We start from the raw sequence: 54,713 nt of genomic DNA on the forward strand, positions 1-54,713 counted from the left end.
CCCCTGCTCGCTGAGGCGTGTCGACAGCGTATTGGGCGCAATCTGCGACGCCTGCGCCGCCATGCGCCATAACGGCTTCAATCCCCGCCGCATGACCCCATAGCCCAGCAGCGCAATCAGCAGGAAAGCCACCGCGACCGCCGCGACGATGCGCCACAGGTAACGCGCCAGCATCTTCTGCTCGTTGGCCATCACATGCGCGGCGGAGATCTGCAACAGGCTGCCGTCTTCCAGACGCACCATCGCCGAAGCGGCGCGCAGCGGCACCCCCTGCGCCGTTTCCCCGCTGCGCACGGCGGCCAGCGTCTGCGCCTGTTCGGGCGGCGTCGGCGCGATCGGCGGCAGGGCCACCCTGGCCGGATTCACATTGATGAGCGGCTTTTGCCCCGGGATTTGGAAAATCAGCACGTCCTGTTCATTGCCCAGCATATTTTCGAACAGGCCGTTATTGGCGGTCAGACGCGCCAAAGGAAAGCGCTGCCCCAGTAAATGGCGGAAATACTCGATGCGCCCGGTCACCTGCAGATCGCTGCGGAGCGTCATTTCCTGACGCATGGCGCCGAACAGATACCAGCCCGCCCCGCTCACCACGCAGGCGGCCACCAGCGCGAACAGCATGGCGGTGCGCAGCGTCAGCGACACCGGCCGACGTGAAGCGCGGGCGTTCACGAGCGCGGCTCGCAAACATAGCCGATGCCGCGCACGCTGTGGATCAGCTTGACGTCGAACGGCCGATCTATCTTGGCGCGCAGGCGTTTGATCGCCACGTCAACCACATTGGTGTCGCTGTCGAAATTCATGTCCCACACCTGAGAGGCTATCTGCGTGCGCGACAGCACTTCGCCTTCGCGCCGCACCAGCAGATGCAGCAGCATGAACTCCTTGTTGGTCAACGGGATCACCTGATCCTGGCGCACCGCCCGGCGGCGCAATACGTCCAACTGCAGATCGGCGATGGCGTAATGATCGGCTTCGCGCGCCGGCCCGCGGCGCAGCAAGGTGCGCAAACGCAGCACCAGCTCGGTAAAGGAAAACGGCTTGATAAGATAGTCGTCCGCGCCCAGCTCCAGACCGTGGATGCGATCCTGCACGCCGTCGCGGGCGGTGAGAAACAGGATCGGTACGTCGCTTTTCTTGCGCAGCACCTCGATGACCTGCCAGCCGTCCAGCCCCGGCAGCATCACGTCGAGCACGATCGCATCGTAATCCTGCTCCAACGCGCGAAACAGCCCATCGGTGCCGGTGCGCGCCAAATCGACGCCGTAGCCCGCCTCACCCAGCCCTTTCTTCAGGTAATCCCCTGTGCCGATATCGTCTTCAACTACCAGTATTCGCATGCTCGCCACCTCGTTACGTCTGCAAAAATACTAGCAGTTTCGGCGGACAAACTTGATGACATTAATGTCATCAAACGGCCATGGCGCTGACCCAGTAGGTCAACCATGCTTAACCGGCAAACTCATTTCAGGAGAACGTTATGATTACCCGTCATCGTATAGCCGGTTTATTGTTATCCACGTTGCTGCTGTCCAGCGGCTTGGCCGCCGCCGCCCAACCGCCGGGCAAGGTGATTGCGCCGCTACGCGGCACCATCAGCCAGGTTGCCGACGGCAATCTGCAACTGACCGATCGCAAAGGCGAGACACTCAGCGTCAAGCTGAACGATCAGACCAAAGTGCTCAGCGTTTCCAAAGCCACGCTGGACGACATCAAACCGGACAGTTTTATCGGCACCGCCGCCGTGCCGCAGCCGGACGGCACGCTCAAAGCGCTGGAAGTGCACGTGTTCGCCGCCAGCCTGCGCGGCACCGGCGAAGGGCACTCGGCCTGGGAATCCGCCGACGGCAAAGTGGACACCATGACCAACGGCACCGTCGGTAAACTGGTGAAATCCAACGGCCGCACCCTGACCGTCACCTACGGCAACCAGCAGAAAACCGTCGTCGTGCCGGAAGACGTGCCGATCGTGACGCTGGATCCGGGCGATCTGAGCCTGCTGAAACCGGGCGTGCACATCGTGCTGTTCTCCGCCGCCGACGATAAGGGCGAACGCATCGCCACCCGCATTTCCGCCGGCAAAGACGGCACTGTGCCGCCGATGTAACCGGAGGAAAGCCATGAAGACCAACGCGTCGCCGCCGGTGCATCGCTGGCCGGTTCGAATCACTCATTGGATCAACCTGTTCGCCATGGTGTGCATGTTCATGAGCGGTTGGGAAATCTACAACGCCTCGCCGCTGTTCGATTTCCGCTTTCCGCCGCAGATGACGCTGGGCGGTTGGCTGGGCGGCGCGATTGGTTGGCATTTGGCGGTGATGTGGCTATTGGCGCTCAACGCCGTCTGCTATCTGTTGTGGAGCCTGTTCAGCGGTCATTTTCGCCGCGATCTGTTGCCGCTTCGCCTCGGCGCGCTGCGGCAGGATATCTGGCTGGCGTTGACGCTGCGCCTGCGCCACCGGCATGGCCGCTATAACGCCATTCAGAAACTGATGTACCTCGGCGTACTGGCGCTGGGGCTATTACTGGTGCTGTCCGGCCTGGCGATTTGGAAGCCGGTTCAGCTGCAGGGATTGGTCGCCCTGTTTGGCGGCTTCGATTTCGCGCGCTACGTGCATTTCTTCGCCATGGCCGGCATTGGCCTGTTTGTGGCGATCCACGTCTTTATGGTGGCTGTCGTGCCCAAAACGCTGTGGGCGATGATAACGGGTGGCAAACATGAATGAGAAAAAGCCGCGGGCAACCGCGCCAAAACTGGAACCGGACCAAAAAAAGCAGCTGGTCAATCTGCAGCGCCGCCTGATGCTGCGCTCCGGGCTGACACTGGGCGGCATCGCCATGCTCACCGGTTGCAACCTGCAAGACGGCGATCGGGTGGATAAGGTGCTGTGGGCTATGTCGCGCTGGAACGACCGGGTGCAGGCCTGGCTGTTCAGCGGCCAGCGGCTGGCGCAAACTTACCGGCCGGACCAGATCACCCACCCTTTCCCCTTCAACGCGTTTTACCCGGAATACAACGTCCCCGAGATCGATCTCGCTGGCTACCGGCTTGAGGTCGCGGGGAAGGTGGAGAAAAAAGCCCCCTGGACGCTGGAACAGCTGCAGCGGCTGCCGCAGCAAAGCCAGATCACGCGTCTGATCTGCATTGAGGGCTGGAGCGCCATTGGTCAATGGGGAGGCGTGCCGCTGCGCACCTTTCTGCAGCACGTCGGCGCGGATCTGAATGCCGGTTACGTCGGCTTCAAATGCGCCGATCGTTACTACGCCAGCCTCGACATGGCCACCGCGCTGCACCCGCAGACCATCTTGGCGCTGGATTTCGGCGGCAAGGCGCTGCCGGCTGACTATGGCTACCCGTTGCGGCTGCGCGTGCCGACCAAACTGGGGTTCAAAAACGCCAAACATATCGCCGCGATCTTCGTCAGCGACGTCAATCCAGGCGGGTATTGGGAAGATCAGGGCTACAACTGGTTCAGCGGCATTTAGTTTTGCGCGGCGCTGCGCACAACTTTCATCGGCGGCTGGAGGATCGTCTCCGCCGCGGTTAATAATCTGTTCGTCACAAAGGGGATAACTATAGGGAAAATAATAGTAAAAAGGATTTTATCATGGATATTGATGTGAGGGAGATCAATGCGCGACCTGTCACGGAGTATAGGTACAGAATAACGGTTTATAAAAAAGCCAGCAGCGTTGCTGCGTATTACCTTGATTTTAAAAAAGCGACGTTAAGGATGCGTCAATGGCTTATTGGGGCGTATCCTGCCCCGGAAGTATTGGACAATGCTTACGTCATGGAACTGTACGATGTAAGAGCATTGGAAACCCGCGCCGAAGTAACCAGATCCTTATTTGATACCTATACCAGGATGGCGTACACCCGAGATGAACGAGAACAACTCTTCATTAATGGCATCGGCCTGGCGATCGTCACTTTTGTGGCGCAATACCAAGCAAGATTGGTTTTCAGCGTACCGCTCAGGCCAGCGTTAGCCAGAATTTACGACTCGCTCTTGAAAAAACACGCGCATCGCGTACATTATTTGTACAACCAAGCGCTTATTGAGGACGGATTATATGTCATCGAAATCCCGCCTGTTAACGGCAGAATCCCACCCAATCCCTATGAGCATGAAGGAACGGCACCAAAAAGAGATGCAAGCTTTCCACGAAGAATGGGCTGAACAAAGGCGCCGCGAATGGCGTGAACGCGGCGGCGTTGAAGCCAGTGAACCGCCCGCACGTAGCATCGATACCGAACTTTCATCCTGATTCCGGTTCGTCCTTATTCTTCTTCTCCCGCCGTCAGCAATGCAATCCCCGCTTGCTCAATGGCCTCCCGCGCGGCGGCGGGCAACCCCTCGTCGGTAATGACAGCGTCAAAGGCAGCAATCGGCAGCGCCAGGTAGGTCGCGACCTTGCCGTATTTGGACGTATCGCTGAGCAGAATGCGGCGGCGGCTGGCCTCGACGATGGCCTTCTTCACCATCACCTTGTCTTCGTTCGGCGTCGACAGGCCGCGCATGCTCCACGAAGAGGCGGAGATAAACGCCAGATCGATAAACAGACCGCGCAGCGCCTGCGCCGCCGCTTCGCCAACGCAGGAACGGTTTTCCCGGCACACGGTGCCGCCGGTGTGGATGATTCGGCACTGGCTATGCTCTATCAGGAACCCGGCGATGACAAAGTCGTTGGTCACCACCGTCAAATCTTCACGTTCACCGATCTGTTTCGCCAGCGCCAGCGTGGTGGTACCGGCATCCAGATAAATACAGCTGTTGACGGGAATTTGCCGCGCCGCCAGCCGGCCAATGGCGATTTTCTGCCGGCTGAACATCCCTTCTTTGGCCTGGTGCGAAGGTTCGCTTGCCACCCGCTCAGGCGCCTGCACGCCGCCCGAGACCGACTGCACCGCGCCCTGTTCCTCCAGCTTTTGCAAATCGCGGCGGATCGTCATGTGCGACACCCCCAGCCGTTCGGTCAGCTCGGCAATGCTGACGACGCCGCGTTCGGATACCAGCGCAAGAATTTGTTGATGGCGTTCTACAGGTATCACGGTTCCCTCTCGTTGCTGCGGTGATAATAATTGTGATTTTACGTCAATTTTCGTTCGCCGATAGCCCTAATTTTTCGCGGCGTGACGGCGAGCGCAGTTAGGTCAGGTAAACATAATCTTATTTAAAAACATAATAGTAATGTCGATACGGACCAGAAATCACCCGAAAAATTCGTTTCACACATTGTTAATTATTGTGATATCGATCGCGGATAAACGGCCACTAAGCGCTTACATTTAACACAACAAAACAAATTATCACTAAAATTAACAGGAGTGCAGTATGACACACCCAGGGAATTATGCCGTTTGCGTCATCGGGCTGGGGGCGATGGGCATGGGCGCGGCGCGCTCGTGCCTCCGCGCCGGATTGACCACCTACGGGGCGGACCTGAATCCGCAGGCACTGGCGGCGCTGCAACAGGCCGGCGCGAAGCAAACGTCCTCCAGCGCGTGCGACTTCGCCGCCGAGTTGGACGCCGTGCTGCTGCTGGTGGTGAACGCCGCCCAGGTGAAGCAGATCCTGTTCGGCGAACAAGGCCTGGCGCCAAAGCTCAAGCCGGGCACCGCGGTGATGGTCTGTTCGACCATTTCCGCCGATGACGCCAAACAGATCGAGCAACGGCTGCTGGACTACGGGCTGCCGATGCTGGATGCGCCGGTTTCCGGCGGAGCGGCCAAGGCAGAGGAAGGCCAGATGACGGTGATGGCCGCCGGCGCAGACGCCACCTTCGAGCGCCTGCAACCCGTGCTGGACGCCATCGCCGGCAAGGTTTACCACATCGGCGAAACGATCGGCCTGGGCGCGACGGTAAAAATCATCCACCAGCTGTTGGCTGGCGTACACATCGCCGCCGGCGCGGAAGCCATGGCGCTGGCCGCCCGCGCCGGCATCCCGCTGGACGTGATGTACGACGTGGTCACCCACGCCGCCGGCAACTCCTGGATGTTCGAAAATCGCATGCGCCACGTGGTCGACGGCGACTATACGCCCAAATCGGCGGTGGATATCTTCGTCAAGGATCTGGGGCTGGTGGCGGATACCGCCAAGGCGCTGCATTTCCCGCTGCCGCTGGCCTCCACCGCCTTCACCATGTTTACCGCCGCCAGCAACGCCGGCTACGGTAAAGAAGACGACAGTGCGGTAATCAAAATCTTTGCCGGCATTGATTTGCCGCAAAAAAAGGAGGCGCTCTGATGCTGCTTGGCGTAATCGCGGATGACTTTACCGGCGCGACCGACATCGCCAGTTTTCTGGTGCAAAATGGCCTGCCGACGGTGCAGCTGAATGGCGTGCCGCAAGACGAAACGCAAATAAACGCACAGGCGGCGGTCATTAGCCTGAAATCGCGTTCCTGCCCGGCAGAGCAGGCGGTCGAACAGTCGTTGCAGGCGCTGGCCTGGCTGCAAGAACAGGGCTGCCGTCAGTTCTACTTCAAGTACTGCTCCACCTTCGACAGCACCGCACAGGGCAATATCGGCCCGGTGACCGATGCTCTGCTCGCCGCGCTGGGAGAAAATTTCACGGTTGTCTCACCGGCGTTGCCGGTAAACGGCCGCACGGTCTATCAGGGCCACCTGTTTGTCGGGGAACAGCTGTTGTCTGAATCCGGCATGCGTCATCACCCGGTCACGCCAATGACCGACAGCAACCTGCTTCGCCTGATGGAATCCCAGGCCACCGGACGCTGTGGGCTGGTGACGGCGGCAGAAATGGATCGCGGCGCCGAGGCGGTCAGCGAGAAGCTGCAGCAATTGGCGCAGGACGGCGTGCGCTACGCAGTGCTGGATACGCTCAACGAACGGCATCTGCTCACCCAGGGTGAAGCGTTGAAAACGATGAAGCTGGTGACCGGCGGTTCGGGCCTGGCGATCGGCCTGGCGCGTCAATGGGCGCAGAATGGCGAACGTTCGGCAGAGGCGGCCGGTGCGCCGCAGGGGGAAAAAGCGGCGGTGCTGTCGGGCTCGTGTTCTGTGATGACCAACCGGCAGGTGGCGCACTACCGTGAACGCGCGGCGGCGCAGGCCATCGATATCGGCCGCTGTCTCGATCCGCAGGCGCGAGCGGCCTACGCCGCCGAGTTGGCGCATTGGGCGCAGCGCCATACCGGGGAAGCGCTTGCCCCGCTGATCTACGCCACTGCATCGCCGGAGTCGCTGCAGCAAACGCAACAACGGCATGGCGCCGCCGCCAGCGAAGCGGTAGAAGCCTTGTTCGCCGAACTGGTGGTGCAACTGCATCAGTTGGGGTTCAGCCGCTTTATCGTCGCCGGCGGCGAAACCTCCGGCGTGGTCACGCAGGCGCTGGGCATTCGCGGCTTCCATATCGGCCCCAGCATTTCCCCCGGCGTTCCCTGGGTGCGCGCCAGCGATCGGGCCATTTCCCTGGCGTTGAAATCAGGCAATTTTGGCGATGAAGCCTTCTTCTCACGCGCGCAAACGGAGTTTTCAGTATGAGCATGACCACCGAACAGCAGGCGCGTGAAGAGATGGTGCGCCTGGGCGCCTCGTTTTTCCAACGCGGCTACGCCACCGGCTCTGCCGGCAACCTCTCGCTGTTGCTGCCGGACGGCGCGCTGCTGGCGACGCCGACCGGCTCCTGTCTCGGCGAGCTGCAGGCCGACCGCCTGTCTAAAGTGAGCCTGAACGGCGACTGGCTCTCCGGCGACAAACCGTCGAAAGAGATCAGCTTTCATCGGGCGCTCTATCTGAACAACCCGGAATGCAAAGCGGTCGTGCACTTGCATTGCACCTACCTCACGGCGCTCTCTTGCCTGCAGGGGCTGGACGCCGACAACGCCATCAAACCGTTCACCCCCTATGTGGTGATGCGCGTCGGCAAGGTGCCGGTGGTGCCTTACTACCGGCCCGGCGACGAAAGGCTGGCACAGGATCTGGCCCGCCTGGCGCCGACCCACCGTGCCTTTTTGCTGGCCAACCACGGGCCGGTGGTGACCGGTAAAGACCTGCGAGCGGCGGCGGACAATGCCGAAGAGATGGAAGATGCGGCGCGACTGATCTTCACCCTCGGCGATCGTCCGATCCGCTATTTGACCGATGATGAAATTGCCGAATTACGGAGCTGAACCATGCCTAAATTTGCCGCCAATTTGTCGATGATGTTTACCGAGGTGCCATTCCTCGATCGCTTCGCCGCCGCTGCCGCACAGGGCTTCAACGCGGTGGAATTCCTGTTCCCTTACGAGCATCCCGCGGAGCTGTTGGCCGAGAAGCTGCGCGAACACGGCCTGCAACAAGTGCTGTTCAACACCGCGCCCGGTGATGCCGCCACCGGTGAGTGGGGGCTGGCGGCGCTGCCGGGCCGCGAGCGGGATGCGCGCGCCGATATCGATCGCGCGCTGGCCTACGCCATCGCCCTTTCCTGCCCCTGCGTGCACCTGATGGCCGGCGTAGTGCCCGCAGGCGCTGATCGACAGCGTTATCTCGACACCTTTATCGCCAATGCGCGCTATGCCGCCGACGCCTTCGCCCCGCACGGCGTCAAGGTGCTGATCGAAGCGCTCAGCCCGCCGGTCAAGCCCGACTACCTGTTCGCCAGTCAACATCAGGCGGCGGAAGCGGTGGCGGCGATCGAAAGACCGAACGTGTTCATTCAGTTCGACTTTTTCCACGCGCAGTTGGTGGACGGCAATATCAGCGGGCTGCTGGAGACGCTGGCCGGGCGCTACGCGCATATCCAGATAGCCTCGGTGCCGGATCGCCATGAGCCTGACGAGGGCGAACTGAATTACCCGTGGCTGTTCGACAAGCTGGATGCGCTCGGCTATCAGGGCTGGATCGGTTGCGAATACCGCCCGCGCGGCGACACCGCCGCCGGGCTCGGCTGGCTGAAGCCTTACCGCTAAAGCCGCACGCCGACACCAGGAAATCGATTTTATAACAATGAAACGCACCCGTATCGCCACGCGGCGATCGCGGTGCCCAACGCTTACCCAACGAAAGGCTTTTTTCATGTCTACCTCTCTGCTGTTGCTGATTGCCGTACTCGGCGTGGTGCTGCTGTTATTGATGGTGATTAAGGCGAAGGTGCAGCCCTTTGTCGCGCTGTTGGTGGTCAGTCTGCTGGTGGCGTTGGCCAGCGGCATTCCGACCGGTGAAGTGATGAAAGTAATGACCGCCGGGATGGGCGGCGTGCTCGGCTCGGTGACCATCATCATCGGTCTGGGGGCGATGCTCGGGCGCATGATCGAACACTCAGGCGGCGCCGAGTCGCTGGCGCAGCGCTTCAGCCAGGGGCTGGGGCCGAAACATACCGTCGCCGCGCTGACCCTCGCTGCATTTATCCTCGGCATTCCGGTGTTCTTCGACGTCGGCTTTATCATTCTGGCGCCGATTATTTACGGCTTCGCCAAGGTCGCCAAAGTGTCACCGCTGAAGTTCGGCCTGCCGATGGCCGGCGTGATGTTGACGGTACACGTCGCGCTACCGCCACACCCCGGCCCGGTCGCCGCCGCCGGCTTGCTCAACGCCGACATCGGTTGGCTGACCATCATCGGCCTCGCGATCTGTATCCCGGTCGGCGTGATCGGCTATTTCGCCGCCAACTACCTCAACCGCAAAACCTATCCATTATCGATAGAGGTGCTGGAACAGCTGCAGCTGGCGGCGCCGGAGCCGCGTCCGGAAGGGCAAGCGCCCCTCAGCGATCGCATCAACCCGCCTGGCGCCGGCCTGGTGGCGGCGCTGATCGTCATCCCGATCGCCATCATCATGCTCGGCACCGTCTCCGCCACGCTGTTGCCGGCAGGTTCGGCGCTGCGCGATGCGCTGTCTCTGCTGGGCTCGCCGGCGGTGGCGCTGATGATAGCCCTGCTGCTGGCCTTCTATTTCCTGGCGCTGCGCCGCGGCTGGAGCCTGCAACACGCCAGCGACGTGATGGGCGCCGCGCTGCCGACCGCCGCGGTGGTGATCCTGGTGACTGGCGCGGGCGGCGTGTTCGGCAAGGTGCTGGTGGAATCCGGCGTCGGCAAGGCGCTGGCCGAAGTACTGACGGCCATCGGCCTGCCGCTGGTACCCGCCGCCTTTATCATTTCGCTGGCGCTGCGCGCTTCACAGGGTTCCGCCACCGTGGCGATCCTGACCACCGGTGGCCTGTTGTCGGAAGCGGTCAGCGGGCTGAATCAGCTGCAGTTGGTGCTGGTGACGTTGGCGACCTGTTTTGGCGGGCTGGGGCTTTCCCACGTCAACGACTCCGGTTTTTGGATCGTCACGCGCTATTTGGGGCTGTCGGTGGCCGATGGCCTGAAGACCTGGACGGTGCTGACCACCCTGCTCGGTCTGAGCGGCTTTCTGTTCACCTGGCTATTGTGGCTGGCGGTGTGATTTCTCTGGCATACTGAACGCCGTTGTTTTTCATCGCCTTTCACCCTGTGCAGGAGCAGCAACATGACCGTAATCAACACCGCGCCAACGCTTGTCACCGAACGCCTGCGGCTGGACGCACACACGCTGGACGACTTCGACTCGCTGGCCGCTCTGTGGGCCGATCCGCTGGTGGTACGCTATATCGGCGGCACCCCGCGCGACCGAGAAGACTCCTGGGGGCGCCTGATGCGCTACGTCGGCCACTGGGCGCTGTTGGGGTACGGGTATTGGGCGGTGCGTGACAAACAGAGCGGCGAGTATCTCGGCAGCATCGGCTTCTCCGACTTCCTGCGCGACATCACCCCAGCGCTCGATGCGCCGGAGATGGGCTGGACGCTGGTGAGTTCGGCGCACGGCAAAGGCTATGCCACCGAGGCGCTGCGGGCGGCGCTGGCCTGGGGGAAAACGCACCTGCCGGGGGAAAAAACCGTCTGCATCATCTCGCCTGAAAACCAGGCTTCGCTGGCGTTGGCGAAAAAGGTCGGCTTCAGCGAAAGCCACCGCAGCGAGTATCACCAGAGCCCGATCGTGGTGATGCATTGCCCGCTTTGAATGCCTAAGCGCGTTGCACCGCCAACGCCGTCTGAATGAAGTTGTCCCGCAGCGCGTCGGTGCGCTGCGGATCCCAGGCGATACCGACCTGCCACTCCGTCTCCTCGCCGCTCAGCGGTAAAATGTCGATGCCGGCCGGCGCGATATGCGTGATGCTGTGCGGCAGCAGCGCGACACCGACGCCGGCGGCGACCAGCGCCAACAACGTTTGGATATCACCGGCCTGCTGCACCACGTTCGGCGTCAACCGGTGAGCGGCGATAAACCGCAGCGACTGATCGCTCAGCCCGCGCCCGCGTTTCGGCGTCAACTGCAACAGCGGCAGCAGATTGAAACGCGCCATCAGGTCGTCGGCACGTAGCGCCAGCGCACCCGGCGCAGCCAGCACCAACCGATCGCTCAACAACGCGACGCCGCACAGCGGCGTATTGACCGGCAAGCGCACGAACCCCGCCTGCAACTCTCCCTGCAGCAACAGCTGATACTGGCGTTCGGACGGCAGATCTTCGAGGCCGATCGCTACCTCGGGGAACCGTTGGCGAAAGGCGGCCACCAGCTGCGGTGCCAGATGAAAACTGGAAAGGCCAAATCCCAGCGACAGCCGCCCCGCTTCCCCGAGCGCCACCCGCCGAGCGCGCTGCTGAAACTGCTGGTACTGCGCCACCAGCACCTGCGCCTCCGGGTAGAGCCGCTGCCCGCCGGCGGTGAGCACCGCCCCCTGTCGGCCACGCTCGAACAATCGAACGCCGAGCTGGGTTTCCAGCGCCTGAATTTGCTTGCTCAGCGCCGGTTGGCTGATGCATAGCCGGCTCGCCGCCTGACGATAGTTGCCCTGCTCGGCCAGCGCCACCAGGGCGCGCAGTTGTTTTATATCCATTCCATTAAGTTATCGAACAGGGAATTTAATTGATTATACAGTAATCAATTCGCCTGCTGTAATCAACGCAGACCCTAACCGGAGAGACACCATGACCATCTCATTACGCGCCGCCACGGTGCAATTCCAGCATCGCGCCAACGATAAAAATTACAACCTGTCGACCATGGAGCGCTTTATCGCTCAGGCGGCCGAGCAGCAGGTACAGCTGCTGGCCTTCCCGGAAATGTGCGTCACCGGCTATTGGCACGTGCGCCATCTGTCCGACGCCGAAGTGCGGGCGCTGGCGGAACCGATCGTGAGCAGCCCCTCGCTGGCGCGCATTCGCCCGCTGGCTGAGCGTTACAACATGGCGATTGGCGTCGGGCTGATCGAGCTGGGCGATGATGGCCGGTGTTACAACGCCTATGCCGTTTGTCTGCCGGACGGCGAACTGCATGTGCACCGCAAACTGCACGCCTTCGAGCACCCGGCTATCGCCAGCGGCGACCGCTATACGGTGTTCGATACCCCCTGGGGCGTACGCGTGGGCGTATTGATCTGCTGGGACAACAATCTGGTGGAGAATGTGCGCGCAACGGCGCTGCTGGGCGCGGACGTGCTGATCGCCCCGCACCAGACCGGCGGCACCCATTCGCGCAGCCCGCACGGCATGAAGCCGATCCCGCAGGCGCTGTGGCAGCGGCGGGTGGAAGATCCGCAGGCGATAGAAGCCGCCTTTCGCGGCGAACACGGCCGCGGCTGGCTAATGCGCTGGCTGCCGTCGCGCGCTCACGACAACGGGCTGTTCTTGCTGTTCAGCAACGGCGTGGGCCGCGATGACGATGAAATACGCACCGGCAACGCGATGATCCTCGATCCTTACGGCCGCATCGTAGCGGAGACCTGGGCGGCGGAAGACCGGCTGGTCAGCGCCGATCTCGATCTGACGCTGATCCCGCTCAGCACCGGCCGCCGCTGGATTTACGGACGCCGCCCCGAGCTGTACGGGTTGTTGACCGAACCGCAAGGCTATGAACGCGATGCCCGCAGCGCGCGCTTTTCGACACAGCCGACGGGGCGCGGCAGCCGATAACAGATAAAAAAAATCCGCCCGGAGGCGGATTTTTTATCGGTGCGACAAAAGCTGCCGCAGGTTCATGCCCTCAGGCACGAACACACTTAGAAGCGGTAGCCTACGCCAACGTTCCAGGTGCCAACGTCAACGCTACGAATGCGGTTCTGCTCGTAACCGACATCCAGGGCAACGTTCTCGATTGGGTTGAACTGCAGACCGGCACCGTAGGTGAAGCCGTAGTCAGCGGTATCGTGACGAGAAGTACCGTTCTGAGCGTTGGTAGTGAATTTACCGTAACCCAGGCCAACCAGACCGTAGATGCTCGCCCAGTCATTGATGCGGTATGCTGGACCGGCAGAGATAGAGTTGTACTGAGCTTTGTTGTAGAAACCGTCCTGAGAACCGTCCTTTTCCAGGTGGGTAAAGGAACCGATTACGCCCAGTGGGTTGTTGTCGAACTCGTAACGGTATTTCAGGTTGAAACCGTCGGCCTTGTTAGCAACGCCTTGGAAATCACCCTGCGCATAGCCAGCGGATACGGTGCTCTGACCAGCGAATGCGGTACCTGCGCTAACTGCTAATACGCAAGCTGCTACTGCGGAAAGACATGCAATTTTTTTCATAACCACCTCAAACGCGTTTTATTATTAAGTACATCCATTTGTTCATGCTTTGAAAATATAACAAAAATTAGCGTGAAACTCTGCCTTGAAATGAGTGTCTAATGCTTTATATCGTGTAACAGAAGATTTCAAGAACAGTGTATCTGCTTCTTTTCGCTCTATTTTCGGCCATATTCTACGGCTTTCTGTGACAAAAATCACCAATTTAATATCCAGATAATTCTTAAGAAAAAGCGCACTTTTTGACCAAATTCACCCCATCTCATCCGAGGATCGGTGGATTTCACCGCGATGCGCGCTTTTCTCAGACAGATTTTCGCCATTTCATTTACACTGCTCGCATCCCCGTTTCGACCGTTTTCTCAAGGCTGAGGAACGGCGCATAAAAGGCCCGTTAAGGATGTCGTTATCTACTTCCGGCAGAGCGCCCTCCGCGCTGCTGCCTATCTGTCTGTTAATCATCGCCATGGTGTCTATCCAGAGCGGTGCCTCGTTGGCCAAAAGCCTGTTCCCGATCGTGGGTGCGGAAGGCATTACGACGCTGCGTCTTTTCATCGGCACCCTGATTCTGTTCATTATCTTCCGCCCATGGCGTATGCGCATCGCCGCCGGTAGCCGCTTGCCGCTGCTGATTTACGGCCTGTCGCTCGGCGCGATGAATTACCTGTTCTACCTGTCGCTGCGCACCGTGCCGCTCGGCATCGCCGTGGCGCTGGAGTTTACTGGCCCGCTCGCGGTGGCCATGTTCTCCTCGCGGCGGCCGATCGACTTCCTCTGGGTGGCATTGGCGATCGCCGGATTATGGTTCCTGCTGCCGCTCGGCCACGGCGTGGGCGGGATAGACCCCTTCGGTGCCGCCTGCGCGCTCGGCGCCGGCGCCTGCTGGGCGGTCTATATCATCTTCGGCCAGAAGGCCGGCGGCGATCACGGCCCCGGTACGGTGGCGCTCGGCTCGCTGATCGCCGCGTTGGTGTTCTGCCCGATCGGCGCCTGGCAAACCGGCAGCGTGCTGTTCAACGTTGAGATTCTGCCGATAGCCCTGGCGGTAGCCATCCTCTCCACCGCGCTGCCTTATTCGCTGGAGATCATCGCGCTGCCCAAAATTCCGGCGCGCACCTTCGGCACCTTGATGAGCCTGGAACCGGCGATGGCGGCGTTATCCGGCATGCTGTTCCTCGGCGAACACCTGAGCGGCGTGCAATGGCTGGCGCTGGCGGCGATCATCGCCGCCTCCATGGGCTCCGCCCTCACCATTCGCCCCAAACCGCGCCTCGAAAGCCTTTCCTGATCGCCCGACCCGCCTGCAGACCGCAACGTCGGAATGCAGGCGGGTTAACTGTTTTCCTCGTGACAAGTCGGCATACTTCCCCTTAGCCTGTATCGCAGGCTCTTTGGACTTTCGCTCACATGGAGAATAACAGTGATTCACAACAGCCTGTTCAACCCACGCTTCGGCCGCGGACTCGCGCCGGCGCTGGTTTCAACCCTGACCGAGTTGCGCCGATGCGACCTGCCCGAACTGGCGCTGGGGCATCACCCGATCGACGGCGACAACATCTTTATGGACGTGATGACGCTGACCACCGCGCCGGCGGCGGAAAAGCGCGCCGAAATGCATCAGGAATACATCGCGCTGCATCTGCTGATCACCGGTGAAGAACGAATCGAATACGGCCTGGCGGGCAACGGGCATCGTGAACACCCCCACGCGGAAAATAGCGATCTGCTGCTGCTGGACATTAAACGTCACCCGCAAACGCTGCACATGACGCACGGTATGTTCGCGATCTTTTTCCAGATGGAACCGCACAAGACCGGCTGCCTATGGCAGCGCCCGCAGCACATTAAGAAAGCGGTGGTGAGGATCCATCACCGCCTACTGCTGTGACCCTGCGGCAGCGCCCGTAGAAAATCGGCGGCCTGGCGGGGAGAGCGCAAGCGCTTGAAATGGCGCCCTACATCGGTACGGGCCATCTCCGCCAGGTATTTTCGCCGGTTCTTCGAGTAAGTGCGGATCGTCCACAGCACGATCGACTCACGGCTGAAGAAAGAACGGCGGAAACTTTCACGATTGCCGGTGCCCGGCCACAGCTCACGTTTGCTGGCCGCGCGTCGGCACGCCCGGCGCACGGCCTGCCACAGCGTGCGGCAGAAGCCGTAGTCCAACCACAGGATATAATCGACTTCGCGCCACTTAATCGGTTGCGTGCGGCTGTAGTTGCCGTCCAGCACCCAGCCTCCTCCCGCTTCGGCCAGCGTCTGCTCTAACCGCGCCAGGAACGCGTCATCGGGCGTACCCTGCCACTCGGGCCGCCAATACAGGCTGTCCATCTCGATATAGGGAACGTCAAGCCGTTCCGCCAATTGACGCGCCAGGGTGCTTTTACCGCTGCCGCTGGTGCCGACGACGTTAATTTTCATCACTCGCCAATAAAAACTGGGATAATTCCCTTACTTTAACCGCATCAATTACGGCTATCAATCTGAATAGGCTTACAATTAACAGCACGATAACAATATGGATATTTAGTCGAATCAGCCTATCCGCAGAAAATAAGATAACAGGGATAAATCGTCACTAACCAAAACAATAACAAAAAAATAAAAATAGCAATTAAATTCATTGCATTACACAGAAACACAAACCAAATTAAAATATTGACATTAGACCAAGCCTATTTGTGCAATAGCCATTTTCGTACGGCAAAAATAAATACCCCTGCTATAATTGATCCCGTAACGAAATAGGACAACGACTAATCAAGAGGATATCTGATATGAGTACCGCTAAACTGGTGAAAACGAAATCTTCTGATCTGCTGTATACCCGTAACGATCTGGACGAAAAAGTCAAACTGGCCGCCATCAAGGCGCTGAACCATCAGGTCGTGCAATTTATCGATCTTTCGTTGATCACCAAACAGGCGCACTGGAACATGCGCGGCGCGAACTTCATCGCGGTTCATGAAATGCTGGACGGCTTCCGCACCGCCATCATCGAGCATCAGGACACCTTCGCCGAGCGCGTAGTGCAACTGGGCGGCGTGGCGCTGGGCACCGTACAGGTCGTTAACGATCAGACGCCGCTGAAAAGCTATCCGACCAATATCCACAGCGTGCAAGAACACCTGAAAGCGCTGGCCGATCGCTACGGCGCGGTGGCGAATGACATCCGTAAGGCCATTACTGAAGTGGAAGATGAAGACACCGCCGACATGTTCACCGCCGCATCGCGCGATCTGGACAAGTTCCTGTGGTTCATCGAATCCAATATCGAATAACGCCGCAACGCGTTGCAGACCGCCCGTCGTGCCGGGCAGAACAGGCTGGGCTTCGCCCGGCCTGTTTTCTTTTGCGCGGTCGTTGAATTGTGCAAAAAACGGCCCATATTAAACGGTAGGGTTCCCTTGTTAGGAGGTGATGATGGCCAGCGGCTGGGCGGCAGACGGCGCCGTACAAGATCAGATTGACTCCACCATCGACGATGCGGTGCAGCGTGCGCGTGATGCGCTCGGGCATGGCGAGAGCGAACGCTATTGCCAGGAATGCGGAGAACCGATCCCGGAAGCGCGCCGCAAGGCGTTAACAGGCGTGCGTTTTTGTCTCGCCTGCCAGGCAGAACAAGACAAAAAACACGCGGCCAATAGCCTGTACAACCGGCGCGGCAGCAAAGACAGCCAGTTGCGTTAGCATTATCTGCTCCCCTTTTTCTCCTCTCGCGGCCCCCGCTTGCACCGTCGGTGCATCATGAAAGTTAGAGTTAGTTATCAATATTGAAGCAAAAACGTTAAAGAACGGTTGTTTCACAGCCAAAATTTGGTTAATGATAGCCCCGTGCACCAAGATAATTCTTACGCACCATTTCGGTGCCTCATTGTGGTGCACAACCATAACAATTCGCCTTTTCGGCACAACATCACGAAGTAACTCTTTGTTTTTATAGTAGTTGAAAACATGGCACGATTTTTTCATGGCACCAACTGCAATATAAAAAATGGGTAATCCGCAACCTGTACAGGAATTCCTCTCATGAAGTCGATTTTTAAAGTCTCCCTGGCCGCACTCTCTCTGGCCTTTGCCGTAAGTTCCCACGCAGCAGACAAACTGGTGGTTGCCACCGACACCGCTTTCGTTCCTTTTGAGTTCAAACAAGGCGACAAATACGTCGGCTTCGACATCGATCTGTGGGCGGCTGTCGCCAAAGAGCTGAAGCTGGACTACACCCTGAAACCGATGGACTTCGGCGGCATCATTCCGGCGCTGCAGACCAAAAACGTCGATCTGGCGCTGGCCGGCATCACCATCACCGATGAGCGCAAGAAAGCTATCGACTTCTCCGACGGCTACTACAAGAGCGGCCTGCTGGTGATGGTCAATGCCGACAACAACAGCGTGAAAAGCATCGACGATCTAAATGGTAAAGTGGTGGCGGTGAAGAGCGGCACCGGTTCGGTGGATTACGCCAAGCAGCACATCAAAACCAAGGATCTGCGTCAGTTCCCTAACATCGACAACGCCTACATGGAGCTGGGCACCAAGCGCGCCGATGCGGTGCTGCACGACACGCCAAACATCCTATACTTCATCAAGACGGCCGGCGCCGGCAAGTTCAAAACCGTCGGCGATTCGCTGGAAGCGCAGCAGTATGGCATCGCCTTCCCTAAAGGCAGCGACGAGCTGCGCGAGAAGGTGAACGGCGCGCTGAAAACCCTGCGCGAGAACGGCACCTATAACGAAATCTACAAGAAGTGGTTCGGTACCGAACCTAAGTAAGCTGTGAATTTGGCAAGCTATTAACTTAAGCACAGGGGGTCGCTTAACCCCCTGCGCTTCGTTGTATCTGATACCCACGTTTGGGATCACCGGGAGAAATATCATGCAGTTCGACTGGAGCGCCATCTGGCCCGCCATTCCTATCTTGTTAGAGGGCGCCAAAATGACCCTGTGGATTTCGGTCCTCGGTCTGATTGGCGGCCTGATCATCGGCCTCGTCGCCGGCTTTGCCCGCACCTACGGCGGATGGATCGCCAACCACATCGCGTTGGTGTTTATCGAAGTGATCCGCGGCACGCCGATCGTGGTGCAGGTGATGTTCATCTACTTCGCCCTGCCGATGGCATTTAGCGACTTGCGTATCGATCCGTTCACCGCGGCAGTGGTGACCATCATGATCAACTCCGGCGCCTACATCGCGGAAATCACCCGCGGCGCGGTGCTGTCGATTCATAACGGTTTCCGCGAAGCCGGCCTGGCGCTCGGCCTGTCGCGCCGCGAAACCATCCGCTACGTCATTATGCCGCTGGCGCTGCGTCGCATGCTGCCGCCGCTGGGCAACCAGTGGATCATCAGCATCAAAGATACCTCGCTGTTCATCGTGATCGGCGTGGCGGAGCTGACCCGTCAGGGTCAGGAAATTATTGCCGGTAACTTCCGCGCGCTGGAAATCTGGAGCGCCGTGGCGGTTATCTACCTGATTATTACCCTGGTGCTGAGCTTCGTGCTGCGTCGTCTGGAAAGAAGGATGAAAATCCTGTGATTGAATTTAAAAACGTCTCCAAGCATTTTGGCCAAACCCAGGTGCTGCACAACATCGATTTGAAGATCGACAAAGGCGAAGTGGTGGTGATCATCGGGCCATCCGGCTCTGGCAAATCCACCCTGCTGCGCTGCATCAACAAGCTGGAAGAGGTGACCAGCGGCGATCTGATCGTCGATGGCCTAAAAGCCAACGATCCGAAAGTGGACGATCGGTTGATCCGCCAGGAAGCCGGCATGGTATTCCAGCAGTTCTACCTGTTCCCGCACCTGACGGCGCTGGAAAACGTCGCCTTTGGCCCGATCCGCGTGCGCGGCGCGAAGAAGTCCGATGCGGAAAAGCTGGCGCGCGAGCTGCTGGCTAAGGTCGGTTTGGCGGAGCGCGCCCACCACTACCCGTCCGAACTGTCGGGCGGCCAGCAGCAGCGCGTGGCCATTGCGCGCGCGCTGGCGGTGAAGCCGAAAATGATGCTGTTCGACGAGCCGACCTCTGCGCTCGATCCGGAGCTGCGCCACGAAGTGCTGAAGGTGATGCAGGATCTGGCCGAGGAAGGCATGACGATGGTCATCGTCACCCACGAAGTCGGCTTTGCCGAAAAAGTGGCGTCGCGCCTGATCTTTATCGATAAGGGCCGGATTGCCGAAGACGGCAACCCGCACGACCTGATCAACCATCCGCCAAGCCCGCGTCTGCAGGAGTTCCTGCAGCACGTTTCCTGATCCTGGCGGTTTAACGGCGGGCGCGTGGCGCGCCCGCCGCTTTCATTCCGCACGCGTTCCCACGCCCCATCGCGTTTCCTTTCCTACTATATTCATTGTTTTCATCGTATTGCTCTGACATCCGCCGATCACAGAACGCCAAAGAGAGGAACAATGCCGCCAAACGCATACTCCCGACGAGGTTCTCATCTGCGAGAACACCTGCTTTTCCTGCTGCTGTTGCTGACCTTGAGCGTCTTCGCACCACCGGCGCTGGCGCAAAACGCGCCGCCTGCGCCCGCCGACAAGAGCGAGCAGCAGAAGGCCGCCTACGCCGCGCTGGCCGATCTGCTGCAAGACGACAAAGCGCGCGCGGAACTCATCAATCACCTGAAACAGACCGCCGGCGACGCCCCCGCCGCAGCGCCGGCAACGTCGGAGGAATCGACTCCAGCCACGCTGAGCGACAGCCTGAACTCGCTGGCGCAGGAAGGCATCGGCACCTTTAACCAGAAGCTCGGCGCGCTGCAAAAGCTGATCGACTCCGGCCCGAAGCGCGTTTTCAATCCCGCCGGCTTTTTCCGCGCGCTGGGCTACTTTCTGCTGACGGTGGCGGTCACCTTTGCGCTGTTCCACCTGATCCGGCGGTTGATCGCGCCGCTGTACAAACGCATGGGCAGTTGGGGGCACAATGCGCGGCTGCAGCGCGGCCCGTGGTATAAGCGCCCCGCCGCCATTCTCGGCGCTTTCGCCGTCGATCTGCTGGTGCTGCTGCTGGCGCTGGCGGCGGGCAATCTGTTCGCCCGCCACGTCCACGCCGACAGCGCCACCATTCTGCGGCTGCAGACCCTGTTTCTCAGCGCCTTCGCGGTGATTGAATTTTTCAAGGCGGTGCTGCGGCTGATTTTCGCCCCTAACTTCGACTACCTGCGTCCCTTCCCCTTCAGCGACCGGAGCGCACGCTACTGGAACACGCGCCTCGCCTGGCTCAGCGGCCTGATCGGCTATGGCCTGATGGTGGTGGTGCCGGTGGTGGCGGTACAAATAAGCTACCCGGCCGCCGCCGCCGTCAACCTGGTGGTGATGCTGGCGCTGACGCTGTACGCCATTTGGCTGATCCTGCACAACCGCAAACCGATACAGCAACAGATCAACCTGCTGGCCGAACGGTCGATGGCGTTTTTCAGCGTGATCCTGCGCGGCCTGGGGCATATCTGGCACCTGCTGGCGATCGCCTATTTTCTGGTGTTGTTCGTGCTGTCCCAGTTCGACATCGGCAACAGCCTACGCTTTATGATGAGCGCCACGGTGAAAAGCCTGCTGGTGGTCGGCGTCGGCGCCCTGCTGTCCGGCATGCTGACCCGCTGGATTTTCCGCCGCATTTCGCTGCCGACCGACGTCAATCTGCGCTATCCGATGCTCGAGCGGCGCATCAACTCCTACATCCCCAACGGGTTGAAGATACTGCGGGTGATGGTGGTGCTGGCGGTGACGCTGTTTCTGCTCGACGCCTGGCACCTGATCAACCTGTACCAGTGGGCGGGCAGCGAAAATGGCCAGCGGACGCTCGGCGGGCTGGTGCATATCCTGCTGATCCTGCTGATCGCCGTCTTCAGTTGGACGCTGATGGCCAGCATCATCGAACACCGCCTGGCGCTGGAACTGAGCAACGGCGTGCGGCCGAGCGCGCGTGAACGCACGTTGCTGACGCTGTTTCGCAACGTGCTGGCTATCGTTATCAGCACCATCACCGTGATGATCGTACTGTCGCAGGTCGGGCTGAACATCGCGCCGCTGCTGGCGGGCGCCGGCGCGCTGGGGCTGGCCATCAGCTTCGGTGCCCAGACGCTGGTGAAAGACGTGATCACCGGCGTGTTCATCCAGTTTGAAAACGGCATGAACACCGGCGAATATGTCACCGTCAGCGGCATCACCGGCACCGTGGAGCGCATGACCATCCGCTCGATCGGCCTGCGCGACGACTACGGCGTCTATCACATCGTGCCGTACTCTTCGATCACCACGCTGGCCAACTATGCGCGTGAGTTCGGGGTGTATCGCGCCAACTACACCGTCAGCCGCGACGAGGACATCGATCGGGTCAATGAGGTGCTGCATCAGGCCATCGAGGCGCTGAAGCAGGATGAACAGGTGAAGCATTTCCTGATTGGCGAGCCGGTCTTCAACGGCGTGGTGGCGCTGGGCGATCGCTCGTTCACCACCCGCGTGACGGTGCGCACGCAGGCGCTGAAACAGTGGGTGGTGCAATACGCCCTCGACCGGCTGGTGAAAATCCATTTCGATCGGGCCGGTATCGGCATGCCGCAGCAGGCGATGCAGATCTCCCGCGCGCCGCAGCCGCACGAAGAACAGGCGCCGCCTGCGGCGATCTGAGGTTAGCGCCCGCGCCCGCAGGGCTGAGCGGCCAGGAAGGCCGCCACGTCCTGCCGGTAAGCATCGTATTGCACCGAGCGCGGGGCAAACAGGCCCACCACGTTGATCAGCCACGGATGGCGCGCGAACAGCGGTTTGATCATCACGTGGTCGGCTTCGTCGATGCGCGTCACCGTCAACAGCGAGGCCGGGACCGTTTGCCGATAAACGCGCTCGGTTTCGTCCGCGTCCACGTTGACGTCACGCCCGCCCAGTATCAGGTGTACCGGCGTGTTGAAATTTCGTAATCCCGCCGTCGCATCGCTGGCCATGTTGGCGCGAATAAAGCGCCAGCGGTCGGCGCTCAATGCGGCGGTGGCGCCATACTCACGGCGGTACTGCGCGTAGCCGTCCGGTTGTTCGAGCAGCGTTTGAATGTGGCGCCAGTGCGCCTCGCGCGCGGCGATCGACGCTTCATTGTCCCCTGCCGCCGCCATCGCTGCCCGGGTGTTATAACGCCCTTGCCGCAGCCAGTTGATCGCCGGCGCCAACGCCAGCGTGAAGGCGATGTCGGGGCGCAAACGCGCCACCTCCGGCATCACCCACCCCGCCTGGCTGGTGCCCCAGAGCCCCACACAGCGCGCATCGAAGCGCCCGTCCCGCCGGGCCCAGTCGATGATATCGGCGGTTTCCCGTGCGCGATCCGCCATGGTCTGATGCAGCCAGTTGCCGCCGGAGCCGCCAACGCCCGGCTTATCGAAGGATAAAACCGCATAGCCCTGCTGCGCCATCGCCTCCCAAATGCCGTAATAGCCTTCGTCGCGGCTGGCGTTAGCCGGCCCATCGCCGTGCACGAACACCACGATGCCGGGCTTGATCGGCGCATGCTGCGGCAACACCAGCGTGCCGGTCAACCGGTTGCCGCCGGCGGTCACCACGACCGGTTCGGTGACAAAGCGAAAGTCGTTGACGTAAATCACCCAGCCAAGCGCCGCCAAAACCAGCGCCACGAGGCACAGCCCTATTTTGCGCACGTCGCCTCCCCGTTGCGTTTCTCCATCAATATCCAATCGGCCTGGCCGAACAGTAAGCCCAGCGAGGCGTAATGCTCTTCGCGCCGCACCTGAAAGCCGCAGCGCCGGTACAGACGCTGCGCATCCACGTTGCGCCGGCTGACGTGCAGGCTCAGACGCCGGCCTGTGCCTTGTTCGGCGGCGTAGTCGTTCATCCACTGCAGCAGCCGCCTGCCCACCCCTTTACCGCGCTGGTTCTCGGCCACCGCCAGGTAAGAGAGATACAGCTCACCGGCCGCCGGAGTGTGCTGCAGCACCGCAATTTGCAGATACATGCGCCAAACGTTCAGCCAGCCATAGCGGCGGCACAGCCGCCAAATCGGCAAGGTGCGCGGACGCAGCCCGACGTTGTTCTCGCCAGCGGCCGCATTGAGCGCAAAGGCCGCCACCACCTGTTCATCTTGCTTCACCACGAAGCTGCGCTCCCGGCTGCCGCTTTGCTGCCAACTCCACAGCCGATAGAACAGACGCCACTGAAGGCGGGCGCTGAGACGGCGCGCACGCTGAAACTTGTCGCTGAACGCGGCGTAGATCAGCGCCGCCGTTTGCAGGCGATCAGCGTCGCGATAAGGATCAATATGCAACATATCAACCTCGTCTAGGGTTGGCGGTAGAGCAGCTGCTCCAACAGCCGCACCGGCGCGGTCTCCTCCGGCGCAGGCGACGCAAAGATCGCCTGCCGCCAGGCCTGGCTTTCGATCACGTCCAGCACCAGCTGCGCGAGCGGTAACGGCGCTATCGCCGCCGCGATCTCACCGGTTTGCTGAGCCTCGGCGATCGTCGTCGCCAGCGCCTCAATCAGTTGCCGCTGGTTGGCGCTGAACGGCTCGGCCAACGCCGGGTTGCGTGCCACCTCCGCCACGATCTCCGCCGACAGTTGCACATTGGCCGGCTCGGCGACAAAGGCGTGATAGGCGGTGAAAAAGGCCGACAGCGCCTGTTTCGGCCGCGTTCTGTCGGCCCGCAATCCGGCGGCGAACTCGGCGAATATGCCGTTTTCCAGCAGCGCAATTTCGCCGATCAACGCCTCCTTGCCGGAAAAATGGTTATAGAGGTTGCCGACGCTGACGCCCGCTGCCTGCGCGATATCTCGCATGCTGGTCTGGTGAAATCCCTTATGGGTAAAGCTGTGCAGCGCGGCCTCGACAATCTTTTCTCGATTTCCCATCGTCAGCTCCCGAAACGGTGAAGGGGCGCCTGGCGCCACAAATTGACATCAACAAATGAACGAACGTTCGTTCATTTTCAAGTCTAGCATAGACCGATAAAATTGAACCGCAGCTCAACGGCGCAGGAATCGGTAGGAAGAGGCAAACGCCGCCCCGCTTTTAGGGGCGGCGCCCGGCACACTCAGTGCAGCGCGTCGCCCTGCTTCACCGACGTAAACGCCTGCATCAGCTTCACGACGTCGTGCATGCCGATGTTGACCTGGTTGATCACTTCTCCGGCGTCATGGGTCAATGCCACGCCGCCGCCAGCCTGTTCCACGCAGGTCGCCATGCCGGCGATCGCCGCCGCCACGCCCTGCTGGATAGACTTGGTCATGCGTTCGATCTCGGTCGCCGCCTTGCGCGACTGCTCCGCCAGCGTGCGCACTTCGTTGGCCACCACGGCAAAACCGCGCCCGTGCTCACCGGCGTGGGCGGCTTCGATGGAGGCGTTAATCGCCAGCAGGTTGGTTTGGGAGGCGATTTTACGAATGGCTTCGACGATGGTGCCGATCTGCTGAGAGCACTTACCGAGCTCGGTGACCACGTCCGACGTTTCGCGCGCCGCCGCTTCGACCTGCTGCATGCCCTTCACCGCCTGCTGTACGATGACCGCACCCTGCGCCGCCTGCCGATCGGTGTCAAGCGACAGATGATGCGCGTTGCGCACCATCTCTTCTTCGTGCTGCTGCTGTTGCATCAGCCGGGTGATGTCCTGGGCAATCTTCACCACTTTCACCACCTGGCCGTCGTTGTCGAGGATCGGGTTATAGCTGGCCTCCAGCCATACCCGTTCACCGCGCCGGTTGACGCGCTCAAAACGCCCGGTGATGAACTCGCCGCGCGCCAGGCGCTGCCAATGCCGCCGATAATCGTCGGAAGCGGCGAACTCCGGCGGGCACAGCACCGCATGCGACTGCCCACACGCCTCTTCCAGCCGATAGCCCATCAGCGCCAACATATTGTCGTTGGCGCTGACAATGGTGCCCTGCGGCGTGAAAGAAATCATCGCCATCGAGCGATTCAACGCCGCCAGCAGGCTGCGGTGTTCCTGCGCCTGCGTCACTCGCTCGGTCACTTCGCTGGCGATCTTGACGATTTCCACCACCTTACCCTGTTTATTCAGCACCGGCGCATAGGTGCCCTGCAGCCACACCGCCTCGCCGTTTTTCGCGATGCGCTTTATGGTGTCCGTGATGGGTTGGCCTTTATTCAGCGTCTCCCAATGTTTGCGATATAACGGGCTGGCGACATAGTTCGGATCGCAGAAAATACGGTGATGCTGACCTATCACGTCATCGCGTTGAAATCCCAGCGTGCTGAGGAAAAGATCGTTGGCGCGCAAGACCGTGCCGTCGAGCGAAAATACGATCATCGGAACGGCGTGTTCTATCGCGCTCAGCTCGGCGCCTTTGTGGGTAGTTAACTGACTGAATCGTAACAGCATAAGGTGTAGTCCTTGTGGCAGATGATGGCGCTTTTCTTATTTTTCCTGGCCACATGCCGCGCCCACACGCAGACGTGCCATCGCGGAAGGAACGGGCAGCGCCGCTCCTTCTGGTTATTGCTCTTAACCGGATTAAATTTATTTATTCAGTAAAGTAATTATTCGAATTTAAATAAACCAACAACCTAAGATTTTTATTATGAAAACTGTATTGAGAATAACGTAAGTGATGAAAATTGAAAGGTAAAATGCGGATTTTTGTCGGCGCCGGCAGGATAACCGGCGCCGGGAAGATTAACGCCAGCGTTCGGCTGCCCAGGCGGCCTGTTGCTCGGCGTCGTGGAAGGTCCAGGCGACGAAGCGGCTGATCTTCTGCCCTTGCGCCATCTCGATGGTGCGCACCTCGGCCGCGCCCGCCACCTTCAGCGCATGATAAATGGCCGGCAGCGTGGTGTTTTTCGAGATGAGCGAAGTGAACCACAGGCAGTTGTTGGCCTTGCTGACGCTCTCTTCCACCATCTTGCGCACAAAGGCTTCTTCGCCGCCTTCGCACCACAGCTCGTTGTTCTTGCCGCCGAAGTTTTGCACCGGCTTGTCGGCCACTTCCCCTTTGCCCAATTTATGCAGCTTGCGGCGGGTGCTGGCGCGCGCTTCCTGCTCGGACGCGTGGAACGGCGGGTTGCACAGGGTGGCGTCGAATTTCTCGGCCGCGCCGATGATGCCGCTAAAAATCAGCTCAGGCTGTTTTTGCAGCCGCAGACGCACGCTATTGCGCAGTGTCGGGTTCATCTCGACGATCATCTTGGCCGCGTTGAGCGACACCGGATCGATTTCAGACCCGGTGAAACGCCAGCCGTATTCGCGCAGGCCGACGATCGGGTAGATGCAGTTGGCGCCGACGCCGACGTCGAGGATCGCCACGCCTTTGCCGCGCGGGATCTCGCCGCCGTTGCTGGTCGCCAGCAGATCCGCCAGGTGGTGCAGATAGTCGGCGCGGCCGGGGATCGGCGGGCACAGGTAATCAGCCGGAATATCCCAGTGTTCGATGCCGTAAAAGTGTTGCAGCAACGCACGGTTGAGCATTTTCACCGCCGCCGGATCGGCGAAATCCACCGAGACATCGCCCCAGGCGTTCGGTTTTACGAACGGCGCCAGCGCCGGGCAGCTGGCGATCAGCGCCGGGAAGTCGTAGCGCGAACGATGACGGTTGCGCGGATGCAGGCCGCTTTTCTGCTGCGGGAAGGTTTTCTTTTTTTCCACCGTGACGGGCTCTCTTGAAGGGATTTCCGGCGCGTAAGATAACACATCCGGCCCGCAATGGCGCAGCGGCGGGAAACCCGGCACAATGAAAGCTTCATCGATTGCCACAGGGGCCCCCATGAGCCGTGAATCTCGTTACTATTATGAACCCGCCGCCGGCCACGGCCTGCCGCACGATCCGCTGAACGCCATCGTCGGCCCGCGCCCCATCGGCTGGATCTCTTCCCGCAGCGCCGCTGGCTTGCGTAATCTGGCGCCCTACAGCTTTTTCAACTGCTTCAACTACCGCCCACCGATCATCGGTTTCGCCAGCACCGGCTGGAAAGACAGCGTGGCGAATATCGTGGAAACCGGCGAGTTCGTTTGGAACCTGGCGACGCGCCCGCTGGCTGAAGCGATGAACAACAGTTCCATCACCCTGCCGCGCGGTGAGGACGAATTCGCCTTCGCCGGCGTCACGCCGCTGCCCGGACGCCGGGTCAAAGCCGAGCGCGTGGCCGAAAGCCCGGTGAACTTCGAATGCCGCCTGACCCAGTGCATTCAGCTGCAAACCGCCGCCGGGGAACAGGTGGAAACCTGGCTGGTGTTGGGCGAAGTGGTGGCGGTGCACCTCGATCCGGCGCTGCTGGATGAACACGGCGTTTACCAGACCGCCGCCGCCGAACCGATCCTGCGCGCCGGCGGCCCGACCGCCTACTACGGCATTTCCGAACAGCACCGTTTCGATCTGACGCGCCCGACGCGCTGATCGCCTCCCCCCGTTTATCTCGAATGTGAACGGGGGAATTAATAATCAAAAATTCTGAACAAAACCATCAACACTCTCCGATTTCATCCCGCCTGTCACTGCGCAATAATCTTCCCATCGAAAGGCAAACCCTTTCTCCCTAATTCACTTTGACAGAAATGACGAACATGAAAACCATCAAAACTTTTGCTGCTGCTATCGCTCTGGCCACCGTTTCTTTCACCACTTTTGCCGCTGAACACGTCAGCGCCCAGGATGCCGCCCAATTCGAAAAAGCCGGCGTGATCGTCGCCAGCGGCGCAACCGACCTGAGCAGCCTGACCTCTCAGCTGGCCGCCAAAGCCGATGCCGCAGGCGCCAAGGCTTTCACCATCACCTCTACCAGCGGCAATAACCTGATGCACGCCACCGCGGTTATCTACAAATAATCGCCGCCCCAGACGTCCAAAAGCCCGCCGGATATCATCCCGGCGGGCTTTTTTTATGTTCGCGTACGTCAGCGCTGAATGGGTACGACAGCAATTTTCCTATCGTCCGCTTTGTCAGCAACCCACGCGTCAACGACCCGGAAAATACCGTCGCCAACAGGCAGAAACCCTTTATTTAATGGGGTTTGCAGGCAGTTAAGCACACATTTTTTTACCACCCCATTGCTGGACTAACGGGAGAGGATGATTATCATGTTACGCAGACTACAGATGCAGAGAGCGTTGTATGCAACATATCATTGAAGGTTTCCTCAGTTTCCAGAAAGAGATTTTCCCGCAGCGTAAGGAACTCTTTCGCAGCCTGGCCTCCAGCCAAAATCCTAAAGCGCTTTTCATCTCCTGTTCTGACAGCCGTCTGGTGCCCGAGCTGGTGACGCAGCAAGAACCTGGGCAGCTTTTCGTTATCCGTAACGCCGGTAACATCGTCCCTTCCTTTGGCCCGGAGCCGGGTGGGGTTTCTGCGACTATCGAATACGCGGTGGTGGCGCTGGGCGTGACTGATATCGTGATTTGTGGCCACTCGAACTGTGGCGCCATGAAGGCTATCGCATCCTGTCAGTGCCTCGATCCCATGCCTGCCGTTGCCCACTGGCTGCATTACGCGGATGCGGCCAAAGCGGTGGTCGAGAAGAAAACCTGGGATAGCGAAACAGACAAAGTGAACGCTATGGTGGAAGAAAACGTCATAGCCCAGCTAAATAATATCAAAACCCACCCTTCTGTGGCGGTGGGTCTGCGCAACAGTGGGCTGCGCCTACACGGCTGGGTATACGACATCGAAAGCGGCGAAATTCGCACGCTGGATAGAAACACCAAGAGCTTCGTGTCTCTGGCCGATAATCCCGACGTCTATTTCGAATAAAATAACGCCCGGTTTTTATCATTAAATAAAATCCACGCCGCGGCGTGGATTTTATTGTCAGCCTTAAGGCAAGCGCGCCTCTATCGCCGCAGCGAAGTCGCGGCACATCCGCTCGTCACCCTCGGCGTTGTCCGCCAATACCGTCTCGCCATCCACCACCCGGATGTGCGCCTGCAAATCGAAATCTGCCGGCGGCTGCGGGCGCTTGGCCGCGGCGGCCATCGTCTGCTGCGCCTCATGCCACGCCTGTGCCACCGTCTGGTTGCAGGCCTGCGCCAGATAGTCAGGATTAAACCCTTCGCCGGTCAGGCTGCGCAGCGTGTCGTCATGGCTGACGCTGTTGCCCGGCAACCAGTAGTGTTGCGCCAGATCCGGGCCAATGGCCGGGTTGTCCGTCAGGTAACCGTCGCGCTGCAGGAAGAAGTGACGGGTTTGCTCTACCGCCATCATCGCCAGCAGATAGCCCTGGTAGGAACAGGCGGATTCTAGCGACAGCAGGTGCGGGATCGCCAACGTCGGGCGCGGGCTGCCGCTGATGCCGAGGATCTTTTGCTCGACCTCGCGCGCCAGCGCGGTAATGGCTTCCGGCGTGCGCTGCTCGTCATCCCACTGGTACAGCGCCCACTCGAAGTACGGCACCAGCAGGATGTGGCGTTCGTTGAACGCACGCATCGGCTGGCGCGCCGCGATGCCGGCCTCGATCAGCGCATCAGGCACCGCTTCGCCGGCGGCGTTTTTCGCATAGCGTTTCAGCCAGTCGGCGTCGTCCAGCAGGCTGTCGCAGAACATCGACTGGGTTTCGGCATAGGCCATCGAGGTCGGTGGGAACTCCTGCGAGAAGCACGGCGCATTCTGGCGAATGTTGGCGAAGTGCGCCGCGTGGCCGCCCTCGTGGAACAGGGTGTTGAGCCCGTAAGCGCCGCTGCCCACCTGCCCCGGCTGCGCCAGGCTGGTGAAGTTGATGCGCGCCGGCACCCATTCCCCCTGGCGCACAAACGGCGGCACCGGGCCGTGCATAAAGCCGTTCTCATACTTGCCTTTGCGCACCAGCAGATCGAGGTTCATCTCGGCGCCGCCAAAGCCGATGTGCAGGCGTTTGAAGCTGTCGACCCAGCGTTCCAGCGAACGAGAAAACGGGAAGTAAGGATCCAGTTGACGGGTGACGTCGCCGGCGCTGGCGAAGCGTACGTTCCACGGCTCCAGCGCCTGGCCGCCCTTGTCGGCCGCCAGCTGTTGCAGGCTGCGCGCGTTGGCCTCGCGGGTTTCCCGCTCGAAACGATCCAGAATGGCGAACAGCTGCTCCGGCGTCATGCGCTCGGTTTTGTTCACCTTGTAGTCGAAATAGTTGCGATAGCCCATCTGGCGCGCAAAGCGGTTGCGCAGGCCGATCAGCTCCGGCAGGCCGTTATGCAGCAGCCATTGCTCCAGGTCGCGCAGCGCCTGCTGCGAACTGCGGCGGTAGTCTTCGTTCGGGTTGGTCGCCTGGTTGGTCAGCAGCTCGCCGAGCGAGGCCGCCACCCGCTGGCCGTCGGCGTTCAGGTGTGTGACCTGATAGCCCTTGCGGCGCGAGTAGAGATCGGACTCGGCGTGAATGATCTGATCCAACAGCGCCTGCGCCTGCGGATCTTCAATGGCGTTACAGTCGAAGAAACGCAGCCAGCCTTGCAGGCCGTGGATCAGCGCATCGCGCTGCGCCTCCTGCGGCAGCGTTTCCAATCCGGCCAGCAGATTGCGGATCTCGGCCAGCCGGCGCGGTTCGGCGATAAAGCGCTTATAGGCGCTTTCCGCGGCGGAAAAGCGCGCCGACACGCCTTCATCGCCGGTGCCCATGTAGTTTTGCCAGAACAGCTCTTCTTTGGCGCGGTGAACGTCGAGGTAATCCTGGTTCAATTGATTGAAGTAATCGAGAGCCTGTTGCATAACCGTCCTTCTCAGCCGATGAGGAAATATCCCAGTATAGTCGCGCTTAGGCCTGACGCAGGCGCTGCAGCCCCTGCTCGAGCGTCTCGCTCTCGCCGGCGGCCACCAAGCAACAGGCGACCTGCCGCTGGATGGCCTGCGGGATCGCCACCTCGCCCGCCAGGCAGCGCTCGGTCCAGCGTGCGGTGGTTTCCGCGTCTTTCGCCGCCGGCAATGCCGGCGTTTCATCCTGCAAGGTGCGCTCCAGCAATACGTGCTGTTCGCCGCCGACGATGTGGTGAATTTGCGGGCAGCGCAGCGGGTTGGCGTAGGCTTCACCTTCGGTGCCGTGCATCAGCAGCCCGCGGGCGCCGATTTGGCGGAAAAACGATGCCACCCGGCCAACATACTCCGGGTGAGAGACGCTGGCGAGGCGCAGCGCATCCTGTTCGCCGAACGGCGTCGCCAGCTTGGCCAGCGTATGGGCGCTGTTGCGCACCCCCATGCGCCAACGCAGCCCAAGCTGCTGCGCCAACGGCGCCGACAACGTGGAAACCGGCATGAATACCGCCTCGCCGTTATCGAGACGCCGCTGGGCGTGAGCAGCCTGTTCCGACCACGGCAGCCCCAGAGCGCGGAAAATCTCGGCGCTGGTCACGCGGGTGCTGTCGTCCAGCACGCCGTGCACCACCACCGGCAGGCCCACTTTCGCCAGCAGCAGCGCCAGCAGCGGCGTCAGGTTGGCCTGCTTGCGCGCGCCGTTGTAGCTCGGCAGCACCACCGGCAATGGCCGCCCCTGCGGCGCCTGCAGCGGCAACACCTGCTGCTGCATCGCCTGATAGAACCCCAGCATCTCCTCTTCGGCTTCGCCCTTGATGCGCAGTGCGATCAGAATGCCGCCCAGCTCCAGCTCGGGGACCTCCCCGGCCAGCATCGCCTGATACAGCTCAAAGGCGGTCTGCCGGTCCAGGTCGCGCGCATGATTTTTGCCGCGGCCTATTTCTTTGATAATTTTGGTGTAATCCATCCGAAGGTTCCCTCAGCTCACTCTTCGGTTAGCATACCCTATCCGCGCCGCCGCTCAACCTCCGCCGCCAGTCGCCGCTGCGCGTCATCGCCCTCGCGCAGCCCGGCGATCACCCCGCCGGCATCGTCGGCGCTGCGGTTTTGGCTCATTTTCCATTTGCCTTCGCGCCGGGTGACGGCGATCTCGATACCGACGATGCCTTTAAGCTGTGCGGCGATATAGTTGGCCGGCGCGTCGTCGAGCCGCCAGGGCGCCGGGCGGCGCCCTTCCTGTTGTGCCGTCAGGTCGATCAGCTGGCGGCGCAGCCAGGCCGGATCGTCCGTCACCGTCGGTACGCCATACAGCTGCACCATGCTGTAGTTCCAGGTCGGCACCACTTTGCCGGTCTGGCGCTTGCTCGGGTACCAGCCGGGGGACACATAGCCCTCCACGCCCTGAAAAATCACCAGGCATTCCGCCGCGTGCTGCAGCCGTCGCCAGTGCGCGTTGGCGCGCGACAGGTGCGCCCGCAGCCGGATCTGCCCCTGTTCGACATCGGCCAGAAACGGCAGCGGATCGGCCGTCAATCCCTGCTCGCCGTGGCTGACCAATAGCCCCAACGGGTGGGCGCGCACCAGCGCCAGTTGGGCATCCAGATTGTCTTCGCGAAATGTGGCGGGTTGAAACATCAGTGTGGCTCCTTACGCTCTCTCATGATGACGACAGTAAAGCACCCACTGGCGGCCTACTTAAGATCCGCTTTCTGAGTATTTTGAGTGATCCGGTTTAACAACAGCAGGGCGATGCCCATCGCCAACAGATTAAATACCATGGCGCCGGCAAAGGCCTGGGCATAGCGCTCCGCTGCGCCGCCGCTCACCAACAGCGGCACAAAAGCGACGCCGCTGACCACGATGCCCAGCGCGCCCCCCACCTGCTGCACGGTGGCAACCAGACCCGCCGCCATGCCCGCCTGCCGCTCCGGCGCCAAACCGAGCACCAGATTCAGCAGCGGCGTCATGCTCAGCGCCTGACCGAACCCCAGCACCACTAACCCAGGCAGCAGCCGCAGCGGATGCGCCAGCGCCTCACCCCACAGCGCCTGCGCCATCAATAGCGCCAACCCGGTGGCGTAAATCGCCACGCCCACGCTCAGTACGCCATTACCCCAACGCAGCGCTAACCGGGGCGCCAACATCGAGGCCAGCATGAAGGCCGCGCTGGCCGGGGCGAACAGACTGCCCGCCTGAAAAGGCGTCAGCCCCGCCCCCGCCTGCAGCAGCAGTGCGAAACACAAGAAAAACGAGGAAGCGGTGGCATAAATCGCCAGCACCACCGCCATACCCGGTGCGAAGCCCGCCTGACGGAACAGCGCCGGATCGAGCACTGCATCGCCGCCGCGCTGCGCCAGACGGCGCTCCCAACGCAGGAAGCCCCACAGCGTCAGCATCGCTAACGCCAACATCGGCGCTATCCACCACGGCCAGCCGCGCGCCGGCCCCTCCAGCAGCGGCAGCAGCAACAGCGACAGGCCGGTCGCCGCCAGCCACAGGCCAACGCCGTCCAACCGCTGCGCCTGCGCCACCCGCGATTCGGGAATGCACCGCGCCGCCCACAGCGCCAGTGCGCCGATCGGCAAATTGATCAAAAAGATCATGCGCCAGCCGCTGCCGAACAGGTTAGCCTCGATGATAAATCCGCCGAGGATCTGGCCGAAGATCGCCGCCAATCCCAGCGTCATGCCCAGCCAAGCGAAGGCGCGCCGCCGCTGTTGCGGCGCGTACAGGACCCGCATCAAGGCGTAAATTTGCGGGAACAACAGCGCCGCCGTCGCCCCCTGCAGAATACGCGCGGCGATCAGCAGGCCGAGCGATCCCGCCAGCCCGCACAACAGGGAGCTCAGCGTGAATCCCAGCATGCCGAGGCTGAACAAGCGCCGACGCCCGAAGCGATCGCCCAAACGCCCACCGGCGATCAACAGCACCCCAAACGCCAGCTCATAACCGGCGACGATCAAACCGATCCCGGCGAAATCGGCGGCGAACTGCCGCTGGATCACCGGCGCCGCCACGTTGACCACGAACAGATCGAACACCGTGACGAACCCGCCCAACAGCAGCACCGGCAGGCCGGGCAGCCCTCGCCGCTCACGAGATAATGAATGTTCCATACCACCTCCAGAGATTATGATGGCCGCAGTATGGAACAAGGTTTAAACTGTTACTATATAGCCATTTATACTATTACTGACAGCAACAGGACGGCCGACATGCCCCCACGCACCCTCGAACGCACCCGCCACGAACTGGGGGATTTTCTGCGGCAAAAGCGAGAACAACTGTCACCAGAGTCAGTCGGCTTGCCAAGCGGCAGCCGCCGCCGCACGCCGGGATTGCGGCGCGAGGAGGTGGCGGCGCTGGCCGGCGTCGGCCTCACCTGGTACACCTGGCTGGAGCAAGGCAGGGAAATCAATGCGTCGGTGACGTTTTTGGAAAATCTGGCGCGGGTGCTGCAGCTCGACGCCGCCGGCCGCTACCACCTGTTCTTATTGGCGCATCAGCGCCCGCCGGTGCCGGTTGGACATCAGTGGTGCCAGGTTTCGCCGTTGGTGCGGCGCCTGCTGGACGATTTGACGCTGCGGCCGGCCTACGTCATGAACCTGAGTTGGGACATCATCGCCTGGAATCCGGCGGCGCAGCGGCTGTTCGCCATCGGCGATCGCCCGGCGCAAGAACGCAACATGTTGTGGATGCTGTTTGCCGATCCGCAGCTCAATGCGCGCCTGCTGGAGTGGCGGGCGCAGGCGCCGCAAATCCTGGCCAGCTTCCGCCGCGACTACGCCCGTGCGCCGGAGGATGAGGTGATGCGCCAACGGGTACAGGCGCTGGAGCAGGTATCGCCGCAATTCCGCCAGCTCTGGCGGCAGCATGACATTCACGGACGTTGCCAGGGGCGGCGCAGCTTCATCGTCCCGGCAATCGGCCCGGTCACCTTTGACCACGCCTCTTTCATCGTCGACGAAGAGAACCACCTGCGGTTGGTGATGTACAGCGCGCTGCAGGACGAACCGGCCAGCGCGGCGTTTGAAGCGCTGCTGCGCGAGGGTTAGCGGCGGCTGTCGAAAATGAGTTTGCAGGCCAGCCCGGCGAATACGCCGCTCAGCAGGTAGTTCGGCCAGCGGGCGCTGAAGCGGCGGCCGGCGAAGCGGCTTTTCATGCCGCTGACCGCCAGGATCACCCCGCCGTTAATCAGCAACCCCACCAGATTCAGCACCGTCGCCAGCACCAGCATCTGTACCACCACCGAGCCGGCACGCGGATCGATAAACTGCGGGAACAGCGCCAGCACGAACAGCGCCATTTTCGGGTTGAGGATGTTGGTGAACAGTCCCTGCCGGAAAATTCGCGCCGTCGGCACGGCCTGCAACCCGGCAGAAGCCTGCAGACTGCTGCCGGGTTGCAGCGTTTTCCACGCCAGGTAGAGCAGATAGGCGGCGCCCAACATTCTCACCGCGTCGTAAGCCAGCGGCACCGCGACGAACAGTTGCGACAACCCCAGCGCCGCCGCCAGCGCGTGGCAGTATGTGCCGAGCTGAATGCCCGCCAGCGAAGCGAAACCGGCGCGTCGCCCCTGGCTGACGCTGCGCGAAGCGATCAGCAGCATATCCGGGCCGGGGGTCAGCGCCAGCGCCACGCAGGCACCGGAAAACAACAACAACGTTGCGGCATCAATCATGAATCACCTGATAAGAAGACGGACGGGGATGGAACGTCCATCATAGCGACGCCGACGTGGCTTGTCAGCGCCGCTCACCTCAGATCACCCACAAATCGAGATACTCGTTGACCGGCATCTGCGCCAGCCGCTGGCGGTCCAGCGACACCTCGAGAATGCGCTGCTGCTGCAGGGCTGGGAACTGGCGCGCCAGGTTGGTTTTGAACTTCTCGATCAGCAGCGGGATGCCCTCTTCGCGCCGCCGCGCATGGCCGATAGGATACTCCACCGCCACCTCATCCAGACGGCTGCCGTCGGCGAACTCCACCGTCAGCGCATTGGCGATCGAGCGCTTTTCCGGATCGTGATAATCACGCGTGAAAGCGGGATCTTCATGGCAGTGGATCTTACTACGCAATGCGTCGATACGCGGATCTTCGGCCACCCGGTCTTCGTAATCCGCCGCCGTCAGCCAGCCGAACAGCAACGGGATCGCCACCATATACTGAATGCAGTGATCGCGATCCGCCGGGTTATCCAGCGGCCCCTGCTTGTCGATAATGCGCAGGCAAGCCTCGTGGGTGCGGATGCTCACCCTGGCGATGTCGGCGGCGGTTTTGCCGGCGGCCTGCATCTGGCGGTGCAGCGTCATGGCCGCCTCCACGGCGGTCTGGGCATGGAACTCCGCCGGGAACGAAATTTTAAACAGCACGTTCTCCATCACATACGCGCCGTACGGCCGCTGGAAGCGGAAAGGTTTGCCGTTGAACGAGACGTCGTAGAATCCCCAGGTCGGCGCCGTCAGCGCCGAGGGGTAGCCCATTTCGCCGGTGGCGGCCATCAGCGCCAGCCGCACCGCGCGGGCGGTCGCATCCCCCGCAGCCCAGGATTTGCGGGTGCCGGCGTTCGGCGCGTGGCGATAGGTACGCAGCGACTGCCCGTCCACCCACGCCAGCGACACCGCGTTCAGGATCGCCTCGCGGCTCAGGCCGAGCAACTGCGCCACCACCGCGGTGGACGCCACCTTCACCAGCAGCACGTGATCCAACCCTACCCGGTTGAAGGCGTTTTCCAGCGCCAGGCAGCCCTGGATCTCATGCGCCTTGATCATGGCGATCAGCACCTGCCGCATGGTCAGCGGCGCTTTGCCCGCCGCCACCGCCTGGCGAGAGAGCCAATCGGCCACCGCCAGGATCCCGCCCAGGTTATCCGACGGGTGGCCCCACTCCGCCGCCAGCCAGGTGTCGTTGAAGTCGAGCCAGCGGATCATGGCGCCGATATTGAACGCCGCCTGCACCGGATCCAGCTGGAAACGGGTGCCGGGCACCCGGCTGCCGTTCAGCACCTCGGCGCCCGGCACCACCGGCCCCATCAGTTTCTTGCAGGCCGGGTAGCTCAGCGCCTCCAGCCCGCAGCCGAGGGTGTCGAGCAGGCAATAGTGAGCGGTGCGGTACGCCGCCGGGCTATCGACGGCCTCTTTCATCACATAATCGACGATATCGACCATTTCGCGATCGAACGGCAGACGGCGGGTATTGGCAGACTCAAGCATCATGATTTCCAAAGGCTCCAGAGTGAAAACGACACGATAACGACCGGCGCTCAGCGCTGATCCAGCGGTACGAACGCCCGCGCTTCCGGCCCGGTATAGTTGGCGGACGGGCGAATGATTTTGTTGTCCTGCCGTTGCTCGATGATGTGCGCCGACCAGCCGCTGACGCGCGCCATGACAAACAGAGGCGTGAACATTTCAGTGGGCACCCCCAGCTGGTGGTAAGACACCGCCGAGAACCAGTCGAGGTTGGGGAACATGTTTTTGGTGTCGTGCATCACGCTTTCCAGCCGATCGGCGATGTCATACAGCTTCATCGCGCCCGCTTCCTGCGACAGGCGCAGTGCGATCTCTTTGATCACCTGATGGCGCGGATCGGAGACGGTGTACACCGGGTGCCCAAAGCCAATCACCACCTCTTTGTTGTCGATGCGGCGGCGAATGTCGGCTTCCGCTTCGTCCGGCGTTTCATAGCGTTGCTGGATCTCCAGCGACACCTCGTTGGCGCCGCCGTGCTTCGGCCCGCGCAGCGCGCCAATGGCGCCGACGATCGCCGAATAGACGTCGGATCCGGTGCCGGCGATCACCCGGCCGGCGAAGGTCGAGGCGTTGAACTCATGCTCGGCGTACAGGATCAATGACGCGTGCATGGCCTGTTCCCAGCTGGCGGAAGGCGCCTCGCCGTGCAGCAGGTGCAGGAAGTGGCCACCGATGGAATCGTCGTCGGTCTCCGGCTGAATACGTTCGCCGTTGTGGCTGTAGTGATACCAGTAGAGCAGCATCGATCCCAACGACGCCAGCAGCCGATCGGCAATGTCGCGCGCGCCGGCCGCGCCGTGCTGCTCTTTTTCCGGCAGCGTGCAGCCAAGGGCCGAAACGCCGGTGCGCATCACGTCCATCGGATGCGAAGCCGCCGGCAGCGCCTCCAGCACCGTGCGCACGCTGGCGGGCAGGCCGCGCAGCGCTTTGAGACGGTGTTTATAGGCCTGCAGCTCGTCGCGGTTGGGCAACTTGCCGTGGATCAGCAGATGGGCGACCTCTTCAAACTCGCAGTGGCGCGCGAGATCGAGGATGTCGTAACCGCGGTAGTGCAGATCGTTGCCGCTGCGCCCTACGGAACACAGCGCAGTATTTCCGGCGGGCACGCCGGATAACGCCACGGATTTTTTCGGCTTAACGCCAGTCGGGCTTTGCGGGGGGATCGCTTGGCTCATACTGTCCTCATTTGGCTTCTGCGTGAATGGCGCCTATTCGTCGCGTTGGCGAGCGAACAGAGCGTCGAGTTTCTCTTCGAACAAATAGTAGTTGATGCTTTCGTACAGCTCGTTGCGGGTCTGCATGGTGTCGATGACGCTTTTCTGCGTGCCCTCCTCGCGCAGGGCGCGGTACACCCGCTCCGCCGCCCGGTTCATCGCCCGAAAGGCCGACAGCGGATACAGCGCCATATCCACCCGAGCGCTGCGCAGCTCGTCGGTGGTGAACAGCGGCGTCGCGCCGAATTCGGTGATGTTGGCGAGGATCGGCACCTGCGTCGCTTCGGCGAAACGGCGGTACATGCCCAGTTCGGTGATCGCTTCCGGGAACAGCATGTCGGCCCCGGCCGCCACGTAAGCCTGAGCGCGCTCGATGGCCGCCTCCAGCCCCTCCACCGCCAGCGCGTCGGTGCGCGCCATGATCACGAAGTCCGGATCGCTGCGCGCATCTACCGCCGCCTTGATGCGATCCACCATCTCTTCGGTGGAGACGATGGCCTTATTGGGCCGATGGCCGCAGCGCTTGGCGCCGACCTGATCTTCGATATGCAGCGCCGCCGCCCCGGCCTTGCTCACCGAGCGCACCGTGCGGGCAACGTTAAACGCCGATGCGCCGAAACCGCTGTCGACATCCACCAGCAGCGGCAGCGGGCAGACGTCGGTGATGCGGCGAATATCGGTCAACACATCGTCCAGCGTCGAAATGCCCAGGTCCGGCAGCCCCAGCGAACCCGCCGCCACGCCGCCGCCGGAAAGATAGATGGCCTGGAACCCGGCCCGCTGGGCCAGCAGCGCATGGTTGGCGTTGATCGCGCCGGCGATTTGCAGGGGTTTCTCTTTATTCAGGGCCTGACGAAAGGCGAGCCCGGGTGAGCGCAGCGTCATGACGTTTTCTCCGATTAGCCAGATGAAACAGACAGAGCAAGGAGCGGGCCAGGTTTCACTTCGGTGAGGGGAAAAATTAAAAACGATAAAAATAAGTGAGTTACAACATATTCAGCGCCATTGGCCTGGCAAAGGGATAAAAAACGTTTCAGTTAACGTTTCAATCGCGGTTTCAATCGGCATATTTGAAACATGACTGAAACAAGGCTACACCTAATGCAGCCACTTCCATTCGGTAACCCACCATGAGCGATCACATCACGCCATCCCGCGCGCCGGACAAACCGGTGATCTGGACTGTCTCCATCACCCGCCTGTTCGATCTGTTCCGGGACATCAGCCTCGAGTTCGACCATCTGGCGACCATCACCCCGATCCGTCTCGGCTTCGAGGAGGCGGTGCAGCACATCCGCGCACGCCTGGCGACCGAGCCTTGCGACGCCATCATCGCCGCCGGCTCCAACGGCGCCTACCTGAAAAGCCGTCTGTCGGTGCCGGTCATTTTGGTCAAGCCCGGCGGCTTCGACCTGCTGCAGGCGCTGAGCAAGGCGCGCAGAACCGCCGATCGGATCGGTGTCATCACCTATAAAACGCCCCTGCCCGCGCTGATGGAGTTCCAGCAAACCTTCGATCTGCCGCTGGAGCAGCGCAGTTACGTCACCGAAGAGGACGCCCGCGGCCAGATCGCCGAGCTGAAAGCCGCCGGTATTCAGGCGGTGGTCGGCGCCGGCCTCATCAGCGATCTGGCGGAAGAGGCCGGGCTCACCGCCATTTTTCTCTATTCCGCCGCCACCCTGCGCGCCGCCTTCAGCGATGCGCTGGGCGTAACGCGCCTGATGCTGAGCGGCGGCAAACGCGGCGGCGATTACGCCGCACGCGATACCCTGCAGCCACGCTATGGGCTGGGCGATTTGCAGGGCGACTCCCCGCAGATGGAGCAGACCCGGCGCACCATCATGCTGTACGCCCGCTCGCCGGCGGCGGTATTAATTGAAGGAGAAACCGGCACTGGCAAAGAGCTGGCGGCGCAGGCAATCCACCGCGAATACTTTTCCCGGCGCGGCGCACCGTCCAGGGGGGCGACGCCGCCGTTCGTCGCCATCAACTGCGGCGCCATCGCCGAATCGCTGCTGGAGGCGGAACTGTTCGGCTATGAGGAAGGCGCCTTCACCGGATCACGGCGCGGCGGCCGACGCGGGCTGCTGGAAACCGCCAACGGCGGCACTCTGTTTCTGGATGAGATCGGCGAAATGCCGCTGCACCTGCAAACGCGACTGCTGCGCGCGCTGGAAGAGAAAACTATCACCCGGGTGGGCGGGCAACAGCCGGTAACGGTCGACTTTCGCGTCATCAGCGCCACCCACACCCGCCTGGAGCAGGCGATTCAACGGGGCGGTTTTCGCGCCGATCTGTTTTATCGCCTGAGCGCCCTGCGGCTGCAGCTGCCGCCATTGCGGGCGCGCGGCGACGATATTGCGATGCTGGCGGAACACTTTCTGAAACAGTCGCTGGCGGCGCTCGATGTGCCGCTGACGGAGCCGCTGCGCACCGCCCTGGCCGGCTGTTACGCCGCGCTAAGCCATTACGCCTGGCCCGGCAACCTGCGCGAACTACGCAACATGATGGAACGGGTAGCGCTGATGCTGAGCACCGGCGCAGCGCCGAGCGGTGAAACGCTGCAGTGGCTGTTGCCGGAGCTGGCGGCGGTCACGCCGCCCGAGACGCAGGCGGCGCCCATCTCCGCCCACGAAGCCCTGGCGCGGTGCGGGGGCGACCACGCCGCCGCCGCCCGGTTGCTCGGGATCAGCCGCACCACCTTATGGCGCCGGCTGAAAAAACCGAACTGAGCATCAGCCGGCGCGCCGGCCGTCCGAGGCCGGCAGCAGTCGCGCTCGCCGATCGCCCAGCAGGTTCATGCCCGCCGCCGCCAGCAGGATGATCGCCGCGCCCAGCAGCTGCCACGCCGACAGGCGGTGGCCAAACGCCAGGCGATCCACCAACATGGCGGCGATCGGGTAGATAAACGACAGCGAGCCGATCAGGTTGGTGGGCAGCTTCTGCAGCGCACCGTACATCAACACGTACATCAGGCCGGTGTGCAGCACGCCGAGCGTCGCCAGCATCCCCCACTGCCCAACGCTAGCCGAAACATGGAAATCCACCAGCGGCAACAGCATCACCGCCCCTACCGTCACCTGGATCAGCGCAATGAGATGCGGCGGCGTGCCCTTCAGCCGCTTGGCCGCCAGCGCCATCAGGGCGTAGAAAAACGCCGCGCCGAGCGCCAGCGCGATGCCCGCCAGATAATGGCTCTGCTCCCCCGCCTGCCGCGGCTGCGCCAGCACCACCAGCATCATGCCGCCGAACGCCAGCCCCAGCCACAGCAGCTTGCGGGCAGTCAGCCGTTCCCCCAAAAACAGCGCCCCCAGCCCCACCAGCATAAACGGCTGGGTGTTATACACCGCGGTGGCGATGGAAATAGAGGCATAGGAATAGGCGGCAAACAGCAGCAGCCAGTTGATCACCAGCGCGACGCCGCCGGCGATCGCCAGCAGCAGCGTGGCGCGCGTCAGCGCATCGCGTCGCAGCTGCCCCAGTACGCCGCACACCGCCAGCAGCACCAGCGCGCCTACCGCGCAGCGCCAAAACACCACGTTGATAACCGGCTGGCCGGACATCAACACAAACCAGCCGATAGAGCCGGAAATCAACATCGCCGCCGCCATCTCCAGCGATCCGCGTTTTATCTCTGCATTCATTCTGCATTCCTCGAAGCTTGCCCAGAGACATAGCTTGCGGCTTCGCGGGGCGGCTTTCCATAGCATAAAAAAGGCAGATATGCTTAACTGCCTTTTTCTCGCAGCTATAATAAAGAAAATACCTAACGGAGGCGTTATGGATGATATCGATCGCCAAATCCTGACCATTCTGGCGGAAGATGCGCGTGCATCGTTGAAGACGCTGAGCGCGCAGGTGGGGCTGTCGTCGCCGAGCACGTCGGAAAGACTGCGGCGGCTGGAGGAAAGCGGCGTGATCCAGGGTTATACCCTGAACGTCAATCTGCAGGCGGTAGGCTATGCCTTCGAGTCGCTGGTGCGCATCAAGCCGCTGCCGGGCATGCTGAAGAAGGTCGAGCAGCTGATTCAGGCGATCCCGGAAGTGGTCGAATGCGATAAGGTGACCGGCGAAGACTGCTTTATCGTGCGGCTGGTGGCGCACTCGATGGAACAGCTCGACCATACCCTCGATCGGCTGGCCGAGCATGCGCAGAGCAACACCTCGATCGTGAAAACCACGCCGGTCAAGCGCCGCCTGCCGCCGCTGCTCTGATCAACGCCGCCGTTTGCGGGCGAACGGGTTGCCGCGCTTCTTCTCTTTTTTGGCCGCGTCGGCGGCGGATTTCAGCGCCGCCAGATGCGCCTTGTCGGCCTCCGGCACCGCGCGCTGCTCAATCGGGAACACCGGCAGCGACGCCAACAGCCGCGAACCGTAGTTTTTGGTCAACAGCCGGCGATCGTAGATCACGATCTCGCCGTAGCATTGGTTACTGCGGATCAGTCGGCCGACCTGCTGGATCAGGTTGAACGAGGCGCTCGGCAGGCTCTGCACTTCGAACGGATAGCGCTTCAGTGATTTCAGCCACTCGCCTTCGGTGATGATCACCGGGCTGTCGATCGGCGGGAACGCGATTTTGTGAATATGCACCTGGGTCAGCAGTTCGCCTTTCAGATCCAGCCCTTCGGCGAACGATTGCAGCCCCACCAGCACGCTGGCGACGCCCTTCTCCACCCGCTTGCGGTGCTCTTCCACCAGCCGGTAGCGCGGCTGGTCGCCCTGCACCAGCAGCATCAGCCGCAGATCGGTCACGTAGCCGAGGAAAGTCTGCATCGCCCGGTGGCTGCTGAACAGGATCAGCATGCCTTTGTGCTTGCCGCTCGCCTGCTCGGCGCGGAAAAACCGCGCCATCTCCTCGAGGTGCTCCGCCTCGTTGGCGAGCGCCGGTTCATAGCGCATCTGCGGAATGACAATTTTGCCCTGTTCGACGTGATTGAACGGCGAAGAGAGAGTTTCGAAGCGATCGCCGGCCTTCTCGCTCAGCCCGCTCATCTCCTGCAAACGCGCGAAGCTGTTCAGTGAACGCAGCGTGGCCGAGGTGACCACCACGTGCGGCACCTTGCGCCACAGCAGCTTCTCCAGCTGGTCGCTGACGCGGATGCCGACGCAGTGCAAATACAGATGGGTAACGTTATCGCGCAGCTCGCGCGTGACCCATTTGGAGATCGGCGCGTTGGACGACTTGTCGAGCGCCGCCAGCCGCCACAGCTTGCTCATCGCCTCCAGATAGCCCAGCGTGCGGCTCATCTGAATGATCGCGCGATGCAGACGCACGATGTCGTGCTTGCCGGTCTGCTCGGTAAGATCGTTAAGCACGAACTCCGCCAGCCCGCGTAATGCATCGGTCAGTTTAAACAGCCGTGCGCAGCTCTCCACCATCTCCGCGGGCAGCTCGCCCATTTCAAAACGGTGCTCGGCCGCCACGCTATCGCCGGGCAGGTAGGCGCTGACCTGATGCTCGAAGATCTGCACCAGCTCGCGCAGCTCCTCGCAATGGTTTTTCAGCCGTTCGCTGTTGGCCAGCCCCGGCGGATTCTTCGGCCGGTACTGCGTCATGCACTGCTCGACCTGGCGCACGATCATGTCCAACTGCAGGTTGGTCGACAGCGCGGTGATTTCCCCGTCGATCTCCAGCGCGTCGCGCGCCACCTCAGGCAAATGATGGCCTTCGTCCAGCACCAGCAGCAATTCTTTCGGGTTCGGCAGCACCGATTCCGTCTCCAGCGCCGCCATCACCAGCGCGTGGTTGGCCACCACCACGTCGGCGCTCTCGATCTCTTTGCGGGCAATATAGAACGGGCATTCGCGAATGTAGTGGCAGTTGCGCCCCAGGCAGTTGGCCTTGTCGGTGCTCAGCTTGGCCCACAGCGGATCGTCGATGCTCTGCTGATAGTGATCGCGCAGCCCGTCCCACTCGAAGCGAGCCAACGCCTTGGTCAGTTTCTGGCACAGCGCCTGCTCTTCGCCGCTGGACGGCGCCAGTTCGTCGTCGAGGAACAGCGTCAGATCGCCCTGTTGACTGACGTCGGTGCTCATCGCCGCCAGGTTACGCGGGCAGACGTAACGCCCGCGGCCAAAGGCACCGGTAAATTTCAGATCGGGGATAATCTTCTTCAGCAGCGGCAAATCTTTGCTGTAGATCTGGTCCTGTAGCGCCACGTTGGCGGTGCTCACCACCAGCGGCTTGCTCTCCGCCCGCCCGACGGCGATGCCCGGGATCAGATAAGACAGCGTTTTACCGACGCCGGTCGGCGCCTCGATCGCCAGATGGCGCGGGTAGTCACCGGCCAACGTCTTCGCCACCTCGGCGATCATCTGACGCTGGGGCGCGCGGGAAATGAAATCCGGTATTTGCTGCTGCAGGGCTTTGTACCACTGGCCAATCTGATCTTTAACTGCGGAGGAGAGCGCCATTCAACTCTTATCTAAACGAAATGATGGCGCTATTGTCCCACAGACCGCCGGCGACGTCAGCCCGAGTTACGCCTGCGGATCGATCATCGAGGCGCGACCACCGCCGAACGACCACTCGTCCAACTGGGTGGTGGCGATCACCACCATCACATCCTCGGGGTTCAGCCGCAGCTTTTCCATCAGCAACGCCGCCAGCCGTCGGTAGAAACGCCGCTTGGTGTCGCTGTCGCGCGGCCGCCCGGCGGTGATGTAAAACAGCACGAAATCCGCGCTGCGCGGCCCGCCGAGATAGTCGCGATCGTAGATAAGCTCACCGGGGCGGTATTGATCGATCACCTGAAATTTGTCCGTCGGCGGCACCTCGAACGCCTCTACCAGCGCCTGATGCAGGCTGTCGGACAAGGTTTGCAGGTAGTCAGCGGATTTGCCCTGATGCAGGGCGATGCGGCTAAACGGCATGGGGCGCCTCCGGTTCCAGCTCGCGCAGGCGCGCCACGGCCGATGCCGCTGCAGGCCAGCCGGCGTAGAACGCCAGATGGGTGATGAGCTCGGCCAGTTGCTGACGCGCCACGCCGTTGCGCTGCGCCAGCTGCAGGTGAAACGGCAGCTGTTCCACGCGGTTGAGCGCCACCAGCGCGGCGACGGTGATCAGGCTGCGCTCGCGCGGGCTCAGCTCTGGCCGCTGCCAGACATCGTCAAACAATATGTTGTCGCTGAGCTGCGCCAGCTTGGGGGCAATATCGCCGAACGCCTGTTGCCCGGCCTGGGATTCTGATGGCATCACACTCTCCTGTCAGTTGCGGATAGCCTTACGCTACCCGCCGCCGCAGCGAGTGAAAATCGGGATTTTCGGCAGTCTCGATTCAGAAAAACGGGAGGGTTCCCCGCCGGGCAGCGGGGAGGTTTCACGATTCCAGTGGGGCAACGCCGTCGAAATGGGCGCTCAGCAGCGCATTCAGCTCCGGCCGCTGCTCCACCCGTTCGGCGATGGCGTACAGCCGCGGGCAGTGCTGCCGGAACCACGCGCGGCCCGGCCGCCAGTTGCACATCACCGCCACGTACAGATCCAACGCGCTGAAGCTCTTGCCGAGAAACCACGGGCCCGCTGCGCCGGCGGCGGCGTTCAGCTGCTGCAATAAACGCTCGCGATAATCCATCACCGCATTTTTCAGCTGCTCCGCCCCCGCCGCCTGCGGCTGCCAGCGCTGCGGATGGTCGGCATAGGTGAAGGTGGGGTAAATCTCCGCGTTAATGAACAGCAGCCAGCGCAGAAAACGCGGCAACAGCGGCGAGCCGCCGGGCGGCGCCAGTTCAGCATGCGGTGCGCGATCGTGCAGCAGCAGGATAATCGCCGCGCTCTCCGTCATCACTTCGTCATTGGGCAACACCAAGGTAGGCACCTGGCCCAGCGGGTTTAGCGCCAGCAGGCGATCGCGCTCCGGGCCGTCCTGCGTGTAGTCCACCTCCTCATAGCCCCAGGGGAACGCGGTCAACGCCAACGCGGCGGCCACGATCGTCGAACCGCAACCCTGCGTGCCGAACAAAGTATAAGTATCGTGCATGATTCCTCCCGCAGCGGAACAAGGTATCGATAACTGTAGACCAGCCGCCGACCGCCGGCTGAAGAAAAAATTCACCCTTTGCGCGACTTTTTTAATCGTTCGACATGAAAATGAATTTTTTGTCATAAATAGATCACATTACTACGGTAAAAATTCTCCGCCGCCAACAATCAGGCGGCACAGTGAAACAGCAATGCAACTGATGATAAGCGTCTTTCAATCGAATAAAGCAGGGTAACCCATGAAACGTAATCTTCTGGCCGTTATTATTCCGGCACTTTTACTTGCGCAAGCGGCACAGGCAGCAGAAATCTACAATAAAGACGGCAACAAGCTCGATTTTTACGGCCGTGTAAAAGCCCTGCATTATTTCTCCGATGATGCCGGCAACGACGGTGATAAAACTTACGTCCGCATCGGCTTTAAAGGCGCGACTCAGATTAACGATATGCTGACCGGCTACGGCCAGTGGGAATATCAGATCGCCGCCAACCATACTGAATCCGACGGCACTAAAGACACTAAAACGCGTCTGGGTTTCGCCGGTCTGAAATATAAGGATCTCGGCTCCTTCGACTACGGCCGCAACTACGGCATCATTTACGACGTCGGCGCCTGGACGGATATGATCCCTGAATTCGGCGACGATGCTTATATCAAGACCGACAACTTCATGAACGGCCGCACCAACGGCGTCGCCACCTACCGTAATAACAACTTCTTCGGTCTGGTTGACGGCCTGAAATTTGCCGTGCAGTACCAGGGCAAGAACGAAAACGACGGCCGCTCCGCCAGCAAGGCGAACGGCGACGGTTGGGGCCTCTCCTCCAGCTACGAAATCATCGACGGCCTGAGCGTGGGTGCCGCCTATGCCTCTTCCAACCGCACCGCCACGCAAAAAGCGGGCACCTTCGGTAAAGGCGACAAGGCCGATATCTGGGCCGGTGGTCTGAAATACGACAACAACAACGTCTACCTGGCCGCGACTTATTCGCAGAGCCGCAATATTGCGCCTATTTCCGGCACCGCCACCATCAATAACAATTCGACCTCCGTTAGCGGCTTCGCCAATAAAGCGGAAGGGATTGAATTGGTCGCGCAATATCAGTTCGACTTCGGTCTGCGCCCATCGCTGGGTTACGTTCAGCAGAAAGGCAAAGATATTGAAGGCATCGGCGATGTCGATCTGGTGAAATATTTCGACGTGGCGGCGACCTATTACTTCAACAAAAACATGTCCACTTATGTCGAATATAAAATCAACCAGCTCGATGACGACAACAAGCTGGGCCTGAAAAACGACGACGTCGTTGTTCTCGCCCTGACCTACCAGTTCTGATGTGATGAATGAATAACCACCACTGCAAACTTTAGCGTCACTTGATACCCAGAGTTTTATTTCGCCGGGCGGCTGCGTCCGGCTTTTTTGTTTTTATTTTCCCCGCCAACGAATCCCCCCGCTTGCCTTGCAAAACAAACGGGTCTACATGTATAGCTTTCCCCCGAGCGGAATCAGCCATGCACAACGACGGACGCTTCGACTTCCACAACGCCGTGCGCTACAGCAGCGACGAGCTGGCCAATATCCTCACCCACTGTTTTGAAAACTACATTGTACGCTTCGTGCTCGACGGGCCGGCCTTCGCCGCCCGCTTCGGCGCCGAAGACCTCAGCCTGAACGACAGCCTGATCGTCACCCATCGCCAGGAACCGGTGGCGGTGGCGCTGATCGCCCGTCGCGGCCGACACAGCCGGGTCGCGGCCTTTTCCATACGCCCCGAGATGCGCGGTCAGGGGCTGGGTAAGGCGCTGATGCAGCGGGTGGTGGCGGATGCCCGTCAGCGCGGCGACCATCGGCTGTCGCTGGAAGTGATCGAAGGCAACGAAGCCGCGCTGGCGCTGTACCATCGCGCCGGGCTGCGCATCGTGCGCACCCTGACCGGCCACCAGGCGCCGGCGGAAGTGCCGCCAGGCACGGCGATGCTGCAGGCGGTCGATCCGTTGACCGTCAGCCATCGCCTGACGGCGGAAGGCGCCACCGACCTGCCCTGGCTGATTGCCCCCGAATCGCTGTTCAAGCTGCCGGGCACACCGCGTGCCTATACGCTCAATCGTCAGGCCTACGCCGTGGTGATACCCGGCGCAGAGCACTGCTGGCTGCGCCTGATCTACGTGCCCCCGCAGCACCGCGGTCAGGGGCATGCCCGCGCCTTGCTAGCCGCCCTGCAAGCGCAGTTCGCCCCTTTGCCGCTGACCGCCAACGTCTTTGTGCCCGAGGTGGCCGCCCCCTTCTTTACGCATCTTGGCTGGCGTCAGGAGCCCCTGCGCCAGTTCGAGATGGATATGCTGCTGGACAGCCCACAAGACTAAAACCGAGAGAGAGAACGATGGCAGGAAAACAGGCAAGGAAACTCACCCTTGGCGCGGCAGTTGGCGTCGCGCTGCTGACGCTGGCCGGTTGCGCGCAGCCGCCGCATACCGACGCTCAGGCCCAGCAGCGGCTGGCGGATCAGTCGGTGCTGGCGGTGAACTGGTTCCAACAGTCCGGTGAATACCAGGCGCTGGCGCATCAGGCGTTCAACAGCGCGCAGCGCGCCTTCGATCAGGCCAAGGCCGCACCGGGCCGCAAAAAGGCGGTGGTGGTCGATCTGGATGAAACCCTGCTGGACAACAGCGCCTACTCCGGCTGGCAGGCGCAGCAGGGCCAGCCGTACGACGGCACCACCTGGGCCCAGTGGACGCAGGCCGAACAGGCCGGCGCGGTGCCGGGTGCCGTGTCGTTCGCCCGCTACGTTAACGCTCATCAGGGAACAATGTTCTACGTCTCGAACCGCAAGCAGAACGAATACGCTGCCACGGTGGCCAACATGCAGAAGCTCGGCTTCACCGGCATGTCGGAAAAGACCGTCTTGCTCAGTACCGACACTTCCAATAAGCAGGCGCGCTTCGACGCCATCAAACAAGCCGGCTATGACATCGTGGTGTACGCGGGCGACAACCTGAACGACTTCGGCGCCGCGACTTACCACCAGGATAATGCGCAGCGCCGGGCGTTCGTCAGCGAGAACCAGAACAAGTTCGGCACCGAATTCATCGTGCTGCCCAACCCGCTGTACGGCGATTGGGAAAGCGGCCTGGCCCGCGACTACAACAAGCTGACGCCACAGCAGAAGCTGCAGGTGCGCCAACAGGCGATCAAAGCCTGGCGCGGGCGCTAAGCCTCACAGCAGTTTGTACATATAGCAGGTGGCCTCCAACGCCCCGCCATCGCTGGCGCGGGCGTATTGCGGGATATCGCCTGCCGCCTCGAACCCCAATTGACGGTACAATCCCTGCGCCGCGCTGCCGCTCAGGGTGTCCAGCACCAACAGGCTGCGCCGATGACGCGCCGCCAGCGCCTGCACTTCCTGCATCAACAGCCGGGCGATGCCCTGCCGCCGCGCCTGCGGATGCACCATCAGCTTGACCACTTCCGCCCGGTGACGGCCGTTGTCCGGCATCGCCAACAGCAGTTGCACGGTGCCGACCGGCCGACCGTTCTCGAGCGCCACCAGCATCGCACGCTCTCCCCGCACCAGGGCCGGCAGCAGCCCCAGCCAAAACGCCTGCGCCTGTTCCAACGTAAAGGGCATGACAAAACCGATGCTGGCGCCGTGCGCCACGCTGGCGTGCAGCATCTCGGCCAACTCGGCCATGGCACTTTGCGCCGCATCGGCGTCCCACTGTTGCAATTCAATCATGGCTATGGCCTGCAGATAACGAGCGTGTAATGGGCCGGCTCATCGCCGGGGACATGGAAACGGGAGGCGCCGAACAGGCGGTAGCGCAGGCAGTCGCCGGGCGACAGCCGGAAAACGCGCCCTTCCAGGGTCAATTCCAGCTGCCCGGACAACAGCCAGAGGTGATGCTCCAGCGCTGGAATCGACGGCAGGTCGTAATCGATCTGCGCGCCGGCATCCAGCCGGGCTTCGATAAACTCGGCCTTATACAATGCGCCGGGCGGGGAAACGGAGCGACGGTGAAAACCGCTGGCCCGATCGACCCACACCGGCTGTTGCGGCGGCCGCAGCAGCTCCGGCGGTTCGTCTTCGATTTCGCTCAGCAGGCGCGACATGGTCAACCCGTAGGCGGCGCACAGCCGGTTCAGCAGCGACGCCGTCGGGCTGGTTTCGGCGCGCTCCACCCGCGAGAGCGTCGCCCGGCTAAGGCCGGTGCGCTGCGCCAACTCCTCCAGCGACCACGCCCGCTGCTGGCGCAAATCCGCCAGCCGCTGCGCCAACCTCAGGTCGGCCGTCTCCAAACCATTATCCACCGCTCATACCTCGCCTAAAAAATCTCACAAAAGAGAAATAATCTCAAATTAGAGATATGGCAAGCGAATTTTAAAAAATGCCGCGCAGCGCGATGAAAATCAGCATGCTCAGCAACACCACCGCCAGCATATTGCGTAGAAAGAACGCCAGTATCACCGCAAACACCGCCCCCCACAGGTAAGGGTTATCCGGCGCGGCGCGCAGCTGGTCGCCGCTGAAGGCGACAATCGGCCCGCAGATCGCCGTCAGCACCGCCGGCACGGAAAAGCTCAGCAGGGTTTTAACGCGCGGCGACAGACGCAGCGGCAACCCGGGCGCCAGAAAACAGTAGCGGTTGAAAAACACCACCAGCCCCATCAAAACGATCGTCAGCCAGATCATCGGCGCCCCCCGCTGCACAGCAGCCCGACCAGCATCGCCGCCACGGTGGCGATCACCAATGCGCCCGGCGTCTGGAAATGGTGCAACACGATGGAAAGCAGCAGCGCGGTCAGCACGCAGGCCAACACCGGCAGGCTGCGCACCAGCGGCACCACGATGGCGATAAAGGTGGCGGCGATGGAGAAATCCAACCCGTAACCGTCCAGATCGCCGGCGCTGCCGGCGGCCACGATGCCAAGCAGCGTGGAGAGAAACCAGCACAGGTAAAAGGTCAGCCCGGCGCCCAGCGCATACCAGCGGTTGAAACGCGCCGGCGTCTGTTCGCCGGTCAGCGCGAACAGTTCATCGGTGAGCAAGAATCCCAGCGCCAGCCGCCAGCGCAACGGCAGCGGCGCGATACGCTCCCGCAGCCGCAGCGCGTAAAGAAAATGCTGGGCGGTGACGAAAAAGGTCGACAGCAGGATCGCCAGCAGCCCGGCGCTGCCCTTGATCATGCCCATCGCCACCAGCTGCGACGCCCCGGCGAACACGATGGCCGACATGCCCAGCCCCTGCGCCGGCGTCAGGCCACTTTGCAGGGCCATCGAGCCCGCCAGTACTCCCCACGGCACCACCGCCAGGCACAGCGGCAAGATAGCCACCCCGCCCTGCAGCGCGGGGCGCAGGCGGGCGGAGGGCGGCGTGATGAGGGGGATTGAATCAGTCATGGGCTTCTCCTTGAGTTGAAGAAGCCAGCTTACGGCGCAGGCGTACACGGGTATTGCACCCGATTGCCCGGCTATTTCAGCGATTTGACGTAGTCGCCCGGCGTGACGCCCATCGACTTGCGAAAATGGCGGTGGAAATGGCTTTGATCGTGAAAGCCGCAGCTCAACGCACTGTCCAGCACGCTGTTGCCGGCCTTCAGCATGCCGCGCGCCTTGCGCAGCCGCGCCTGAATTTGATAGGCGTGCGGCGGCAGGCCGGTGGCCTGCTGAAACTGCCGCAGCAGGTAATAAGGACTGAGCGCCACGCGATCCGCCAGCTCCAGCAGCGAAATGTCCGCCTCGGGGAAATCGTCGAGAAAGGCTTTCACCCGCGCCACTTGGCTTTGCGCCCGGCTCTGCGGCGCAGGATCGATACGGCTTTTGCCGTGCCGCAGCATCAGCCAGGTCAGCGCCGAGAACACCATGGTCTCCTTCATCAGCCGGTTCTCATCGCTGCGCAGCAGGCTGAACGCCATGCGCAACTGGCCAGCCAGGCCGACGTCGTGCACCACCGGGTTGGGAAAATAAGGCGTCGCGCCGGCGCCGGTTTTCAGATCGCGCGATAAAAAGGCCAGTAGCTCCGGCGTCGGGTACATCGCCTGATACGACCAGCCCTCTTCGGTGGCGGAACTGCCAGTATGAATATCGTCGGCGTTGACCAGAATGATGCTGCCCAGCGGCGCCACGTGTTCGCCGCCGGTGCGGTAGAAGCGCTGGGCGCCATCGTCGATGACGCCCACGCAGAAGCCTTCATGGCTGTGGCGCGAGAAGGTTTGGCGGCGGTAGGTGGCCTGCAGCACTTCCAGCCCGCCAAGATCGTCGACGTGCATAAAATGAGCCTGCTCCCGGGATGCTTTGCGCGCTATGCCTTCCGCCTTCATCTTGCCTACCTCCGCTGAATGAGAGGCATTCTAGCACTCGCGCGAGGGCGGGTTTTGTACAAAATTGCCCGTCTCGGCCCCCGGCGGCGCGATCGCCGCGCAGCGCCAGGCGCTGAATACCGCCAGCAGCGGCGCCAGCGCGAACGCCAGGAACAGCCAACGCGCCGCCGATGCCGCGCCCGTCGCGCCACCCGGATCGTTCAGCCCCGCCAGGTTGGCGATCATCCCGGCCAGCGCCGCACCGAATGCGGTGGCGAACAGCTGCACCGTGGTAATTGAAGCGCCGGCGATATCTTTGTCCGCTTCAGGTGCCACCTGCAAAATGCGCGTCAGCAGGTGCGGCCAACCGAAGCCGATGCCGAATCCCACCAGCAACAGCGCAATGACGATCGGCGCCAACGCCTGCCAGTGGCCGCCGGACGGCATCGGCATCAGGATCGCCAGCGCCAGCAAGCCCACCAGCACGAACAGCGGCCCGCTGACGATCGCCCGGCGAATGCCCGCTCCGCGCCAGCCGGAGCTGAGGATCTCGGACAACGTCCAACCGGCGGCCATAGCGGCGGCGATATAGCCGGAGATCAGCGGCGACTGGCCGTGCAGCAGCTGCAGGAAATAAGGCACGAAGATTTCGCTGGTCATGCCGATCACCAGCAACGCGGTCGTGATGTACAACGCCGCCAGCGAGGAGCCGCGCCTCAGTGCGCCGTGCGGCAACAGGCGGGCGCGCGAGTGCGCTTCGCGCTTCAGCAACCAGGCCATCAGCACCAGCGAGAGCGCGATGCCCGCCAGGTTGATCCAGGCACTGTGCGCCAGGCTGCCGGCGGACACCACCAGCACCGCCACGGTCAGCAACAGCAGTTGTGCGGTCGGCAACGGTGCGGCCGCCTGCTGCGCTTTGCCCTTGGGCAGGATCAAGAAGGTAAACGCGGCGTACAGCGCCATGATCGGCAGCAGAATGCCGAAGGCCCAGCGCCAGGCGTTCAGTTCGGCGAAAATACCGCCTACCGCCGGCCCCACCAGGGTGGCGATGCCCCACATCGCCGAGATGAGCGCCATGGCGCGCGGCCACAGCCGCTGCTCGAATACCAGATTGATCATCGCGTAGGAGAGCGCAAAGATCAGCCCGCCACCAAAGCCCTGCACCGTGCGGCCGATCAGCATCACCGGCATGCTCGGCGCCAGCGCGCACAGCGCCGCCCCGGCGATGAAGAACAGCGAAGCCACCAGATAGGCGCTGCGCGCACCGTAGCCGCTGAGCAAGCGGGCCGACAGCGCGGAGCCGAGGATAGACGCCACCACGAACAGCGTGGTGTTCCAGGCATAGAGATCCAGCCCGCCGATATCCTGCACCACCGAGGGCAAGATGGTGGTGGCGACCAGAATATTGATGGCATGCAGCGCCACGCCGAGCGAGAGCGCGATCGCACTGGCCGCATTTTTGCCAGAGAAAAGGTCGCTCCAGCGGCTATCGTCATGGGTTATCACGGTTGTCGTCCTGTTTTCAGAGGAATGGCATTGAGTTGATCATAAGATTGCGTTAAATTTAACAAGAGTTATCTTGGAATAAGTTAGGGCGAGGCGGAGAAATATGTCAAGAATAAACTTGGAAAATAGCGGCAAGACCGCACAATCGGTCAGTGACCGCTTGCTGACGCTATTGAAAACCCGCGGCCCGCAGCAAGCTTCTGACGCAGGAAAGGTGCTCGGCACCACCGGTGAGGCGGCCCGCCAGCAGTTCGTCAAGCTGGCGAA

At 61.6% G+C, this 54,713-nt stretch carries 59 protein-coding genes (2 of these 59 running past the window's edge); 29 read left to right on the plus strand and 30 right to left on the minus strand.

The genetic code is table 11. The annotated features are described in order from the left end of the window. A protein-coding gene (locus ACJ8HA_RS10290) for a heavy metal sensor histidine kinase (protein ID WP_442515323.1) crosses the window boundary here: on the minus strand, positions 1-669 show its 5' end (the start). Its footprint begins 750 nt before the window's first position; only the first 669 of its 1,419 coding nucleotides appear in the window; the start codon lies at positions 667-669; its stop codon lies off the left edge, out of view. After that, on the minus strand, positions 666-1,337 hold the full coding sequence (locus ACJ8HA_RS10295; protein ID WP_016928497.1) for a heavy metal response regulator transcription factor: 672 nt from the start codon (positions 1,335-1,337) through the stop codon (positions 666-668). The genes ACJ8HA_RS10290 and ACJ8HA_RS10295 overlap by 4 nt, the downstream gene beginning before the upstream one ends. 140 nt (positions 1,338-1,477) lie before the next feature. Between ACJ8HA_RS10295 and ACJ8HA_RS10300 the strand changes: the two genes are divergently transcribed. The 4 genes from ACJ8HA_RS10300 (at position 1,478) to ACJ8HA_RS10315 (ending at position 4,181) form a co-directional block, all read left to right on the plus strand. Beyond that, a complete protein-coding gene (locus tag ACJ8HA_RS10300) occupies positions 1,478-2,104 on the plus strand; it encodes a hypothetical protein (RefSeq protein WP_281041609.1) in 627 nt (208 codons plus the stop codon). A 13-nt stretch (positions 2,105-2,117) separates the two neighbouring features. Further along, positions 2,118-2,723 carry a cytochrome b/b6 domain-containing protein gene (locus tag ACJ8HA_RS10305; protein ID WP_049203409.1) on the plus strand — a complete coding sequence of 202 codons (606 nt, stop codon included), beginning with the start codon at positions 2,118-2,120 and terminating at the stop codon, positions 2,721-2,723. Continuing rightward, positions 2,716-3,483 (plus strand): molybdopterin-dependent oxidoreductase, encoded by a 768-nt coding sequence (locus tag ACJ8HA_RS10310; protein WP_025302099.1) that lies wholly within the window; start codon positions 2,716-2,718, stop codon positions 3,481-3,483. Before ACJ8HA_RS10305 ends, ACJ8HA_RS10310 begins: the two co-directional genes overlap by 8 nt. Before the next feature lie 122 nt (positions 3,484-3,605). Then, positions 3,606-4,181, plus strand: coding sequence for a hypothetical protein (locus tag ACJ8HA_RS10315; protein ID WP_442515324.1), 576 nt, complete (start codon positions 3,606-3,608; stop codon positions 4,179-4,181). Positions 4,182-4,282: 101 nt separating this feature from the next. On the opposite strand, the gene ygbI is transcribed toward ACJ8HA_RS10315, so the two are convergent. After that, positions 4,283-5,053 carry a DNA-binding transcriptional repressor YgbI gene (gene ygbI / locus ACJ8HA_RS10320; RefSeq protein ID WP_442515325.1) on the minus strand — a complete coding sequence of 257 codons (771 nt, stop codon included), beginning with the start codon at positions 5,051-5,053 and terminating at the stop codon, positions 4,283-4,285. Positions 5,054-5,336: 283 nt separating this feature from the next. Between ygbI and ltnD the strand changes: the two genes are divergently transcribed. The 6 genes from ltnD to ACJ8HA_RS10350 all read left to right on the plus strand — a co-directional run bounded on the left by ltnD (position 5,337) and on the right by ACJ8HA_RS10350 (position 10,990). Next, positions 5,337-6,251 carry an L-threonate dehydrogenase gene (gene ltnD / locus ACJ8HA_RS10325; RefSeq protein ID WP_197790556.1) on the plus strand — a complete coding sequence of 305 codons (915 nt, stop codon included), beginning with the start codon at positions 5,337-5,339 and terminating at the stop codon, positions 6,249-6,251. Then, the gene (gene otnK, locus ACJ8HA_RS10330) at positions 6,251-7,510 is read left to right on the plus strand and encodes a 3-oxo-tetronate kinase (RefSeq protein ID WP_442515326.1); all 1,260 of its coding nucleotides are present in this window, start codon (positions 6,251-6,253) and stop codon (positions 7,508-7,510) included. Before ltnD ends, otnK begins: the two co-directional genes overlap by 1 nt. Beyond that, on the plus strand, positions 7,507-8,139 hold the full coding sequence (gene otnC / locus ACJ8HA_RS10335; RefSeq protein WP_038629064.1) for a 3-oxo-tetronate 4-phosphate decarboxylase: 633 nt from the start codon (positions 7,507-7,509) through the stop codon (positions 8,137-8,139). The genes otnK and otnC overlap by 4 nt, the downstream gene beginning before the upstream one ends. 3 nt (positions 8,140-8,142) lie before the next feature. Further along, positions 8,143-8,919, plus strand: coding sequence for a 2-oxo-tetronate isomerase (otnI, locus tag ACJ8HA_RS10340; RefSeq protein WP_025302094.1), 777 nt, complete (start codon positions 8,143-8,145; stop codon positions 8,917-8,919). 106 nt (positions 8,920-9,025) lie between these two features. Then, positions 9,026-10,396, plus strand: a complete 1,371-nt coding sequence (locus ACJ8HA_RS10345) for a GntP family transporter (RefSeq protein WP_048795956.1) — start codon at positions 9,026-9,028, stop codon at positions 10,394-10,396. A gap of 63 nt (positions 10,397-10,459) precedes the next feature. After that, positions 10,460-10,990, plus strand: coding sequence for a GNAT family N-acetyltransferase (locus ACJ8HA_RS10350; RefSeq protein ID WP_025302092.1), 531 nt, complete (start codon positions 10,460-10,462; stop codon positions 10,988-10,990). Positions 10,991-10,994: 4 nt separating this feature from the next. Here the strand turns inward: ACJ8HA_RS10350 and ACJ8HA_RS10355 are convergent, their stop codons facing one another. Next, the gene (locus tag ACJ8HA_RS10355; RefSeq protein WP_127146407.1) at positions 10,995-11,867 is read right to left on the minus strand and encodes a LysR family transcriptional regulator; all 873 of its coding nucleotides are present in this window, start codon (positions 11,865-11,867) and stop codon (positions 10,995-10,997) included. A 91-nt stretch (positions 11,868-11,958) separates the two neighbouring features. On the opposite strand from ACJ8HA_RS10355, the gene ACJ8HA_RS10360 reads away from it, so the two are divergent. Next, positions 11,959-12,942 carry a nitrilase family protein gene (locus ACJ8HA_RS10360; protein WP_025302090.1) on the plus strand — a complete coding sequence of 328 codons (984 nt, stop codon included), beginning with the start codon at positions 11,959-11,961 and terminating at the stop codon, positions 12,940-12,942. Between the two features lie 86 nt (positions 12,943-13,028). On the opposite strand, the gene ompX is transcribed toward ACJ8HA_RS10360, so the two are convergent. Further along, complete coding sequence (gene ompX / locus ACJ8HA_RS10365; RefSeq protein ID WP_019454480.1) at positions 13,029-13,547, minus strand: outer membrane protein OmpX; 519 nt, start codon at positions 13,545-13,547, stop codon at positions 13,029-13,031. A gap of 400 nt (positions 13,548-13,947) precedes the next feature. On the opposite strand from ompX, the gene rhtA reads away from it, so the two are divergent. After that, the gene (rhtA, locus tag ACJ8HA_RS10370; protein WP_025302089.1) at positions 13,948-14,835 is read left to right on the plus strand and encodes a threonine/homoserine exporter RhtA; all 888 of its coding nucleotides are present in this window, start codon (positions 13,948-13,950) and stop codon (positions 14,833-14,835) included. 132 nt (positions 14,836-14,967) lie between these two features. Further along, complete coding sequence (nanQ, locus tag ACJ8HA_RS10375; RefSeq protein ID WP_025302088.1) at positions 14,968-15,435, plus strand: N-acetylneuraminate anomerase; 468 nt, start codon at positions 14,968-14,970, stop codon at positions 15,433-15,435. On the opposite strand, the gene ACJ8HA_RS10380 is transcribed toward nanQ, so the two are convergent. Further along, positions 15,417-15,968, minus strand: coding sequence for an AAA family ATPase (locus ACJ8HA_RS10380; RefSeq protein WP_025302087.1), 552 nt, complete (start codon positions 15,966-15,968; stop codon positions 15,417-15,419). The two genes, nanQ and ACJ8HA_RS10380, sit on opposite strands and share 19 nt — an antisense overlap. A 356-nt stretch (positions 15,969-16,324) precedes the next feature. Here ACJ8HA_RS10380 and dps point away from each other — a divergent pair, with 356 nt between their 5' ends. From dps to ybiO, 6 genes are all read left to right on the plus strand, one after another. Next, a complete protein-coding gene (gene dps / locus ACJ8HA_RS10385) occupies positions 16,325-16,828 on the plus strand; it encodes a DNA starvation/stationary phase protection protein Dps (RefSeq protein ID WP_025302086.1) in 504 nt (167 codons plus the stop codon). A 142-nt stretch (positions 16,829-16,970) separates the two neighbouring features. Then, positions 16,971-17,237 (plus strand): DksA/TraR family C4-type zinc finger protein, encoded by a 267-nt coding sequence (locus tag ACJ8HA_RS10390; protein WP_025302085.1) that lies wholly within the window; start codon positions 16,971-16,973, stop codon positions 17,235-17,237. Between the two features lie 339 nt (positions 17,238-17,576). Next, on the plus strand, positions 17,577-18,320 hold the full coding sequence (glnH, locus tag ACJ8HA_RS10395) for a glutamine ABC transporter substrate-binding protein GlnH (RefSeq protein ID WP_004939223.1): 744 nt from the start codon (positions 17,577-17,579) through the stop codon (positions 18,318-18,320). Positions 18,321-18,423: 103 nt separating this feature from the next. Next, positions 18,424-19,083, plus strand: coding sequence for a glutamine ABC transporter permease GlnP (gene glnP, locus ACJ8HA_RS10400; protein WP_019454487.1), 660 nt, complete (start codon positions 18,424-18,426; stop codon positions 19,081-19,083). Continuing rightward, on the plus strand, positions 19,080-19,802 hold the full coding sequence (gene glnQ, locus ACJ8HA_RS10405) for a glutamine ABC transporter ATP-binding protein GlnQ (RefSeq protein ID WP_004939230.1): 723 nt from the start codon (positions 19,080-19,082) through the stop codon (positions 19,800-19,802). The genes glnP and glnQ overlap by 4 nt, the downstream gene beginning before the upstream one ends. A gap of 153 nt (positions 19,803-19,955) precedes the next feature. After that, a complete protein-coding gene (gene ybiO, locus ACJ8HA_RS10410; RefSeq protein WP_053085973.1) occupies positions 19,956-22,175 on the plus strand; it encodes a mechanosensitive channel protein in 2,220 nt (739 codons plus the stop codon). Between the two features lie 2 nt (positions 22,176-22,177). On the opposite strand, the gene ACJ8HA_RS10415 is transcribed toward ybiO, so the two are convergent. The 5 genes from ACJ8HA_RS10415 to rlmF form a co-directional block, all read right to left on the minus strand. Continuing rightward, complete coding sequence (locus ACJ8HA_RS10415) at positions 22,178-23,188, minus strand: alpha/beta hydrolase family protein (protein WP_049208896.1); 1,011 nt, start codon at positions 23,186-23,188, stop codon at positions 22,178-22,180. Then, positions 23,176-23,814, minus strand: a complete 639-nt coding sequence (locus ACJ8HA_RS10420; protein WP_025302082.1) for a GNAT family N-acetyltransferase — start codon at positions 23,812-23,814, stop codon at positions 23,176-23,178. The genes ACJ8HA_RS10415 and ACJ8HA_RS10420 overlap by 13 nt, the downstream gene beginning before the upstream one ends. Positions 23,815-23,825: 11 nt before the next feature. Further along, a complete protein-coding gene (locus ACJ8HA_RS10425) occupies positions 23,826-24,395 on the minus strand; it encodes a TetR/AcrR family transcriptional regulator (protein ID WP_025302081.1) in 570 nt (189 codons plus the stop codon). Between the two features lie 182 nt (positions 24,396-24,577). Beyond that, positions 24,578-25,882 carry a methyl-accepting chemotaxis protein gene (locus ACJ8HA_RS10430; RefSeq protein WP_060432706.1) on the minus strand — a complete coding sequence of 435 codons (1,305 nt, stop codon included), beginning with the start codon at positions 25,880-25,882 and terminating at the stop codon, positions 24,578-24,580. Between the two features lie 294 nt (positions 25,883-26,176). Further along, complete coding sequence (rlmF, locus tag ACJ8HA_RS10435; RefSeq protein ID WP_167325058.1) at positions 26,177-27,142, minus strand: 23S rRNA (adenine(1618)-N(6))-methyltransferase RlmF; 966 nt, start codon at positions 27,140-27,142, stop codon at positions 26,177-26,179. Between the two features lie 118 nt (positions 27,143-27,260). On the opposite strand from rlmF, the gene ACJ8HA_RS10440 reads away from it, so the two are divergent. The 3 genes from ACJ8HA_RS10440 (at position 27,261) to ACJ8HA_RS10450 (ending at position 29,240) form a co-directional block, all read left to right on the plus strand. Next, on the plus strand, positions 27,261-27,890 hold the full coding sequence (locus ACJ8HA_RS10440) for a flavin reductase family protein (protein ID WP_046686671.1): 630 nt from the start codon (positions 27,261-27,263) through the stop codon (positions 27,888-27,890). A gap of 167 nt (positions 27,891-28,057) precedes the next feature. Next, positions 28,058-28,318, plus strand: a complete 261-nt coding sequence (bhsA, locus tag ACJ8HA_RS10445; RefSeq protein ID WP_060432705.1) for a multiple stress resistance protein BhsA — start codon at positions 28,058-28,060, stop codon at positions 28,316-28,318. Positions 28,319-28,604: 286 nt separating this feature from the next. After that, complete coding sequence (locus ACJ8HA_RS10450) at positions 28,605-29,240, plus strand: carbonic anhydrase (protein WP_025302076.1); 636 nt, start codon at positions 28,605-28,607, stop codon at positions 29,238-29,240. Positions 29,241-29,303: 63 nt separating this feature from the next. Here the strand turns inward: ACJ8HA_RS10450 and ACJ8HA_RS10455 are convergent, their stop codons facing one another. Genes ACJ8HA_RS10455 through ACJ8HA_RS10470 form a run of 4 tightly spaced genes read right to left on the minus strand, consistent with a single transcriptional unit; the run spans position 29,304 to position 34,315 of the window. Continuing rightward, positions 29,304-31,160, minus strand: coding sequence for a M3 family metallopeptidase (locus ACJ8HA_RS10455; protein ID WP_025302075.1), 1,857 nt, complete (start codon positions 31,158-31,160; stop codon positions 29,304-29,306). A gap of 46 nt (positions 31,161-31,206) precedes the next feature. Further along, on the minus strand, positions 31,207-32,166 hold the full coding sequence (ybiB, locus tag ACJ8HA_RS10460) for a DNA-binding protein YbiB (RefSeq protein WP_142590627.1): 960 nt from the start codon (positions 32,164-32,166) through the stop codon (positions 31,207-31,209). Positions 32,167-32,204: 38 nt separating this feature from the next. Beyond that, positions 32,205-32,834: an FMN-binding negative transcriptional regulator gene (locus ACJ8HA_RS10465; RefSeq protein WP_043137069.1), complete on the minus strand. Its 630-nt coding sequence runs from the start codon at positions 32,832-32,834 to the stop codon at positions 32,205-32,207. Between the two features lie 56 nt (positions 32,835-32,890). Continuing rightward, a complete protein-coding gene (locus ACJ8HA_RS10470; RefSeq protein ID WP_406894808.1) occupies positions 32,891-34,315 on the minus strand; it encodes an MFS transporter in 1,425 nt (474 codons plus the stop codon). Positions 34,316-34,414: 99 nt separating this feature from the next. On the opposite strand from ACJ8HA_RS10470, the gene ACJ8HA_RS10475 reads away from it, so the two are divergent. Then, entirely contained in the window at positions 34,415-35,254 is an 840-nt protein-coding gene (locus ACJ8HA_RS10475; protein ID WP_043137060.1) for a helix-turn-helix transcriptional regulator, read from the plus strand. Here the strand turns inward: ACJ8HA_RS10475 and ACJ8HA_RS10480 are convergent. The 4 genes from ACJ8HA_RS10480 to prpB form a co-directional block, all read right to left on the minus strand. Next, positions 35,251-35,880: a LysE family translocator gene (locus tag ACJ8HA_RS10480; protein WP_197790571.1), complete on the minus strand. Its 630-nt coding sequence runs from the start codon at positions 35,878-35,880 to the stop codon at positions 35,251-35,253. The genes ACJ8HA_RS10475 and ACJ8HA_RS10480 overlap by 4 nt on opposite strands. A 79-nt stretch (positions 35,881-35,959) precedes the next feature. Next, positions 35,960-37,411 (minus strand): bifunctional 2-methylcitrate dehydratase/aconitate hydratase, encoded by a 1,452-nt coding sequence (locus ACJ8HA_RS10485; RefSeq protein WP_442515368.1) that lies wholly within the window; start codon positions 37,409-37,411, stop codon positions 35,960-35,962. A gap of 50 nt (positions 37,412-37,461) precedes the next feature. Continuing rightward, on the minus strand, positions 37,462-38,625 hold the full coding sequence (prpC, locus tag ACJ8HA_RS10490; RefSeq protein ID WP_089180679.1) for a bifunctional 2-methylcitrate synthase/citrate synthase: 1,164 nt from the start codon (positions 38,623-38,625) through the stop codon (positions 37,462-37,464). A gap of 33 nt (positions 38,626-38,658) precedes the next feature. Next, positions 38,659-39,549, minus strand: coding sequence for a methylisocitrate lyase (gene prpB / locus ACJ8HA_RS10495; protein ID WP_049203922.1), 891 nt, complete (start codon positions 39,547-39,549; stop codon positions 38,659-38,661). Positions 39,550-39,794: 245 nt separating this feature from the next. Between prpB and prpR the strand changes: the two genes are divergently transcribed. Continuing rightward, the gene (prpR, locus tag ACJ8HA_RS10500; RefSeq protein WP_442515327.1) at positions 39,795-41,396 is read left to right on the plus strand and encodes a propionate catabolism operon regulatory protein PrpR; all 1,602 of its coding nucleotides are present in this window, start codon (positions 39,795-39,797) and stop codon (positions 41,394-41,396) included. Positions 41,397-41,399: 3 nt separating this feature from the next. On the opposite strand, the gene ACJ8HA_RS10505 is transcribed toward prpR, so the two are convergent. Further along, complete coding sequence (locus ACJ8HA_RS10505; protein ID WP_025302065.1) at positions 41,400-42,308, minus strand: DMT family transporter; 909 nt, start codon at positions 42,306-42,308, stop codon at positions 41,400-41,402. 136 nt (positions 42,309-42,444) lie between these two features. On the opposite strand from ACJ8HA_RS10505, the gene ACJ8HA_RS10510 reads away from it, so the two are divergent. After that, positions 42,445-42,879, plus strand: a complete 435-nt coding sequence (locus tag ACJ8HA_RS10510; protein ID WP_025302064.1) for an Lrp/AsnC family transcriptional regulator — start codon at positions 42,445-42,447, stop codon at positions 42,877-42,879. On the opposite strand, the gene dinG is transcribed toward ACJ8HA_RS10510, so the two are convergent. The 4 genes from dinG to ACJ8HA_RS10530 form a co-directional block, all read right to left on the minus strand. Continuing rightward, entirely contained in the window at positions 42,880-45,078 is a 2,199-nt protein-coding gene (gene dinG, locus ACJ8HA_RS10515; RefSeq protein ID WP_442515328.1) for an ATP-dependent DNA helicase DinG, read from the minus strand. A 66-nt stretch (positions 45,079-45,144) separates the two neighbouring features. After that, entirely contained in the window at positions 45,145-45,537 is a 393-nt protein-coding gene (locus ACJ8HA_RS10520) for a tautomerase family protein (RefSeq protein ID WP_025302062.1), read from the minus strand. After that, on the minus strand, positions 45,527-45,859 hold the full coding sequence (locus ACJ8HA_RS10525; protein WP_025302061.1) for a carboxymuconolactone decarboxylase family protein: 333 nt from the start codon (positions 45,857-45,859) through the stop codon (positions 45,527-45,529). The genes ACJ8HA_RS10520 and ACJ8HA_RS10525 overlap by 11 nt, the downstream gene beginning before the upstream one ends. Before the next feature lie 124 nt (positions 45,860-45,983). Continuing rightward, positions 45,984-46,640 carry a glutathione S-transferase family protein gene (locus tag ACJ8HA_RS10530; protein WP_025302060.1) on the minus strand — a complete coding sequence of 219 codons (657 nt, stop codon included), beginning with the start codon at positions 46,638-46,640 and terminating at the stop codon, positions 45,984-45,986. Between the two features lie 241 nt (positions 46,641-46,881). Here ACJ8HA_RS10530 and ompC point away from each other — a divergent pair, with 241 nt between their 5' ends. The 3 genes from ompC (at position 46,882) to ACJ8HA_RS10545 (ending at position 49,858) form a co-directional block, all read left to right on the plus strand. Continuing rightward, on the plus strand, positions 46,882-47,979 hold the full coding sequence (gene ompC / locus ACJ8HA_RS10535; RefSeq protein ID WP_025302059.1) for a porin OmpC: 1,098 nt from the start codon (positions 46,882-46,884) through the stop codon (positions 47,977-47,979). Between the two features lie 179 nt (positions 47,980-48,158). Beyond that, entirely contained in the window at positions 48,159-49,010 is an 852-nt protein-coding gene (locus ACJ8HA_RS10540) for a GNAT family N-acetyltransferase (protein ID WP_025302058.1), read from the plus strand. A gap of 17 nt (positions 49,011-49,027) precedes the next feature. Next, positions 49,028-49,858, plus strand: coding sequence for a 5'-nucleotidase, lipoprotein e(P4) family (locus ACJ8HA_RS10545; RefSeq protein WP_164099770.1), 831 nt, complete (start codon positions 49,028-49,030; stop codon positions 49,856-49,858). Between the two features lie 3 nt (positions 49,859-49,861). Here the strand turns inward: ACJ8HA_RS10545 and ACJ8HA_RS10550 are convergent, their stop codons facing one another. The 6 genes from ACJ8HA_RS10550 to ACJ8HA_RS10575 form a co-directional block, all read right to left on the minus strand. Then, positions 49,862-50,380 carry a GNAT family N-acetyltransferase gene (locus tag ACJ8HA_RS10550; RefSeq protein ID WP_043137032.1) on the minus strand — a complete coding sequence of 173 codons (519 nt, stop codon included), beginning with the start codon at positions 50,378-50,380 and terminating at the stop codon, positions 49,862-49,864. Between the two features lie 2 nt (positions 50,381-50,382). After that, on the minus strand, positions 50,383-50,952 hold the full coding sequence (locus ACJ8HA_RS10555; protein ID WP_060432694.1) for a helix-turn-helix domain-containing protein: 570 nt from the start codon (positions 50,950-50,952) through the stop codon (positions 50,383-50,385). 70 nt (positions 50,953-51,022) lie between these two features. Continuing rightward, the gene (locus ACJ8HA_RS10560; protein ID WP_043137027.1) at positions 51,023-51,334 is read right to left on the minus strand and encodes an AzlD domain-containing protein; all 312 of its coding nucleotides are present in this window, start codon (positions 51,332-51,334) and stop codon (positions 51,023-51,025) included. Next, positions 51,331-52,041: an AzlC family ABC transporter permease gene (locus ACJ8HA_RS10565; protein ID WP_043137025.1), complete on the minus strand. Its 711-nt coding sequence runs from the start codon at positions 52,039-52,041 to the stop codon at positions 51,331-51,333. The genes ACJ8HA_RS10560 and ACJ8HA_RS10565 overlap by 4 nt, the downstream gene beginning before the upstream one ends. A 71-nt stretch (positions 52,042-52,112) precedes the next feature. Beyond that, positions 52,113-52,961: a helix-turn-helix transcriptional regulator gene (locus tag ACJ8HA_RS10570; RefSeq protein WP_089180675.1), complete on the minus strand. Its 849-nt coding sequence runs from the start codon at positions 52,959-52,961 to the stop codon at positions 52,113-52,115. Positions 52,962-52,991: 30 nt separating this feature from the next. After that, entirely contained in the window at positions 52,992-54,446 is a 1,455-nt protein-coding gene (locus ACJ8HA_RS10575) for an MFS transporter (protein ID WP_025302051.1), read from the minus strand. A gap of 103 nt (positions 54,447-54,549) precedes the next feature. Between ACJ8HA_RS10575 and ACJ8HA_RS10580 the strand changes: the two genes are divergently transcribed. Continuing rightward, positions 54,550-54,713, plus strand: the 5' portion of a protein-coding gene (locus ACJ8HA_RS10580; RefSeq protein ID WP_025302050.1) for a helix-turn-helix transcriptional regulator. The gene runs 490 nt beyond the window's last position; the window shows 164 of its 654 coding nt (coding positions 1-164); its start codon is at positions 54,550-54,552; the stop codon falls past the right edge of the window.

The organism is Serratia sp. CY33802 (genome assembly GCF_052169095.1).
In the GTDB taxonomy this organism is placed as follows: Bacteria; Pseudomonadota; Gammaproteobacteria; order Enterobacterales; family Enterobacteriaceae; genus Serratia; species Serratia bockelmannii.

Bases quoted from the DNA above. Each gene is read 5' to 3' on its own strand.
- ACJ8HA_RS10295 (WP_016928497.1), bottom strand. From the start codon at position 1,337: ATGCGAATACTGGTAGTTGAAGACGATATCGGCACAGGGGATTACCTG.
- ACJ8HA_RS10300 (WP_281041609.1), top strand. From the start codon at position 1,478: ATGATTACCCGTCATCGTATAGCCGGTTTATTGTTATCCACGTTGCTG.
- ACJ8HA_RS10305 (WP_049203409.1), top strand. From the start codon at position 2,118: ATGAAGACCAACGCGTCGCCGCCGGTGCATCGCTGGCCGGTTCGAATC.
- ACJ8HA_RS10310 (WP_025302099.1), top strand. From the start codon at position 2,716: ATGAATGAGAAAAAGCCGCGGGCAACCGCGCCAAAACTGGAACCGGAC.
- ACJ8HA_RS10315 (WP_442515324.1), top strand. From the start codon at position 3,606: ATGGATATTGATGTGAGGGAGATCAATGCGCGACCTGTCACGGAGTAT.
- ltnD (WP_197790556.1), top strand. From the start codon at position 5,337: ATGACACACCCAGGGAATTATGCCGTTTGCGTCATCGGGCTGGGGGCG.
- otnK (WP_442515326.1), top strand. From the start codon at position 6,251: ATGCTGCTTGGCGTAATCGCGGATGACTTTACCGGCGCGACCGACATC.
- otnC (WP_038629064.1), top strand. From the start codon at position 7,507: ATGAGCATGACCACCGAACAGCAGGCGCGTGAAGAGATGGTGCGCCTG.
- otnI (WP_025302094.1), top strand. From the start codon at position 8,143: ATGCCTAAATTTGCCGCCAATTTGTCGATGATGTTTACCGAGGTGCCA.
- ACJ8HA_RS10345 (WP_048795956.1), top strand. From the start codon at position 9,026: ATGTCTACCTCTCTGCTGTTGCTGATTGCCGTACTCGGCGTGGTGCTG.
- ACJ8HA_RS10350 (WP_025302092.1), top strand. From the start codon at position 10,460: ATGACCGTAATCAACACCGCGCCAACGCTTGTCACCGAACGCCTGCGG.
- ACJ8HA_RS10355 (WP_127146407.1), bottom strand. From the start codon at position 11,867: ATGGATATAAAACAACTGCGCGCCCTGGTGGCGCTGGCCGAGCAGGGC.
- ACJ8HA_RS10360 (WP_025302090.1), top strand. From the start codon at position 11,959: ATGACCATCTCATTACGCGCCGCCACGGTGCAATTCCAGCATCGCGCC.
- ompX (WP_019454480.1), bottom strand. From the start codon at position 13,547: ATGAAAAAAATTGCATGTCTTTCCGCAGTAGCAGCTTGCGTATTAGCA.
- rhtA (WP_025302089.1), top strand. From the start codon at position 13,948: ATGTCGTTATCTACTTCCGGCAGAGCGCCCTCCGCGCTGCTGCCTATC.
- ACJ8HA_RS10380 (WP_025302087.1), bottom strand. From the start codon at position 15,968: ATGAAAATTAACGTCGTCGGCACCAGCGGCAGCGGTAAAAGCACCCTG.
- dps (WP_025302086.1), top strand. From the start codon at position 16,325: ATGAGTACCGCTAAACTGGTGAAAACGAAATCTTCTGATCTGCTGTAT.
- ACJ8HA_RS10390 (WP_025302085.1), top strand. From the start codon at position 16,971: ATGGCCAGCGGCTGGGCGGCAGACGGCGCCGTACAAGATCAGATTGAC.
- glnH (WP_004939223.1), top strand. From the start codon at position 17,577: ATGAAGTCGATTTTTAAAGTCTCCCTGGCCGCACTCTCTCTGGCCTTT.
- glnP (WP_019454487.1), top strand. From the start codon at position 18,424: ATGCAGTTCGACTGGAGCGCCATCTGGCCCGCCATTCCTATCTTGTTA.
- ybiO (WP_053085973.1), top strand. From the start codon at position 19,956: ATGCCGCCAAACGCATACTCCCGACGAGGTTCTCATCTGCGAGAACAC.
- ACJ8HA_RS10420 (WP_025302082.1), bottom strand. From the start codon at position 23,814: ATGTTGCATATTGATCCTTATCGCGACGCTGATCGCCTGCAAACGGCG.
- ACJ8HA_RS10425 (WP_025302081.1), bottom strand. From the start codon at position 24,395: ATGGGAAATCGAGAAAAGATTGTCGAGGCCGCGCTGCACAGCTTTACC.
- ACJ8HA_RS10430 (WP_060432706.1), bottom strand. From the start codon at position 25,882: ATGCTGTTACGATTCAGTCAGTTAACTACCCACAAAGGCGCCGAGCTG.
- ACJ8HA_RS10440 (WP_046686671.1), top strand. From the start codon at position 27,261: ATGAGCCGTGAATCTCGTTACTATTATGAACCCGCCGCCGGCCACGGC.
- bhsA (WP_060432705.1), top strand. From the start codon at position 28,058: ATGAAAACCATCAAAACTTTTGCTGCTGCTATCGCTCTGGCCACCGTT.
- ACJ8HA_RS10450 (WP_025302076.1), top strand. From the start codon at position 28,605: ATGCAACATATCATTGAAGGTTTCCTCAGTTTCCAGAAAGAGATTTTC.
- ACJ8HA_RS10455 (WP_025302075.1), bottom strand. From the start codon at position 31,160: ATGCAACAGGCTCTCGATTACTTCAATCAATTGAACCAGGATTACCTC.
- ybiB (WP_142590627.1), bottom strand. From the start codon at position 32,166: ATGGATTACACCAAAATTATCAAAGAAATAGGCCGCGGCAAAAATCAT.
- ACJ8HA_RS10465 (WP_043137069.1), bottom strand. From the start codon at position 32,834: ATGTTTCAACCCGCCACATTTCGCGAAGACAATCTGGATGCCCAACTG.
- ACJ8HA_RS10470 (WP_406894808.1), bottom strand. From the start codon at position 34,315: ATGGAACATTCATTATCTCGTGAGCGGCGAGGGCTGCCCGGCCTGCCG.
- ACJ8HA_RS10475 (WP_043137060.1), top strand. From the start codon at position 34,415: ATGCCCCCACGCACCCTCGAACGCACCCGCCACGAACTGGGGGATTTT.
- ACJ8HA_RS10480 (WP_197790571.1), bottom strand. From the start codon at position 35,880: ATGATTGATGCCGCAACGTTGTTGTTGTTTTCCGGTGCCTGCGTGGCG.
- ACJ8HA_RS10485 (WP_442515368.1), bottom strand. From the start codon at position 37,411: ATGCTTGAGTCTGCCAATACCCGCCGTCTGCCGTTCGATCGCGAAATG.
- prpC (WP_089180679.1), bottom strand. From the start codon at position 38,625: ATGAGCCAAGCGATCCCCCCGCAAAGCCCGACTGGCGTTAAGCCGAAA.
- prpB (WP_049203922.1), bottom strand. From the start codon at position 39,549: ATGACGCTGCGCTCACCCGGGCTCGCCTTTCGTCAGGCCCTGAATAAA.
- prpR (WP_442515327.1), top strand. From the start codon at position 39,795: ATGAGCGATCACATCACGCCATCCCGCGCGCCGGACAAACCGGTGATC.
- ACJ8HA_RS10505 (WP_025302065.1), bottom strand. From the start codon at position 42,308: ATGAATGCAGAGATAAAACGCGGATCGCTGGAGATGGCGGCGGCGATG.
- ACJ8HA_RS10510 (WP_025302064.1), top strand. From the start codon at position 42,445: ATGGATGATATCGATCGCCAAATCCTGACCATTCTGGCGGAAGATGCG.
- dinG (WP_442515328.1), bottom strand. From the start codon at position 45,078: ATGGCGCTCTCCTCCGCAGTTAAAGATCAGATTGGCCAGTGGTACAAA.
- ACJ8HA_RS10520 (WP_025302062.1), bottom strand. From the start codon at position 45,537: ATGCCGTTTAGCCGCATCGCCCTGCATCAGGGCAAATCCGCTGACTAC.
- ACJ8HA_RS10525 (WP_025302061.1), bottom strand. From the start codon at position 45,859: ATGCCATCAGAATCCCAGGCCGGGCAACAGGCGTTCGGCGATATTGCC.
- ACJ8HA_RS10530 (WP_025302060.1), bottom strand. From the start codon at position 46,640: ATGCACGATACTTATACTTTGTTCGGCACGCAGGGTTGCGGTTCGACG.
- ompC (WP_025302059.1), top strand. From the start codon at position 46,882: ATGAAACGTAATCTTCTGGCCGTTATTATTCCGGCACTTTTACTTGCG.
- ACJ8HA_RS10540 (WP_025302058.1), top strand. From the start codon at position 48,159: ATGCACAACGACGGACGCTTCGACTTCCACAACGCCGTGCGCTACAGC.
- ACJ8HA_RS10545 (WP_164099770.1), top strand. From the start codon at position 49,028: ATGGCAGGAAAACAGGCAAGGAAACTCACCCTTGGCGCGGCAGTTGGC.
- ACJ8HA_RS10550 (WP_043137032.1), bottom strand. From the start codon at position 50,380: ATGATTGAATTGCAACAGTGGGACGCCGATGCGGCGCAAAGTGCCATG.
- ACJ8HA_RS10560 (WP_043137027.1), bottom strand. From the start codon at position 51,334: ATGATCTGGCTGACGATCGTTTTGATGGGGCTGGTGGTGTTTTTCAAC.
- ACJ8HA_RS10565 (WP_043137025.1), bottom strand. From the start codon at position 52,041: ATGACTGATTCAATCCCCCTCATCACGCCGCCCTCCGCCCGCCTGCGC.
- ACJ8HA_RS10570 (WP_089180675.1), bottom strand. From the start codon at position 52,961: ATGAAGGCGGAAGGCATAGCGCGCAAAGCATCCCGGGAGCAGGCTCAT.